The sequence below is a fragment of the Hymenobacter sp. UYP22 genome (assembly GCF_040547285.1).
Taxonomy (GTDB): domain Bacteria; phylum Bacteroidota; class Bacteroidia; order Cytophagales; family Hymenobacteraceae; genus Hymenobacter.
On sequence record NZ_JBEPPK010000013.1, the window covers coordinates 56196 to 113293 of the forward strand.

Genomic DNA, 57098 nt, shown 5'->3' on the forward strand with positions numbered 1-57098 from the left:
AACGCAGCCCCTGGTATTTGCGCACGGATTCGGCACTGACCAACACAGCTGGAACTATGTGGCTCCGGCCTTCGCCCCCAACCACCAGGTAATTCTTTTTGATTTGATGGGTGCTGGCTGCTCCGACTGCTCCGCCTACGATTTCAACCGCTACGACACCTTGGAGGGCTACGTAACCGATTTACTATCCTTGTTGCGGGCTCTGAATCTGCCCAAGGTAGTGTACGTGGGTCACTCCGTGAGTGGCATGATTGGGCTGCTGGCCGCCATTCGGGAGCCAGAGCTGTTTGAGCGGCTGGTGTTGCTGGCGGCCTCGCCGTGCTACGTCAACGATGGAGAATACGTTGGCGGGTTCGACCCCGGCGACCTGAAAGAGCTACTGGGCTTTCTGGACCGGGACTATCGGGCGTGGTCGCGGGCCATTGTGCCCTCGTTGATTGGGGGAGATATGCGCCCGGAGCTGCTGGATGAGCTGCTAACTAGCTTTACGCGGGTAGAGCCTGCCATTGCCCGGCAGTTTGCTTACGCCTCCTTCCTCTCTGATTACCGCGCCGTTCTGCCGTCAGTGCAGGTGCCTGCCCTTATTGTGCAGTGCGCCCAGGATACTGTGGCGCCAGCAGCGGTGGGCGAATACCTGCATTCCAACCTAGCCGGCAGCACGCTCAAAATTCTGGATACTGAGGGGCATTACCCGCACCTGAATGCTCCCGTAGCAACCATTGCCGCCCTAGACCATTATTTGCGCACGGCCTGAGAGAAGGGCCAGTGGTTAAGCACTATCGTTAGCTGGTCATTCAGGGCTTCTGCCTCGCGTGAAGCACCATCCGCAGTTGCCGTGCATGTTCTGGTGGTGTACCTTGCACCTGCCGCTACAAACCATGCCCGCGCCCCTGCCTCCGATGAAGCTTACCTACTTGCCTCTCTTATTAACTCTACTCTCAGGAGCTGCTCACGCCCAGACTACGCCTGCCGCCACTGCTACACAAACGGGCAGCCCTTCTACACCCAATCCTGGGCAGCCGGTTCAGGTAGTTCAGGCTTCCTGCGGGCAGTGCCGCTTGGGCCTGCCCGGCAAAAGCTGCGACCTAGCCGTACGCATCAATGGCCAGGCCTACTTCGTGGATGGCACCAACATCGACTCCCACGGCGACGCCCACGCCAAGGACGGCTTCTGCCAGGCCATCCGCCAGGCTGAGGTGCAGGGCGAAGTGGTGAACAACCGCTTTGTAGCTACCTATTTTCGGGTGTTGCCCAAGTCGAACCCGGCTAAGTAGCGGCCTTGTTATTTTCCAGCAGGCATTTCTGCTGCCGAAAGAGTGGCCTCCCCGGACTACTCTTTTTACTTTTTAGCGTAGTATCAACGCCTACCTATCGGCCTGACCTGATGGCAGCATCCTGGCCGGGCATCCGTATTTTCTTTCGCTATCCTCTAACTAACCTCTCGTATGAAGCGCGTTATCGGGTTTCTCCTGGACCTCACCCCGGCCCGGCGCCAGGCAGCAGCCCTCGAAAAGGCCAACTTGCGGATATATGGGGCCCGCAGCCTGGATTTCTATGACCTCACCAAGCCCACCCAGGTCCTGAGCCCTGTGCAAATCAGAGGAATGGCCGGGGGGCTGCCGCTGTTTTACTGGTCCGATGTGCCTATTGCCCTACTGGCCCAGCTCAAGCCCGACGAACTTGCGGAGCGTAAAGAGTCGATGGAGGAATGGTGGGGTATTGCCAACGCGGAGCAGGCGCTGGATATTCTGAACTGGCTGCAGCGGGAAGGCCACCGCCAGAAATTCAAAGCCCAACTCAAACACCAGTCCTTGCACTGGCGCCGGCAGTTTGCGGCGCACCCGTTGCCAGCCGTCCAGAGTGTTGAAAATATTGCTGCCTGGGATTACGTGCGCTCCGTGTGCGTAGCCCGCTGGTGCCACGATTACGGCTACCTCTCGTGGGAGCAGGTGTGGCCCTTTATTGACGTGGCCACCCGCCGGGCCCTGCGCGACTTTACCTCCTGGGAAAGCTTTGCCGCCAGCTTTTTGGCGGGCCGCCTTATGTGGTCACCCGAAAGCGACTCGCACGCGGAGCTGGCCGACATAGTGGCGTACCTGGTGAAGTCGCCGGACAGCCCCTGGCGGTACGTGGCCTGGCACGATTACCCGGCCCAGGCCACTATGTAAGCCAGCCGTTGCCGACAAACACGCCGTGCACCCTGGATACTAGAATATGGAGCCGTAGGCCTCACAGCCGGCACACCACCCGAAGAAGTTACGCAGCCGCTCACTTTTGGCTTGCTTCTTCAGCTGCTTCCGGGCACGCCGGGCCGCCGCGGCGGCGGAGTCCTGCACCGGAGCGGCTACCTCGCTTCTGAGCGTGAGGTAACGCCGGAACACAAACGTTCTGACCAGAACAAACGGACTGGATACGGTGGGATGCATGGCGGCTGACGGTTGGTGACGCAGGTAATATACAATTTTAACTACCTCAAAGTCAAGGCACAGGCTGGTATGTTTACTCCGAGGCAGGATTTTCGTACGCACAAGTGGTTCTAGCGACATCTATCTTGCCGCGCCTTTACCCACTTCCCCTATGACTTCCGATACCGCACTGCTCCCCGACTCCCTATTGCTTAATGGCCGCGAATTTCGCTACCAGGATATTCAGCAATACCCGGCCCGCGCCCCCCAGGAGCTGAACGGGTACGAGGCGCGGGTGCTGGATTTTGTGCGGCAGTGGCTGAACGGGGCCCAGGAGTTTGGGCTGCGCACCTCGGGCTCCACAGGCCAACCCCAACTGATTCAAATGAAGCGGCGGCAGCTGGAAGCCTCGGCCCGCCGCACCGGCGACTACTTTGACCTAGGCCCCGGCGACCGGATGCTGGTGTGCCTGAACTGCGAGTTTGTGGGCGGGCTGATGATGCTGGTGCGCGGCCTGGAGCGGCGCATGCACCTGACCATTGTGGAGCCCCACGCCGACCCGTTTGCCTTGGTGCCGGCGGCGGCTGAGTTCGACTTCACCTCCTTTGTGCCCCTGCAGCTGCGGGCCGTGCTGGCGGCCGGGCACGCTTCGCGCCTCAACCGCCTCAAGGGCATTCTGGTAGGCGGCGCGGCCGTGGAGAAAAGTCTGGAAAAAGAAATTCAACAGCTGCGGGTGCCCGTGTACGTTACCTACGGCATGACGGAAACGGCCTCCCACATAGCTCTGCGCCGCCTCAACGGCCCCAATGTGCAGCCCAGCTACCGCGTGCTGCCGGGCATTGAGGTGAGCCAGGATGCGCGCGGCTGCCTCACGGTACGCGCCGATGTAACCAAAAACCACCTGGTTACCACCAACGACCGGATTGCCCTGGCTCCGGATGGCCGCAGCTTCGAGTGGCTGGGCCGCGCCGACTTCGTCATCAACACCGGGGGAGTGAAGGTGCAGGCCGAGAAGGTGGAGCAGGTATTGGAAGTGGCCCTGACGGAGCTCAGCCTGGACCGCCGCGCTTTTGTAGCCGGTCGCCCCGATAAGCGCCTGGGTGAGCAGGTAACCGTTTTCCTGGAAGGCCCGAAGCTGGCGGCAGCCCAACAGGAACACCTTATGCAGCTGCTCCGCCAGCGCCTTGACAAGTATGAAGTGCCGCGGGAGCTGGTGGCGGTACCCGAGTTTCGTACCACTGCTTCGGGCAAACTAGACCGCCTGGGCACACTCCGCACTGTAAAGTAGACGCGCGCACGTTCCCGCAGCTGCCCTTATCCTCGTTTCAGCCCTTTTTGGGTGAATAAGGGCTCGTGCCCGCGTACTACTTTGATGAAGTCGCCGAGGAAGAGCTTGACCCGGCCGAAAAAGATGTAGCCGCTGATTTGATCTTCGGGTAGTGCGCCCGAGGCAAACACCTGCCGGTAGCCGGTGCCAGCCCCCAGCCCCACCCACCGGAAAATGCGGTAGTGCGCAGCCACGGAGGGCTCCACCAGATACAGAATCTGGTTGTTGGTTCGCTCCACTCCCCCATCAGGAAAGGTGTATTTGGTGTAGTAGTTGCCAACGCCCACTTGCAGCGGCAGGCTCAGCTCCCAGCGCGGGTTGCCAATGAACACGTACTCCCCGTAGCCCGCCACGTAACGGAAGCGCACTTCGTCGCGGGTACCGGCGGGGGTGCCTATCGGCTGGGGCACGCGGGTAGGCACGCCCCCCGACAGACGGTATATGCCCAGGCCCGCTCGCCAGCGCCCGCGCCACTCAATTCCGCCCTTCACCCCGTTGATGCCCACCACTTTGCCATTGAGAATGGAGAAGCGCTGATCGAACTGAAATACGGCCCGGCGGTGCGACTGGCGCACAAACGTACTGTCATCTGCCCCCAAGGCGGGGCTATCAGCCAGGGGCCGGGCCCAGGCTGAACCGCCGGCCAGGGCCAGGGCCAGGGCAGCCCCGAGCAATACGCTACGCAAACAAGCATCTTCCACGGCCCAAAGGTACGACGGAGCGCCCCAGGAGTTACCGGTTCGCCCCAGCCGTTTTCCGGTTCACCCCCAGCCACGCGCAGTTCACCCAGAATCAGGCGGGTGGTGCGGAAGCTTTCCTGCATGTTTACAACACCAAACCAACCACGCGGCGCATGGCTTTCACTCCCGATTTTCTGTTTTCCCTGGCTAACCCGCTGGCCCTGCTGGGCTGGGCCCTGCTGGTGCTGGCTCCGCGCTGGCGCTTCACCCAAAAACTAGTGCTTAGCGGAGTGCTCCCACTCGTGCTGGCGGGCAGCTACGCGCTGCTCATTGGTAGCCATTATCTGGGCCCACACGCCCAGGAAGGCGGGTTTAGCTCTCTGGCCGAAGTAGATGCGCTATTTCGCAACCCTTGGGCCCTGCTGGCGGGTTGGGTGCACTATCTGTGCTTTGATCTGTGCCTGGGTATTTGGGAAAGCCTGGATGCCCGCCGCCGCGGGGTACCCCACCTGCTGCTGGTACCCTGCCTGCTTTTCACATTTCTGCTGGGGCCGGTGGGCCTGCTGCTGTACGCGGCGGCGCGGCGCTTTGGGGCCCGTTCGGAGTTGGTTTCCCACGTTTAATCTCGCCGGTTATGTCTACTGCCCTACCTCTGCCTACCAATTCGCTGGCCCTTCACCCAATTAGCACCTGGCTACGGACGCTGCACCGCGCAAACCCAGTGTTGAGCGTTGCCGGCTGGCTGCATGTTGCGCTGTTTGGCGTGGCGCTGGTATTGCTGCCGCTGGACGCGCGCGTGGTAACGGGCGCACCTGTGTGGTTGAAGCCGCTCAAATTCTCCTTGTCCGTGTTGGCTTACGCCTGGACGCTGGGCTGGTTGCTGGCCACTTTACCACACGTAACCCAGCGGGCCGTGCGCCGCATCAGTTGGGGCGTGGCCATCAGTATGGTAGTTGAAATCGGCTGTATTTTTCTGCAGGCGGCCCGGGGCACCACCTCCCACTACAATGTGGCCTCCTTCTTCGACATCGTGGTGTTTCAGTTGATGGGCGTGTTTATTGCGGTGAATACCGTGCTTACCGTGGCGGCCCTGTACTTGGTGTGGCGGCACCGCCCGCACGGTCCGGCTAGCTACGTGTGGGGCGTGCGGCTGGGGCTGCTGGTGTTTCTGGTGGGCTCGGTGCTGGGCGGCGTTATGATTGGCCTGAACCGCCACACGGTAGGCGCGCCCGACGGCGGCCCCGGCCTGCCCGGCCTAGGCTGGAGCACCCGCGCCGGCGACCTGCGTATTGCCCATTTTTTGGGTATGCACGCTCTACAAGCCTTGCCCCTGCTGGGCTGGTGGCTCAGCCGCCGAGTACCCCAACGGGCCGTAGCGCTTACCTGGCTGGGTACTTTGTTGTACACGGGTGCAGTGGCGTTGCTGTTCAGCATGGCTATGCACGGGCTACCGGTGATGAGACTGTGAATTCGTGAAGGGAGCAGTAAGAAGAACGTCATTCCGAGCAACGCGAGGAATCTCGCGTGCTGACGTTGTTGCTACTATTCAATGGAGCGGTAGAGATGTTTCGGTTTCTTGCTTGATGCGCAACATGCTCAACATGATGGTTAGAGCATGTTTGGCAACGTCAGCACGCGAGATTCCTCGCGCTGCTCGGAATGACGTTCTTTAGACTTCATCACATCACAACTTTACCACTTCTCCGTCTTATTTCAACCCGGCAAATTTTCGGCGAATAATATCCTGCACGGGCACATTTTCAATCTTGCTTTCCAGCCAGGAAATAATGTCTAGGTACAGGAAGGGGCGCCGTTCATAGGGGTCTTCGGCAATGACAATCAACTCGTTTTTCAGCTTGATGAAGGCGTCTTTCAGTTGAGAAGGAGCCACGTTACCCAGGTTCCGCAAAAACCGGAAGATAGCCTCCTGCATCTGCTGCTGGTCGTTCATTTTGCCCAGGAAACGGTACACCGAGCGCACCTGATATTCCAGCGCCTCGTCGCGGCCGGCTTCGTAGTGCGCAATCAGGTTCAGAATGCGGGCAAAGCACTGGATGTCCTCGCGCAGGTTGGCCTCTTTGAAATAAATCACCCTTTCGAGGTACTCAATGGCCTTGGTGGACTGCCCACTGCCGAAGTACAGGCTGGCAATTTTGTAGTAGAACACCAAGCGCCGGTGCGAGTCGAGCTGCATACGGTACCGCTCCAGGTTTTCCAGCAGCTCCGGCACCAGTTGCAGCCCCTCCGTAAACTCGCCGCGCATGAAGTAGCCGTTGAGCCGGTTGGTGTAGATGTACAGGAACAGCAGCGCGTCAATATTAGGATTGGTGCGCCGGTCGGGGTTGGCGGCATATGCTTCTAGCTGCTCCAACACCTCCGCAAACCGACTGTAGTACAACATGTTGTATGTCGTAATCAGCACGTTGTGCACGCCTTTGATGTAGAGCATGGGCTGCTGCTCACACATCAACTGGTTATGCTCATACAGGTCTACCCATTTCTGCGCGTACCGGTAGCACTGCCGGAAATTCTGCGTGATGGTATAGTACCACACGTGGGCCTGGTAGAAGTATAACTGCTCGAAGAAGCTGGCTTGCCGGGGCTCCAGGGCGGGCAGACCCTCCCGGAAATAAGCGGTAATCTTCTCGTAATCCTGCTGGTTGCGGGTGTGCCCGATTTTGAGGTAGCGCCCATACATGCGCAGGGCCAAGTTCGACAGCTCATGCTCCCGGCCCACGTGCGCTACCGTATCAGTGGCTTCATCGGACAGTTGCCGGGCTCGCCCACGAATACTTCGAGTAATATACTGGCCTTCAATGAGTTTCTCAAAATCCAGCGCCAGCAACACAATATGGCGCAGCTCGGCTTGCTGGGCCGTGGCTTTTACTTTTTCCAGCATGCGCAGGCTGTGCTGGTACAGCCCCCGGTTATACAGCACCCGGGCATAATCCAGCTGCTCGTGCAGCTGAATATCGAGGTTGTGGCCGGCGTGGTACATACGCAGACTGGAAAGCAGCTGCTTGTACAAATTTGCCTTTAGATTGGCCATTTGCACTTTTTTGATAGCCGGCACCTGTTGCAGCACCCGTTCTTCATCGTACCGCTCCTGCCCATCCAAGGCGTCAAACAACTGCAGAAACTTCAGTCCCTCGGCTGAGCCCTGGCGGTTGGCAAACAGCCGGAAATGCCGCTTTTCGGTGCGGGTCAGCGACTTTATCAGCTGAAAAACTGGGTCAGTACTTTCGTTGGGCATTGTACAAAGTCAAAAATTAACCTTTTGATTTAATGATACTTATACAACAAAAGTGATTTTCTAGAAATAGTAGGGCTATTGGAAAGAAGTTTTCAGCCGCTGAACCTGAGCTAGTACTTCGCAGCTGTATTTCAGCCCAAAGATGCTATGTCAGCTCACTTCTCCACCTCTTTGTCCACACTATTTTCTGCATTTGCCGGAGCTGGCTGGCGGGCCACCATTCTTACGGCCACGCCCAACGGCCAAACCATAGCCGGCTCCTACGCCCTGCTTCGAATAGAATCAAACCAAGGCTCGTCGGTAGTGCGGCCTGCATCGCCCGCATTTCCCTTCCTGCTCCGCTAGGCGGCCCGCAGGCGGTTCCTCCGTTTGTCAGTTGTACCACGCTCATGTATTACTCCCCTGATACCATCGCCTTTCTGGATGGCGAGTTCGTACCGGCCGCGCAAGCTACGTGCGGCGTGTATGCCCAATCGTTGCACTACGGCTATGCCGTGTTTGAGGGCATTCGGGCCTACGCAACGCCGGCCGGCACCCGCATTTTCAAGGATGAGGAGCATTATGAGCGTCTGCATTATTCATGCAAGGCTATTGGCCTACCGCTGCCATATTCGGTAGAAGAGCTTACGCGCATCAGCTACGAAGTGCTGGAGCGCAACGGCCTGACCGATGCCTACATCCGGCCGCTGGTGTTTGCCGGCGCGCCCAACATGAGCCTAAAAGCGGCCAGCACCAGCAACGTGCTGGTGGCCGTGTGGGAATGGGGCAAGTACCTCGGCGACCAAAGCCTGCGCCTCACCGTCTCGCCCTACGAGCGGCCCAACCCTAAGGCGGTGCCTATTGAAGCCAAGGTGGCGGGGCACTACGTCAACTCCATCATTGCCAGCACCGAGGCCAAAGGCCGGGGCTACGACGAGGCCCTGCTGCTGGACATGCACGGCCACGTCGCCGAAGGTCCCGGAGCCAACTTCTTCTTTGAGCGCGACGGGGAGCTGGTTACGCCCCCGGCTGGCAGCATCCTGCGTGGCATCACCCGCAACACCATTATCGACCTGGCCCGCGAGGCCGGCATCACCGTCACGGAGCGGTTCTTCGGCCCCGAGGAGCTGCGCACCGCCGAAGCCGCCTTCATGACCGGCACCGCCGCCGAGGTTATCGGCGTGGCCTCGGTGGATGACGTGGTATTCGAGCGCCCCTTCCAGCAAACCATCGGCGGCATGCTGGCCCAACACTATCAGGCGCTGGTTACGGGCCAGTCGGTGAGAACGGAGAGGTTAGAGGTGAGAGCCTAGAACTGAGAGCTTTTGGCAGCCGCGCAACTGGCCCACCCTCTCTACCCACAACTTCAGCAACGACGAGACGCGAAGTGTCGCGTCTCTACAACCGCCGCCCCCCCGCCCGAACGAAGCGGCAGAGATGCTTCGCGGAGCTCAGCATGACGTGCTGTAAACATTCAGCACATTTTCCACATCAGCACATTCCCCCACATGGCCCTCAACAAATACAGCTGCATTTACACCCAGGATGACAGTCTGCCGGCCTCGCAGGCTATGCTGATTGGCTCCGGCATTGCGGAGGCCGATTTGCGCAAGCCATTCGTGGGTATCTGCTCCACGGGCTTCGAGGGCAACACCTGCAACATGCACCTCAACCAGCTGGCCGACGCGGTGAAGCTGGGCGTGCAGGAGCAGGATTTGGTGGGGCTGCGCTTCAATACCATCGGTATTTCGGATGGCATCACCAACGGCACGCCGGGCATGCGCTACTCGCTGGTGTCCCGGGAAATCATTGCCGATTCCATTGAGGCCATGGCCGGGGCCCACAACTACGACGCCCTGGCCTGCGTGGTGGGCTGCGACAAAAACATGCCCGGGGCTCTCATTGCCATGGCCCGCCTCAACCGCCCCAGCCTGATGGTGTACGGCGGCACCATCCGGGGCGGCACGTTCAAGGGGCAGCAGCTCAACATTGTGTCGTGCTTTGAGGCCTACGGGCAGAAACTGCAGGGCCAGATTTCGGACGAGGACTACCGCGGCATCATCCGCAACGCCTGCCCGGGGCCGGGGGCTTGCGGGGGCATGTACACGGCCAACACCCTGGCCGCCGCCATCGAAACGCTGGGCCTGAGCGTGCCCTACTCCTCGTCGGCCCCGGCCGAAAGCGCCGAGAAGCAGCAGGAGTGCCGCAGCACCGGTGCCTACCTGCGCCGCCTGCTGGAGCTGGACCTCAAACCCCGCGACATTCTGGTGCGCGAGGCCTTCGAAAACGCCATGGTGGTGACTACCGTGCTGGGCGGCTCCACCAACGCCGTGCTCCACCTCATGGCCATTGCCCACGCCGCCGGCGTGCAACTCACGCTCGAAGACTTCCAGGCCGTGAGCGACCGGACGCCGGTGCTGGCCGACCTCAAGCCCAGCGGCAAGTATCTGATGGAGGACCTTTCGCAGCGGGGCGGGGTGCCGGCCGTGCTCAAAACCCTGCTCAACGCCGGCCTGCTCCACGGAGACCTGCTGACCGTGACGGGGCGCACCCTGGCCGAGAACCTGGCCGACGTGGCCCCGCTGGGCCCTGAGCAGGACATTCTGCGTCCCGTCAGCAACCCCATCAAGCCCGATGGCCACATTCAGATCTTGTACGGCAACCTGGCCCCCCGGGGCGCGGTGGCCAAGATTACCGGCAAGGAAGGCACCCGCTTCGCCGGCCCGGCCATCGTGTTCGATTCCGAAGAGGAGCTGAACGAGGGCATTGTGCAGGGCCTGATTCAGCCGGGCCACGTAGTCGTCATTCGGTACGTGGGGCCCAAGAGCGGGCCGGGCATGCCCGAGATGCTCAAGCCCACGTCGGCCATCATCGGGGCCGGGCTGGGCGACAAGGTGGCCCTGCTAACCGACGGCCGCTTTTCGGGCGGTACCCACGGCTTCGTTATCGGCCACGTGAGCCCCGAGGCCTACGACGGCGGCCCGCTGGCCCTGGTGGAAAACGACGACTGGATTACCCTGGACGCCGCCGCCAACACCATCGACGTGGCCCTGAGCGACGAACAGCTGGCCCTGCGCCGCCAGCAGTGGCAGCAGCCCGCGCCCCCGGTCAGCCAGGGCGTGCTGCTGAAATACATCCGCACCGTGAGCGACGCCAGCCACGGCTGCATCACCGACTTAGCCGACCACCGCCATGTTCCCGAACCCGCAGCTTCAATCCGCGCCAGCCTCGCCTGAGGCCCTGGCCGCCCCGCAGGTATCCGGGGCCGTGGCCCTGTTGCAGGGCCTGGTGGCCGAAGGCGTGGATACCGTATTCGGCTACCCCGGCGGGGCCATCATCCCCATTTACGATGCCCTGTACGATTTTCAGGAGCAGCTGAACCACGTGCTGGTGCGCCACGAGCAGGGCGGGATTCACGCCGCCCAGGGCTACGCCCGGGCCTCGGGGCGGGTGGGTGTAGTGTTTGCCACCAGCGGCCCCGGCGCCACCAACCTGGTCACCGGTCTGGCCGATGCTCAGATTGACTCCACCCCGCTGGTGTGCATCACGGGGCAGGTATTCGCGCATCTGCTGGGCACTGATGCCTTTCAGGAAACCGACATTCTGAACATCACCACGCCCGTTACTAAGTGGAATCACCAGATAACGGACGCCCGGGATATTCCGGCGGCGCTGGCCAAGGCCTTCTACATTGCCCGCAGCGGCCGGCCCGGCCCGGTTTTGCTCGACATCACCAAAAACGCCCAGCTGCAGCTGTTCGAGCACGCCGGCTACGAGCCCTGCACCCACATCCGCAGCTACCGGCCCCGGCCCGTGGTGCGCCCCGAGTACGTGCAGCGCGCCGCCGAGCTCATCAACCAGGCCCAGTGCCCGTTGGTGCTCTGGGGCCAGGGTGTGCTGCTGGGTAGCGCGGAAGCCGAGTTCCGGGAGTTTATCGAGAAAAGCGGGATTCCGGCGGCCTGGACGATTCTGGGGGCCGGGGCCTTGCCTACCGGCCACCCGCTGAACGTGGGCATGCTGGGCATGCACGGCAACTACGGCCCCAATGTACTCACCAACGAGTGCGACGTGCTGGTGGCCATCGGCATGCGCTTCGACGACCGGGTGACGGGCCGCCTCGACAAATACGCCCGCCAGGCCCAGGTCATTCACCTCGACATCGACCCCACCGAAATCGACAAGAACGTGACGGCTACCGTGCCGGTGTGGGGCGACTGCAAGGAAACCCTGCCCCTGCTCACGCAACTGGTAGCCGCCCGCCAGCACCCCGCGTGGCGCCAACGCTTCCGCGACCATGACGCCGAGGAAGTGGCCGCCGTGATTCAGGACGAGCTGTTCCCGACCCAGGACGGGCTGACCATGGGCGAGGTGATTCACCAGCTCAATGAGCTGACCCAGGGCGAGGCCATTATTGTGACCGACGTGGGCCAGCACCAGATGGTGGCCTGCCGCTACGCACGCCTCAACCACCCGCGCCTGAGCATTACCAGCGGCGGCCTGGGTACCATGGGTTTTGCGCTGCCGGCCGCCATCGGGGCCAAGTACGGCGCACCCCGCCGTACAGTAGTGGCTGTCATCGGCGACGGGGGCATTCAGATGACGATTCAGGAGCTGGGCACTATCATGCAAACCGGCATCGAGGTGAAGATCCTGCTGCTCAACAACCAGTTTCTGGGTATGGTGCGGCAGTGGCAGGAGATGTTCCATGAGCGGCGCTACTCCGCCGTGGAAATTGCCAGCCCCGACTACGTGACGGTAGCCAACGGCTACGGCATTGCCGCCCGCCGCGTGGAGCACCGCCCCGACCTGGAATTCGCCCTACGCCAGCTGCTGGAACACCCCGGCTCCTTCCTGCTGGAAGTGCGCGTCACCCGCGAAAACAACATCTTCCCGATGGTTCCCCAAGGCTGCGGCGTGGGCGAAATCCGGCTGCGCTAGGACAATTGTAGAGACGCGACACTTCGCGTCTCGGCGTCCGCGCCATTGGGTTCGGCAGCAGAAACAACATCAGCAACGAGGAGACGCGAAGTGTCGCGTCTCTACATCGCCCGGAAACTATGCTCGCCAACGACCGGCAAGAATACAACATCACGGCGTACACCGAGAACCAGGTGGGGCTGCTCAACCGGCTGGCCATCATCTTCTCCCGGCGCAAAATCAACATCGAGAGCCTGAACACCTCGCCCTCGGAGATTGAGGGGATTCACCGCTTCAACATCGTGGTGCACGAGTCGGAAGAGGTGGTGCGCAAGATTGCCCGCCAGATGGAAAAGCAGGTGGAGGTGCTGAAAGTGTACTTCAACCCCAACGAGGAAGTCATCTGGCAGGAAATGGCCCTCTACAAAGTGCCCACCGATGTCATTGCCGAGCGGGCACTGGTGGAGCGGCTGCTGCGGGAGCACGGGGCCCGGGCCGTCGTAATCCGCAAGGACTACACCGTGTTTGAAACCACCGGCCACCGCGAGGAAACCGACAAGCTGCTGGAAGTGCTGCATCCCTACGGCCTCATCGAATTCGTACGCTCCGCCCGCATTGCCATCATCAAAGACAGCCAGGGATTCCATCACAAGCTGCGCGAGTTCGAGCGCCAGCAGCCCGGCGAGGAAGTAAGCGAAAACGAGTTCCTCGACCTCCGCGACAAGGTGTTTTCGATGTGACCCCACCCCCGGCCCCTCCCCTCCGGGAGAGGGGTGCCAGACGCGGGTTCAAGAATATTGATTCGTTGAACGCACCCCTCTCCCGGAGGGGAGGGGCCGGGGGTGGGGTCCGCCTACCAGAACGACTAACAACGAACAACTACCAACTAATAACCCCCAATCATCATGGCAACCATCAACTTTGGCGGCGTAGAAGAACACGTTGTAACCCGCGAGGAATTTCCGCTGGAAAAGGCCCGCACCATTCTGCAAGGCGAAACTATTGCCGTGCTGGGCTACGGCGTGCAAGGCCCCGGCCAGGCCCTGAACCTGCGCGACAACGGCTTCCGCGTGATTGTGGGGCAGCGGCCCGATTCGGCTTCGTGGCGCAAGGCGGAGGTCGATGGCTGGGTGCCGGGCGAGACGCTGTTCAGTCTGGAAGAAGCGGCCGAGCGGGGCACCATCCTGGCCAACCTGTTGTCGGATGCCGGTCAGATTGCCGTGTGGCCCACGCTCAAACCCCACCTCACGGCCGGCAAAACCCTGTACTTCTCCCACGGCTTCGGCATCACCTTCAACGACCAGACGGGCATCATCCCGCCCGCCGACGTGGACGTGGTGCTTGTTGCGCCAAAGGGCAGCGGTACGAGCCTGCGCCGGCTGTTTGTGGCCGGGGGCGGGCTTAACTCGTCGTTTGCCGTGTACCAGGATGCCACCGGCCGCGCCTACGAGAAGGCCGTGGCCCTGGGCATCGGGGTGGGCTCGGGCTATTTGTTTGAAACCGATTTCCGCAAGGAAGTCTACTCCGACCTCACCGGCGAACGGGGCGTGCTGATGGGCGCGCTGGCCGGCATCATCGAGGCCCAGTACCAGGTACTGCGCCAGCGCGGCCACTCGCCTTCCGAGGCCTTCAACGAAACCGTGGAGGAACTCACCCAGAGCCTGGTGCCGCTGGTGGGCGAAAACGGCATGGACTGGATGTTCAGCAACTGCTCCGTAACGGCCCAGCGCGGCGCCCTCGACTGGAAAGGCCGCTTCCGCGAAGCTACCCTGCCCGTGCTCAACGAGCTGTACGACAGCGTAGCCTCGGGCCAGGAAGCCGCCCGCACCATCCAGCGCGGCTCCACGCCCGGCTACCGTCAGGAGCTGGAAGCCGAGCTGAAGGAAGTGCGCAACTCGGAGCTGTGGCAGACCGGTGCTACCGTGCGCGAGCTACGCTCCCGCGCCGCCGAAAAAGTAGAACAGGAAGAAGCCTACGCCCTCACGGCCGACGGTAACTAGAACGCAACCGTCTGTCATATTTCTTCTGTCATCCTGAGCAGAGCGAAGGACCTTCTCACGTGAAAACGGTAATCGTAACAACGACTCGTTCCAGCGTGGTAAGGTCCTTCGCAAGCTCAGGATGACAGGTGTTTTTTATTTTCCAGATGGAAACTTCCCAACCCGCCACCCTCACCCCGGCCCTGCCGCTGCCCCTGGTGGAGCAGGCGGCCCGCACGCTGCAGGGCGTCATCAGTCCTACGCTGTTGCAGCACAATTTGGGGCTTTCGGCGGCCTACGGGGCCACTATTTATCTGAAGCGGGAGGATTTGCAGGTGGTGCGCTCCTACAAGATTCGGGGGGCCTACAACAAGATGGCGGGGCTGCCGGCCGACGAGGCCAACCGGCCGGTGGTGTGCGCCTCGGCCGGCAACCACGCCCAGGGCGTGGCCTACGCCTGCCAGCTGCTGGGCCGACGGGGCTACATCTTTATGCCCGCCGCCACCCCCGCCCAGAAGGTAAATAAAGTGCGCCTGTTCGGGCGCGACCAGGTGAAAATTGTGCTGACCGGGGCCACATTCGATGATTCGTCGAGGGCGGCGCAGGAGTTTTGCCAGCAGCGCCAAGGCGTGTACGTGCACCCGTTTGACGATGCGGCCGTGGTGGCCGGGCAGGCCACGGTGGGCCTGGAAATCCTCCGCGACGCGCCCGCGCCCATTGATTTCGTGTTTATGCCCATCGGGGGTGGGGGGCTGGCGGCGGGCGTGAGCAGCGTGTTCCGACAGCTCAGCCCCGCCACCCGGCTGGTGGGCGTGCAGCCCTTGGGCGCGCCCTCCATGCACCGCGCCATCCAAACGGGGCTGCGGCAGCCGCTGGAGCACATCGAGAGCTTCGTGGATGGGGCGGCGGTGAAGTGCCCGGGCGAGCTGACGTTTGCCATCTGCCGGGAGCTGCTGGACGAGGTGGCGCTGGTGCCCGAGGGCCAGGTATGCGAGGATTTGCTGAAGATGTACAACGAGGAAGGCCTGGTGCTGGAGCCAGCCGGTACGCTCAGCCTCTCGGTGCTGCACCAGTACGCCGCCCAGATCCGGGGCAAAACGGTGGTGTGCATCCTCAGCGGCTCCAACAACGACATCACCCGCATGGAGGACATCAAGGAGCGGGCGTTGCGCCACCAGGGCCGCAAGCATTATTTCCTGGTCACCTTCAACCAGAAGCCCGGGGCCCTGCGCCGCTTCGTGAACCACGTGCTGCGCGAGGACGACGACATCATCCAGTTTCAGTACATCAAGAAGAACAACAAGGAAAAAGGCCCCGTTTTCGTCGGCCTAGAAGTGCAGCGCCCCCACGACATTGCCGAAATCCAGCAGCGCATGGTAGCCGAGGGATTTTCGTACGAGTATTTAAACGGAAAGCAGGATTTTCTGAGTTTGCTGGTATAGGACAAACCGCTCAGCATTAGTTGAGCGGTTTATTACTTCGTTACTGAATTGAAAAAATAAAAACGCTATCCACTACCCTACTACCACTATCAATCTGAATCAGATACCTACCCTTACTACCTCTTGGGTTAGGATGCTTAGTTGTCAGAAGAAGCCTATCTGATTTAACGGGTTTATCAAAGCCTCCTTTATTAAGATAAATCACACTGTCACGCCGCTCATATCTACCCTGATACGAGGTTGATGAACCGAGGCCACTGCCGTTAAACCACTCAAATGTGCTATCCTGCTTAAACAGGAAATAACAACTGGACGTCCCACTGTCATATAGTGCTCTTAATATGACAGGACTCTTGCTCATTTCTGTTTCATTACTGCAGCCTGCAATAAGCATTGATGTGCACAACAGTATATTTCTTCTCATATAATTACCCAGAAAATCAGGCTCAATTTGCACCAATTTAAAAGCCGGCAAAGCACAATCTACAGTACCCGCTGCTGACATCTTACATGATGCGGCATAACCGTTCAACGCCGAGACGCGAAGTATCGCGTCTCTACAGCAGTTGGCCTTTGTAAGCCACTCAGCAACTACACACTATCTATCAGACACTTACAGTCACATCAGCAACTTTTTGAAATAGTAGGCGTGCCGAAAAACGGTTTCGGGGGGCCGGGGCTGGGGATGTACTTGGGGCTTTCCTTCTGCCACGAAGTCATTGCCCATGTCTACCGAGAAAGTCCACATCTTCGATACTACCCTGCGCGACGGGGAGCAAGTGCCCGGCTGCAAACTGAACCGGGACGAGAAACTGCTCATTGCCCGGCAGCTGGAACTACTCGGCGTGGACGTGATTGAGGCCGGCTTCCCGGTTTCCAGTCCCGGCGACTTTGCGGCCGTGGCGGCCATTGCGGCCCAAACGCGCGAGGCTACCGTTTGCGGCCTTTCCCGGGCCGTGGAAAACGACATTCGCACGGCGGCCGAGGCCCTGAAAGCGGCCCGCTACCCGCGCATTCACACGGGTATTGGCACTTCGGAGTCGCACATTCGGTACAAGCTGCTGAGCACGCCCGAGCAGGTGCTGGAGCGGGCGGTAGCGGCCGTGAAGCTGGCCAAGTCGTTTGTGGAGGACGTGGAGTTTTACGCCGAGGACGCCGGCCGCACCGACAATGAGTTTCTGGCCCGCGTGTGCGAGGCCGCCATTCGGGCCGGGGCCACCGTGCTCAACATCCCCGATACCACCGGCTACTGCCTCCCGGCCGAATACGGCGCCAAAATCAAGTACCTGGCCGACAACGTGCGCGGCATTGAGCGGGTGCGCCTTTCCACCCACTGCCATAACGATTTGGGCATGGCCACGGCCAACTCCATTGCGGGCGTGCTGGGCGGGGCCCGGCAGGTAGAGTGCACCATCAACGGCGTGGGTGAACGGGCCGGCAATACGGCCCTCGAAGAAGCCGTGATGGTGCTCCGCCAGCACCCTTACCTCAACTTCAGCACCGGCATCAACACCAAGCTGCTGGCCGAAACTTCGGCTATGGTGTCGCACCTGATGAGCATGCCGGTGCAGCCCAACAAGGCCATTGTGGGGGCCAACGCCTTTGCTCACTCCAGCGGCATTCACCAGGACGGCGTGATTAAGCACCGCGAAACCTACGAAATCATCGACCCGCGCGAGGTGGGCATGCCCGATTCCAGCATTGTGCTCACCGCCCGCTCTGGCCGTGCCGCTTTGGCTTACCGCCTCCAGAAAATCGGCTACGATTTTGACCGCGTGGCCCTCAATAAAGCCTACACCCATTTCCTCGTCCTGGCCGACCGTCAAAAGGAGGTCGTGGACGAGGATTTGCACATTATGGTGGAGCAGCAACAGCTCGTGACGGTGGGCTGATTCGCCAGCACAGCAGAACGTCATGCTGAGCGCAGCCGAAGCATCTCTACCGCTTCGTTGCAATGCTAATGGTTAGTCAGAGGTAGAGATGCTTCGGCTGCGCTCAGCATGACGGTCTTGTACTTCTTACCCTCCTACCCTAACCATCCCCACCCCTCTCTCATGTCTAAAACGTTATTTGATAAAATCTGGGATGCGCACGTGGTGCGCGAGGTAGCCGGCGGACTGTCGGTGTTTTATATTGACCAGCACCTGATTCATGAGGTAACCAGCCCTCAGGCCTTTGATGAGCTGACGGCCCGAGGCCTGATGCTGCGCCGCCCTGAGCAGATTCTGGCCACGGCCGACCACAACGTGCCCACCCGCCACCAGGACCAGCCGATTCAGGACCCGCTCAGCCGCTCCCAGGTGGATAAGCTCACCGAAAACTGCGCCCGGCACGGCGTGGAGCTGTACGGGCTGGGTCATCCCTACCAAGGCATTGTGCACGTAATTGGGCCCGAGCTGGGCGTAACGCAGCCCGGCCTCACCATCGTGTGCGGTGATTCGCACACCTCCACCCACGGTGCGTTCGGGGCCATTGCGTTTGGCATCGGCACCAGCCAAGTGGCGCAGGTGATGGCCTCGCAGTGCCTGCTGCTGGATAAGCCCAAGCGCATGCGCATTACTGTGGATGGGGAGCTGCAGCCGGGCGTATCGGCCAAGGATGTGATTCTGCACGTAATTGCCCAACTGGGCACGGGTGGGGCCACCGGTTACTTTGTGGAGTACGCCGGCAGCGCCATCCGCAGCCTGAGCATGGAAGGCCGCATGACGGTGTGCAACATGAGCATCGAAATGGGGGCCCGCGGCGGCCTCATTGCCCCCGATGCCACCGCTTTTGAGTACCTGCACGGCCGCCCCTTCGCGCCCGAGGGCGAGGTCTGGGACCGGGCCGTAAAGTACTGGCAAACCTTGTTTTCGGACGAGGACGCGCAGTTTGACGCCGAGCACCGCTTCGAGGCCAGCGCCATTCGGCCCATGATAACCTACGGCACCAACCCCGGCATGGGCATGCCCCTGGCCGCCAGCATTCCGGCCCCGACCGCGGCGGCCGAAGCGCCGAGCTTTGAGAAGTCGTTGCGGTACATGGGGTTTGAAGCCGGTGAGTCGCTGCTGGGCAAGGAAATCAGTCACGTGTTTATCGGCAGCTGCACCAACTCCCGCATCGAGGATTTGCGCACGGTGGCGGCCTACGTGCGGGGCAAGCGCAAAGCGCCCCACGTGGAGGCCATCATCGTGCCCGGCTCCAAGCAGGTGGAGCAGCAGGCCATTGCCGAGGGCCTCGACCAGGTGTTGGCCGCCGCCGGCTTTGAGCTGCGCGAACCGGGCTGCAGCGCCTGCTTGGCCATGAATGAGGACAAGATTCCGGCCGGAGCCTACTGTGTCTCTACCTCCAACCGCAACTTCGAAGGCCGCCAGGGGCCCGGCGCCCGCACGCTACTGGCCTCCCCCCTGGTAGCCGCCATTACGGCCGTGCAAGGCCGGCTGGTGGACGTGGCGGAGTACGTGTAACCCGAGCTAGAGCTAGCTCCCCTCCTCAGATGAGGAGGGGTTGGGGGTGGTTGACCCACGCTTGAACGACAACTACTTCTACTTCTTAGCTCTAAAAAATCAACCACTCCCAGCCCCTCCTTTCCAAGGAGGGGAGCTAGTTCTAAAACAGCTTACCAACCCCTCTCTCACCCCACCCCCACATGGAAAAATTCACCACCCTGCGCTCCGGTGTGGTTCCGTTGCCCATCGAAAACGTGGACACGGACCAGATTATCCCAGCGCGCTTTCTAAAAGCTACCACCCGCGAAGGTTTCGGGCAGAACCTGTTTGCCGACTGGCGCTACGCCGACGGCCAGCCCAAGTCGGATTTCGTGCTGAATGATGCCCGTTACCAGGGCCATCAGATTCTGCTGGCGGGCCAGAACTTCGGGTGCGGCTCCAGCCGGGAACACGCCGCCTGGGCTTTGTATGACGCCGGTTTTCGGGTGGTCATCAGCAGCTACTTTGCCGATATTTTCCGGGGTAACGCCCTCAACACCGGCCTGCTGCCCCTGCAGGTAACGCCTGAGGAGCTGCAGGAGCTGTTTGTCCTGGTGGCGCAGGATGCCCAAGCCGAGCTAACGGTGGACCTGCCCAGCCAGACGTTGCAGGTGTCGGGCCGGCCGGAGCCGATGCGCTTCGAGCTGGACGCCTATAAAAAGGAATGCCTTATCAACGGCTACGACGACATTGATTTCCTACTGAGCCAGGAGGACGCAATTACCGCATTTGAACAACAACGGACATGGGTATTTTAAGCAAACGCATTGCAGTGTTGCCCGGTGATGGAATCGGGCCGGAGGTATGTGGGGAAGCCGTACGCGTGCTGCGCGCCGTGGCCGACCGGTTCGGGCACGAGTTCCAGTTCGATTACCAGCTGATGGGGGCCTGCGCCATTGACGCCACCGGCTCACCGCTGCCCGAGCTTACGCTAGATGCCTGCCACCAGGCCGACGCCGTGCTGCTGGGCGCCATCGGCGACCCGAAGTACGACAACAACCCCGCCGCCCCGGTGCGCCCCGAGCAGGGCCTGCTGCGCCTGCGCAAGGAGTTGGGCCTGTACGCCAATATTCGCCCCGTTACGGCCTACGACCAGCTGCTGGAGCACTCCCCGCTGAAAGCCGAGCGGATTCAGGGAGCCGATATTCTGATCTTCCGGGAGCTGACGGGCGGGGTGTATTTTGGAGAAAAAGGGCGCTTCAACGACGGGCACTCAGCCTACGACAACTGCACCTACTCGCGGGCGGAGATTGAGCGGATTGCTCACCGCGCTTTCCGGGCCGCCGAAACCCGCCGCCATAAGCTCACGCTGGTGGACAAGGCCAACGTGCTGGAAACCTCCCGCCTCTGGCGCGAAACTGTGCAGAGCATTGCCCCCGAGTACCCCAGTGTGGCCCTAGACTACCTGTTCGTGGACAACGCCGCCATGCAGATTATCCTCAACCCCAAGCAATTCGATGTGATTCTGACCGAGAACATGTTTGGGGACATCATTTCCGATGAGGCCTCGGTTATTGCCGGCTCGCTGGGGCTGCTGCCCTCGGCCTCGGTGGGTGATACGGCAGCCTTGTTTGAGCCCATTCATGGCTCCTACCCGCAGGCCAAAGGCAAGGGCATTGCCAATCCTATTGCCACCATTCTGTCGGCGGCGCTGCTGCTGGACCACTTCGGCCTCACCGAAGAAGCCGACACCGTGCGCGACGCCGTGGAGCACGCCCTGGACCAGCAGGTGGTAACGCCCGAGCTGAACCCCGGCACGCGCTACACCACCGAGCAGGTGGGCAGCTTTATTGCCTACGCCGTGCTGGATATTGCCGATTGTGAAATGCACCGCAACAACATCAAGCTCGGGATGAGCACCATCATCTAGCCCGCCCCGCGCGGATACTGCCTTGCACCGGAGAGGGGTGCCTAAGGCCCGGACTACCGACAGCTGCTGTTGGTGGCCGGGCCTTTTTTCGTGCCTGTTGCCAACGGTTCACCCAACCTGTTTTTGCACTTCACCCGGGGCCCTGAGCGGTTCGCCCCGTTTGTGCCCGTGTGTATGCCCAAGGATGCGGATGTTTGAACCAGTTAACCGCTTAGCAACTGGCTTTCCTCTCCCATTCTCTACCCCTACCACGATGTTCCGTTTCTCCGCCTCCGCCCTTCGTTTCCGGTTTCTGTTACTGCTGATGCTTGTAGTAGTGAGCACCGCCGCGCAGGCGCAGAAGCAGTCCGCGTTGCCCGCCGGTTCCCGCACCGTGCTGACTTCCGATTCGGTGAAGTTGTTTGTGCAAGTAGCGGGTAAAGGTACGCCCTGCCTGTTTGTGCATGGTGGACCGGGGGCGGGTAGCTACTCTTTTGGGAAGCTGGGCGGCAACCGCCTTGAGAACAAACTGCAGATGGTGTACCTGGACCAGCGCGGCAGTGGGCGCTCAGGTAGCTCCCGCTCCAAGAACTACTCCATGGCCCGCATGGTGCAGGACTTGGAAGAAGTTCGCCAGCAGCTGGGCGTGCAGAAATGGGTGGTCATGGCCCACTCCTTCGGCGGCACCATTGCCACGGCCTACGCCCAAAAGTATCCCCAGCGGGTGCAGGCCCTGGTGCTCACCAACGCCGTACTGAACCCAGTGGCCTCTCTGGATAGCATGCTGGCCTACGGCACCAGCCTGTTGCCCGCCGCGGCCCGCCCCGCCCCCAGCCTACCCCAGATGCAGCGGTTTGGCATGGTGATGGGCGCCCTGCAGCAGCAGAAACTAGCCGGCCAGCTGCAGTTTTCGCACGATTCCCTGGCCGCCCGCGCCATGCGCACCAGCCGCGCCGTGCCCGGCAACTCCGACTTCGCCCAGCAGGTATTCAGCGGCCGGCTGGCTGATTACGGCCAGGACTACGCCCCCGCCACTGCCAAGCTCACCGTACCCACGCTGGTAATCCTGGGCAAAGACGACCGGACGACGGGTGCCACGGCGGCTACGTACCAGTTTCCGCGCAAGCAGGTGGTTACGCTGGCCGGCAAGCACAACTCTTTCCTGGAGCAGCCCGCGCAGTTCCGGCAGGCAGTCGTTAGCTTCGTGCAGCAGCTTCCTCGCTAGTTCTCTATGTCAGCTACTTCCCAGCGCCCAGCTTCGGTTTACCTCAACGACAAGTGGTTTTTGTTGCTGGGTATTCCGGTGCTGGGCGCGCTGGTGTTGCTGCCCCGCGGGGCGTTGCAGGTACGTTCCCTCCCTGAGCTGCTGGTAGCATGGGGCTGCTCCACCATCATTACCGCTATTTTCTGGCTGCTGGGCCGCTCGTTGTGGCGCTATCTGTTCCGGCGGTTTCCACGGGTGGAGCAAACCCGGCAGCGGCTGTGGTGGCTGGCCGTCAGCAATACCGGCATTGCGGCGCTTACTACCCTGGGTATTGGGCAGGTGGCCGCCCGGCTGCAGCACGGGCACCTTACCTGGGCGGCGTTCTGGTTTGAGTTTGGGCTGAACATGGTGCCCACGGTGGTGATTCAGCTGGTGTATGAAAGCTGGAATTTCTTCCGGCAGTGGGCCGATAACCTGCGTCGCACCGAGCAGCTCCAGAGTGCCAACACCCGCAGCCAGCTAGAGGCTCTGCAAAGCCAGCTCGACCCCCACTTCCTCTTCAACTCCCTCAACACCCTGTCGGCCCTTATTGAGCCGGAAAACGAGCCCGCCCAGGATTTTGTGGAGCAGCTTTCCGATGTGTACCGCTACGTGCTGCTGGCCCGCGACCAACCCACCGTGCCGCTGAGCGAGGAGCTGGCTTTTGTGGAAACCTACCTGGCCTTGCACAAAGCCCGCTTCCGCGACAACCTACGGGTGCAGTGGCAGGTGCCGGCTACGGCCCTGGCCGCGCGGGTGGCGCCGCTCAGCGTGCAGCTGCTGGTGGAAAACGCCCTCAAGCACAACGTGGCCTCCCGGGAGCACCCGCTGGAGCTGGAACTCACCGCCGACCCGGCTACCGGCTACTTCACCGTGCGCAACACCCTGCGCCCGCGCACCGCCGGCCTCGCCCCCGGTACCGGCACCGGCCTGCGCAACGTGCGCCACCGCTACGAGTTGCTACAGGCCCCACAGCCGGTGGCCGTAACGCAGGAAGCCGGCTGGTTTCAGGTGCAGCTGCCGCTGCTGTGAGTAGTGAGTAGTGGAGTAGAACGTCATTCTGAGCGAAGCCGGAGGCGTAGTCGAAGAATCTCTACCGCTTCATCTGGTTACCATGATACGTTTGTTGCCGCAACGTCAGCACGCGAGATTCTTCGGCTTTGCTTAGCATGACGTTTCTTCTTCTGCCCTCCGCTCTATTCTCCTAATTATTCACTCCTAGCTCCTCCACAATGACCGTTCTACTGCTCGAAGACGAATACCCGGCCGCCGAGCGGCTGCAACGGCTGCTGCGCCAGGCCGCGCCTGAGACTCAGGTGCTGGCTGTGCTGGATAGCGTGGCCGGAGCGCTGCAGTGGCTGGACACCCGCCCCGCTCCCGACCTGATTCTGTCGGATATTCAGCTGGCGGATGGGCTGAGCCTGGAGGTGTTTGACCAAACGGTTGTGCGCAGCCCGGTCATCTTTACCACCGCTTATGACGCCTACGCCATCCGGGCTTTCAAGGCCAACAGCGTCGATTACCTGCTGAAACCCGTGAAACTGGCGGAGCTGACCACGGCCCTTACCAAACTGCAGGAGTGGCGCACCCCAACTGCCCCGCCTGCCCCTGACGATACCGCCCAGCGCCTGGAGCGCCTGCTGGATACCTTGCCCCGGCCGGAGCGGCAGTACAAAACCCGGTTTCTGGTGCGCAGTGGGGAGCAGCTGCTCCCGGTGGCTGCCACGCAGGCTGCCTGGTTTCAGAGCCGGCACGAGACCACCACGCTAGCTACCTTGGATGGGCGCCGTTACGTGGTGGAGTACACCCTGGAGCAACTCGAGAGCCTGCTGGACCCGGCGCATTTTTTCCGCCTCAACCGCCAGCTACTAGCCCATTTACCGGCCGTGCAGCGCCTGCACCCCCACTTCAATGGTAAGTTACTAGTGGAGCTGCAGCCCGCCCCCAACGAGGAAATACTGGTGAGTCGGGAGAAGGCCGGGGCCGTTAAGAGCTGGCTCGAAGGGTAGATTTGGCTGTGTGGACAGCTCAGCAGGACGGTCTACATCGCATCAAAATGCCTTTAAGAGTTACTGTCAACAGTTCCTAGCAGAGAGACCAGTGTCCGGAAAAGGACTTCCTCCTCAAAGGGCTTCGAGATGCACGCATTCATGCCGGCGGCCAGATACTGCTGGGCATCCTCCTCAAAGGCGTTGGCGGTGAGGGCCACAATGGGCACTTGGGCCAGCTGTGGGTCGGGCAGGGCCCGGATGACGGCGGTGGCCTCCACCCCGTTCATGCCTGGCAGCTGAATATCCATGAGCACGGCATCGTAGCGGTGCTGGCTGGCGGCGGCCACGCCCGCCGGGCCATCTTCGGCTTCGTCCAGCTCCACGCCCCATTCCTCCAGCAGCATGCGGGCTACCAGCCGGTTAATGTCGTTGTCTTCTACCAGCAGCACCCGCTTGCCTTGCAGCTGCTGGGTGGCCGCCAACTCGTGCTCCTCCGGAACCGGCAGCAGGCGGCCGGCGCGGGGCAGGGTAAGCTGGAAGGAAAACGTGCTGCCCTTGCCCAACTCACTTTGCAGCTGCAGTTGCCCGCCCATCTGCTCCACCAGGGCGCGGCTGATAGTCAGGCCCAGGCCGGTGCCCCCAAACTGCCGCGTGGTATCGGCGTAGGCCTGGGTGAACGACTCGAAAATGCGCTCCTGCTTGTCGGGAGCAATGCCCACGCCGGTATCACTCACCCGGCACTCAATGGTCAGAAAATCCTCGGTTTCGGCTACCTGATAGGCCCCGGCATGAATGCTCCCGCCGGCCGGCGTGAACTTCACGGCGTTGCTGAGCAGGTTCAGCATAATCTGGTTGATGCGGAAGGCGTCGCCGATAACCTGCGGATGCGGGCAGGTTTCGTTTAGGCGACTGACACTCAGGTGCAGTCCTTTCTCGGCAGCTTGCAACGCCAGCGGCTGCGAGGCCTGAAACATGGATTCGCATAAATCGAACGGCTCAGGGGACATTTCCAGCTTGCCGGAGGTGATTTTGGCCATATCCAGCACATCATTGATAACCTCCAGCAGGTGCTTGCCCGAGCTACGGATGATGCCCACCAGCTCCTGCTGCCGGGGGCTTAGAGAGGTTTTGGCGAGTTGGCCGGCAATGCCCAACACCCCGTTCAGGGGCGTGCGGATTTCGTGGCTCATGTTGGCCAGAAAGTTAGCCCGGGCCTGGGCCGCGGCTTCCGCTTCCTCGCGAGCCTGCTTGAGCTCGGTTATATCGGTGCTCACGCCCAGCACGTGGGGCACGCCGTTGGCCCAGGTCAGGGGCCGCTTTACTGTGTGCACCCACCGCTCTTCGCCCGAGGGCAGCATTAGTTGCTGTTCCAACGCCAGTTCCTGTCCCGTGCTCAGCACCTGGGCATCGGTGGCGGCGTAGCTGGCCATGTTCAGCGCCTGCTGCTCGGCAACGGCCGGCACGGGCTTGGTGGCCGATAGTTTGGCCAGGGCATCGTGCGTGGCCTGGTTAGCATACACGTAGCGGCCGGCTGGGTCGCGCACGTACACCATGCTGGGCAGGGAGCTGAGCACCTGCTCGGTAAATGCCTGCTGGGCAGCCCGCTCCCGCTCGGCTTTCACTCGCTCAGTCACCTCTACAATGTAGAGCGTGGCCGACAGCTTATCGGGCCCGGGCACGGCGCACAGCGTGAAATACCGGTTCTGGCTGCTTACTTCATGTTGCTGCTCGCTCCCGATAGCCAGCGCTTTCTGCACCCAGCCCACGGCTTGGTGACGCAGTTCATCCATCGCCTCAGGGCCCAGTTCCTGGCTCAGGCGCAGGGCGGCCGGATTGGCGTACAGCAGCCTACCATCGGGGGCCAGACAATACACCGGGTTGGGGTTCTGGGCCGGCATCCGGAGTAGCATCTTCTGCTCCACCAGAGTTTGCTCCAGATGACGGATACGGGCGTGCGCTTCGGCTAAGGTGGCGGGCAATTCGGTAGGCATAAGGAAAGGTATTCTGCGGGAGCGGGCGGGTGATGCGCCGGCCCAAAAGGCTCAGCGCATCTGCAAAGATCATACGCCCGCCCGAGTAAATACCAATACCCTCCGCAATATCCTACGCGCAACTGCCTCCCAATCAGCCTGCCGGGGGCGCATATAATGCGCGGCCCGGCCGTCGGCTGCTCCGGCGGGGCGGTACGCGCTTGCCCCCGCCGGTCTGCTTCCCGCTTGCCTGGCTGCGCTACCTGTCCAGCCAGGCTTTGAAGGCGGCTACTTTTTCCCGGCTCACCAGCACGGTATCGTTGTCGGGGGCGGTGGGCTTGAGAATGGTTTGCAGGCGGGAGTTGGTGTAGTGCACAATGTCGTGGATGGCCTCGGCGTGGGCCAGGTAGGCGCGGTTGAGGCGGAAGAATTCCAGCGGATCGAGCAGGCTTTCCAGCTGCTCCAGGGTGTAGTCCACCACAAAGCGGCGACCCTCCCGGGTGTGCAGCAGCGTTACCTTTTCGAGGCTGGCGAAGTAGGCAATTTGCTCCACCGGTACGGCCTTCAGGTGCTCTCCTACCCGCACCACGAAGCGGGTTTTGTACTCCTTAGCGGGCTGGGCCTGCTGCAACATGCGCGTGAGCAGGGCGGCATCAAACTGAGGCGTGGCCTGCTGCTGCTGGCGGCGCAGCTTGGCCAGGGCGGCCGTCAGCTCCTCGGGGTCAATGGGCTTGAGCAGGTAGTCCACGCTGTTGACCTTGAAGGCGCGCAGGGCGTACTTGTCGTAGGCGGTGGTAAAGATGACGGGGCTGGTGATGGTAAGTCGCTCAAACAATTCGAAACTCAGCCCATCGGCCAGGTGAATATCCAGGAACAGCACATCGGGCGGGTGGGCCTGCAGGCGCTGCAGCAGCTCCACGGCCTCCGCCACCGACTCCGCCGTGCCTACTACCGCCACGGGCTGGGGCTGCTTTTGCAGCAGTCCGGCCAGGCGGGTAGCCGCCAGGGGTTCATCTTCAATCAGTACGGCGCGGAGCGGAGCGGTAAAGGTCATGGGGCGAATGTAGGGCGCAGGAGGGGCTTTTCGGAAGAGGTAAGCAAGATAGGAACGTCATGCTGAGCGTAGCCGAAGCAGAACGGGCCGGTCCGGCGGCTGCAAGCCGTCGGGCCAGTTGCCGTCAGCTGACACCCGCCCGACGACGGAACAACAGCAGCACGCGGCAACCGGCCCGACGGGCTTGCAGCCGCCGGACCGGGGTGCTACTGCAGCTCCAGCAGCGGCAATACCACGGCAAACTCCGCGTCGGAGGCCTCAATGAGCACCGGGCGGGTGGTGAGGAAAGCGTAGCGGGCCTGCAGGTTTTTCAGGCCCAACCCCGTTGATTCGCCCTCCGGGAGGCGGCGGGCGTGGCGGGTGTTGCGCACGGTGAGGGTGGCGGCGACCTCATCCAGGGTAATGCTGATGCGCAACGGATTGCGCTGGGAAGTAGCGTTGTGCTTGAGGGCGTTTTCCAGCAGCAGCTGCAAAGCCAGCGGGGGCACCTGCCAATGGTTCAGCGGGGCCGTAGCCGGCAGGTGGCGCTCCACCTGCACGCCCTCACCCAGGCGGGTGCGCTGCAAAAACAGGTAGGCGTCGCTGAACCGGATTTCTTCCGTCAGGGGTACTACTTCCTGGTCCTGGGAGTCGAGTACGTAGCGGTACACCTGGCTGAGCTGGCGGATGAAGCGGGTGGCCCGGGCCGGGTCGTTTTCCTCCACCAGGGAGGTGAGGGCGTTGAGGGAATTGAACAGGAAGTGCGGGTCGAGCTGGCGGCGGAGGCTGTCGGCCTGGGCCTGGGCATTTTCCTTTTCCAGACGCTGGGCCTGCACCGACACCTCGCGCCAGCTCAGCAGAAACGAGCGGCTGTGCATAAACAGCGACACGATGAGCGTGATACCCAAGGGCACCACAAACGCCTGCCAACTAATACTCCAGAACGACTTGTGGAAATACCCGACTCGAAAGACAGTGGTGACCACCAGAATAACCAGCGTGGAGGCCAGCAGCGAAGTACTCACCGTCACCAGAAAGCGCCGCAGCGGATTCTGCGTCCAGTCAACGTAGCGGTTCAGCAAATCTGAAGGCAGCCCGTTGGCCAGCCACAGGCCCGTGGTGTAGCAGAAGTTGTAGCCAAAAGTGACTATAAACTGCTCACTGGCTATGGGGCAACCGGGGCAAAACAGAAAGCTCAGCCCCACCGATAAGGCCAGCATCATAGCCAGCATTTTCACCCAGTGGTTCTGCTTGGGGTAGTGCTTGCCCAAAACGGCGGAATACTGATTAACTGGCATGAGCAGGTGCATGAGGAAGGGCGAAAAGTACCGAAAAAAGGGCGCTCCGAAATAGGAAGCGGCCCTTTTTCAGCGGTGCAGGAGCGTTACTTCACGGCGGCGGTTTCGTAGGCTTTCAGGCGCCCCAGCAGCTGCCGCTTACCCCAGTTGGGGGCCACGGCCGAGGCAGGCTTGAAAGCCGCGTAACGGGCTTTGGCTTCCTGATACAGCGGCTTGGCCACCTCGGCCCCGCCCCCAAACATGGCGGGCGTGTAGTACACGTTGTTGGCCTGCACCAGGTAGATGCGGGGGTTGGCAGGGTTCAGCTTTTTAGCCTGGACAAGGGTTTCGGTAACCATACCCGAGTACTTCATGGAGCGCAGCACGGGCGCCACGCCCAGGCGGGCCTGGTAGAGGTAGGCCTGCAACACCAGCAACTCCGATTCGTCGCCGCCCAGCTGGCGGGCCTGAGCCAGGGCCGCTTCGGCCTGGTCGAGGTACTTGTCCTTCACGTCGCCGTCTTCCTTGCTCACGAAACAGGTGATAACGCGGGCGTAGGCCTGGTAGTAGCGGGGCAGCCAGTCTTTGGGGGCTATCAGGGCGGCGCGCTCCAGCTTGGCATCAGCCTGTTTCAGCTGGGCCGGCTCACCAGTGCTCATCAGCTCCTGCACGGTGGCGGCCAGCTGAGCGGTATAGGCGGCGGAAACAGCGGTGGGCTCAGCAGCTTTGGCGGGTGCCTGGGCCTGGGTGGTGAAGGCAGCAGCAACCAGAGCGAGGGTCAGCAAAGTCGTTTTCATGGCAGTAGTGGGGTTTGTGGGGGTTGATGCTTCAAAGGTGGGGCGCAGCCGGGGCCGCTGAAATTTGCCGTTACCGAAGCGTCGGATTACCCGGATGAAGCGTCGGGGGCGGCAGCCTGACTACTCGAAGCACACCCCGATTTTTCGGCCGCACCCTGTTCTGCATCACCCGCGCAATGCCTTTTGCTCCCTGCCAAGCCCCTGGGGCAACGTGACAATGCACTCTGGCGACCTTACAATGCTTACCGACGACGTTACAAGGGCCGCCGTGGGAGTTGCGAAAGGCCGGGCGGTAGCCGCCGGTACGGGGTGTAGAGACGCGTATTCGCGTCTCGGCGCGTGCTGAGGTTGTTTATCAGGCACCTACCTTGGTGACGCACACACTGGCCAGCACCCGGCGCGGGCTGAGGCGTTTGCCGGAACGCCAAGCGGCGCTACCGCTGAGACGCGAATACGCGTCTCTACATCCGTTGAGTTGGTGGAACGCTGGGCCGGGCTTGCCGCCGTGGCCGCTGCTAACGGCTGATTGCGCCAACATTAGAACATCATGCTGAACGGAGCCGAAGCATGACGTTCTACAATAGCAACACGACGTTCTATGACAATTGAGTAGCTGACGCTGACGGCTGCGGGTGTCCGAGCACGACAACCGGCCCGACGGCTTGCAGCCACCGGACCGGAATGTTTCAGCTAACCGGGCTGGCGGGCTAATCGGGAGCAGTGTTCAGGTCGGCGGGCTTGTTTTTGTTGATGGAGACGAACACGCCCAGAAACAGCATGCGGGGCGCGGCGGGCGTAACGGCGGTGCGGCCCACAGAGCCATCGGGGGCGGCCAGGCTGGCGTAGCGGTAGCCGTACACATTCTCGCGGCCCAGTACATTGCTCACCGAGGCATACACGATGGTGAACTGGCCCCAGAGGCGGGTAAGGTAGCTGGCGTTCAGGCTCACATCCTGGTAACTGGGGAGGCGGCCCTGGTTGTAGCCAGTCTGGGTGGGATTATGGTAGCGGCGGGGGCTGCCGTAGCTGGCCGTGAAGCCCACCTGCGTGTGCAGTTGCTGCAGCCAGTATTTGCCCACTATGCTCAGGTTGTGGCGGGCCGCGAAGGTGGGCACGGCCAGCACGGGGTCCTGGCGGGCCTGGCGGCGGGTATCCAGTAGGCCGTAGCTGATCCAGTAGTCGGTGTTGCGCAGGGTTTTCCGGTCGCGCCAGTACAGGTCGAGGCCGCGGGCGTAGCCGGTGCCGGTGCTGCGGTAGGCCTGGGGGTTGAGGGGCTGAGCGGCATCGTACACAGTGAGGTGCTGGTAGGCTTTGTGGTAGGCTTCCAGGCGCAGGGTGCGGTTCTGGTGGCTGTACTGGTAGCTGAGCATGGCGTGGCGGGCGCGCTCAAAGCGCAACTCCCGGCTCACCCGCAGCAGGTCGTTGGCGGGCGTCTGGTAGAACAGCCCGTAGGCTCCCGACACGGTGCCGTTTTCACTGGCCTGCCAGGCCAGGGCCAGGCGCGGGGCCGCGTTCCAGCGCCCCAGCACCCGGGAGTACTCGGCCCGGCTGCCGACCCGGGCAGCCAGCCGGTCGGCAAGGCGAATTTCGGCTTCGGCAAAGGTGGCGGCGCGCTGCTCCCGGAAGTTGCCGGCCGCCCACACGGGCTCCTCACTGGTGGCCTGGAAGGTGCGCCGGTACTGCTGGGCGAGCAATTCAGTGCCCAGCTTTAGGCTCCAGCGCGTGCCGGCCGAGTCGTTGGTGAGTACCAGTCGGGCCACGGCGCTTTCTTCCACCTCCCTGAGCCGGGCCGCGTCGGGGCGCACCTGGTTATCGTCGCGGGTGAGGGCGGCCCCGGTGTTCAGGCTCCAGCCCCGGCGCAGGGGGCTGCGGAAGCTGGCATTGAGGTAGCCGTTGCCGTTGCGCAGGCCCACGGCTTGCTCGGTAGCCAGGGTGGCATCGGGCTGACGCAACGCCAGGCTTTGCTGCTGCCACACCCCGTACACTTTCAGCATACCGGCCTGCCCGGTGCGGTGACGCACGCTCAAAGAGCCCGCCAGCGCCTGCGGGGCCTGCTGCCAGCCAAAATTCTGGGGTACGAGGCCGTAGTAGGGTTGCAGGTTGGTGTAGTCGGCAGTAACGGCCACGGAGGTCCGCTCCCAGCGCCGCACCCGGCTCAGGCTCCCGCCCACCGACATCAGGCTGACGCCGGTCTGGGTTTCGGGGGCCAAATCGGTGGTATTGAGCTGCACCACGGCGCTTAGGGCCTGGCCGAACTCGGCGGAGTAGCCCCCGGTGCTGAATACGGTACCCTTAAACAAAAAGGGCGAGAAGCGGCCCCGGGCTGGCACGCTGGGCACCGAGCCCCCGTAGGGCGTCTGCACGGGTAGGCCGTCGAGGTAGGTTTTGGTTTCGCCGGCGGCCCCGCCCCGCACAAACAGCTTGCCCTCCTCGCCCACGCGGGTGGTGCCGGGCAGGGCGTTGAGGGCCCCGGCCACGTCGCCCAAAGCCCCGGCGGTGGTTACAATATCGAGGGGGCGCAGCACGGCCCCGCGCTTTTCGTCGCTGGCCTCAAAGGCCCCGGCCGTGATGGTAACGCCGCCCAACTGGTGATGGTCGGTGCGGAGGCGTAGCTGCATAGCGGCAGGGCTGCTGGCGGTCAGGTTCAGGGGCACGGTAAGGGTCTGGAAACCTAGCAAACTAAGCTGCAGAGTGGCGGCCCCGGTCTGGGTAGTTTCAAACCGAAACGCGCCCACCGAGTCAGTAACGGCCCCATCAAATGTGCCCGGCACAAACACGTTGACGCCGGGTAAGGGTTGGTGCCGCTCGTCCTGAACGGTGCCCTGAAGCAGGCGGGTGGCTACGGTTTGGGCCTGGGCAGCCGGAAGGCTGGCCAGCAGGCCCAGCAACAGCAGGAAGTAGAGCGGTTTCATAGCGGCAGCAGCGAAGTGATGCTCAAAAGTGGACCGCCGCCGAACCCGCTGAAACTCGCCGTTACCGAAGCGTCAGATTACCCGGATGAAGTGTTGGCCCGCTTATTCGGCCTGGGTTTCCGGCTCCGTCACCCCTATCATCACCCCAAAGTCGCCATCCGTTTGTTGCCAGCCCTGGGCGGGCAGGTAAGTGCGCGACACGAAGCCGTCCAGGTACAGGGCGTTGCGGCACCCCAACTCCTGGAACTGCTGCGCCAGCTCGTAAAACGTGACCTTCTGCCGCGACATCACCCACACCACCCGCCCATCGGGCAGCACGCCCACCCCGTTTCGGATGTGGCGGTTGCCGGACTGCTCGCGAAACGCCGGGTGCATCTGCCCGTTCGTTATCAGCATGGGCCCCGACTGCGTGGCATAGTGCACCTGCCGCACGCGGGCGAATGAGTCGGTGGGGCACACGCCGGCCCGCTGCTGCCGGGTGAGGTAGAAAACGCTGTTGGGCTTGAGGTAGAAGTTGCCCCGGCCGCTACCAGTATCCAATGGCGTGCGCACCTGTTCGTTTTCGATGAACAGCCCGACCGGCACATTTCCCGTTTGGTACATGCCCCCATTGCAGGCAAATAGCAGACGCTGCCCCCGCTGCTGTAGCCAACCGTGCAGGCGGCCCAGGCTGCGCAAGGGCTGCCCGGTCTCATCCTGCCAGTAGAGGGCCACGGTCTGGCGGGCGGGGTCGGCGGTGTAGGTCAGGAAGCGGGTTGCGGTGGCCGGCTGCTCCGGAGTGGCCGGGGAAGTGCAGGCACTGAGCAGGCCCAATATGGCTAACGCCCACATTGCGCAGCCCGCCAGTGTAGGGCGCATTAGATAGCGGAGGTGCGGTACATTACATCGGTGCGCAGCACGTACTTCACGCCTTGCGTTACCTCACTGCCGGCGTGGTACAGGTTGTGCAGAAATACCAGTGCCATTCCTTGTTTGGGCTGTATGTGAAGCTTCTGGAAGGTAGTAGCTCCGCCCTGAAAATTATCGTTGAGGTAAATCATAAAAGTGTAGTAGCTAGCTTCAACCTCGTTGCGCACATAGCTCTCATCAAAGTGCCCTTTGAACTGGTGGCCCCGCTGGTAGCGGTAAAACCGGAACAACTCGTTGAGCCCCACCGCCTGACTGTTACCGAGTTGGGTCGGTAAAAATGGCTGCACTTTCTCCCACATCACTTGGGCCAACTCCTCGTTTTTGTAGAATGCCCGGTTATTGTTCCGAACCCCGGTATGCACCCGGGAGCCGCTGGCAGTATTCACTTTGGCCAGTTCATACCCGATATTTTCGCTTAAGACAAGATAATCCAGGCACTCTTTGCGAGTCAGAAAATCCTCGATAGTGAAGATAGAGTCGGTAATCTGCGTCAGTCTCATCAAGAAAGTATAGCTAAAAAATAGAAGAGGGAAGTGTTACGCGTTTGCCACAGGCAGCGTGAGCCAGAACGTGGTACCCTCTCCCACCCCCGACGCTACCTGCAAGGTACCCTGGTGGCCGTTCACTACGATATCGTGGGCCAGGGAGAGGCCCAGGCCGGTACCCTCGCCCACGGGCTTAGTGGTGAAGAAGGGCTCGAAGATGCGCTGTTGTACCTCGGAGCTCATGCCGGCCCCATTGTCCTGCACCCACACCTGCAGCTGCCCGTCGGGCAGGCGGCGGCTCCCGGTTTCCACCGTGGGCACGTAGCCGGCGGCGGCCGTGAGCTGGCGTTGGCGCACCGCGTGCAGGGCGTTGGTGCACAGGTTGAGCAGCACCCGGCTCAGGTCGGCCGCCACTACTGCTACCTCGGGCAAGTTGGCTTCGAAGGTGGTGCGCAGCTCGGCCTTAAACCCCGGAAACTGCTGCTGTACGGCCCCGTAAGCCAGGTGCAGGTTTTCCTGGGCCAGTTGGTTGAGGTTGGTAAGCTGGCGGGGCTGCTGGCCGGTGCGGGCGTGCTCCAGCATACCCTTAATAATGGCCGTGGCCCGCTGCCCGTGCTGACTGATGTTTTGCAGATTCTGCTTAAGGCCATCCAGGATTTCCCGCTCCAGCCGCCCGTCGCGGGCCAGTTGCTGGGCCCCGTTGATTTCATCGACCAGCGTGGTGCTTACCTCGGCGAAGCGTTTTACAAAGCTCAGGGGGTTTTGCAGCTCGTGGGCTACGCCGGCCGTCAGCTCCCCCAGAAACGCCATTTTCTCGCGCTGCACCAACATTAGCTGGGCCTCTTTCAACTCAGCCAGGGAGGTTTGCAGGGCGGCGTTGGTGTGCTGCTGCTGCCGGTCGTGGCGCACTAGCAGGCCCAGCAGCAGCAGCAAGCCCCCTACCCCGGCCAGCAGGCCGTAGGTTTGGTACCGGTTGCGCAGGGCTTGCTGGGCGGCTTCGGCCTGCTGGTCGCGCTGGCGCTGCTGGTAGTCCACGTTTTGCAGACGCATCACCTTTTCCTGCCCAAACAGCGTGTCTTTCATGGCCACCAGCATTTTTTGGTAGCGGAAGGCACTGTCCAGCTGCCGGCGCTGCTCAAACTCCTGGGTGAGCACCACGCTGGCGTTGAGCACCCCCCGCAGAAACCCATTGGCGCGGGCGGCCTGCTCACCCAGGCGGGCGTAGTAAATGCTGGAATCGGGCTGATTGAGCTGCTGATACAAGGCGGCCATGCCCAGGTAGGAGAAGTTGAGGCTGCGCAAATGCCGCCGCCGCTTCGACTCGGCCACGCTGCGGCGGTAGTAGCTGAGGGCTTCAGGGAAGCGGGCCCGCTTGCGGGCCACGTTGCCCAACCCGTACAGAATGTAGTTAGTGGAAGCGTGCAGGCGCTGGGCCAGGGCGTAGGCCTGCTCCTGGTAGTACGCCGCCGAATCTACCTGATTGTACAAGTCATAAGCCAGCCCGATATTGCTCAAATCCACCACTATGCGCCGCTCATCCCCCAGCAGGCTATCTAGCCGTAAGCCCCGGAAATAGTAGGATAAGCCCAGTTGCCGGTCACGCAAATACACGTAAATAATACCGATGCTGCGCATATTTTGGGCCTGCAGGGCGGTGTCGCCCACTTGCTCGGCCAGGTGCAGGGAAGTTTGAAACAGCTCCAGTGCCCGGGCCAAATTGCTTTCCCGCAACGCGGCACCCAGGCGGTTCAAAGCGGCTCCTTCGCCCCGGCGGTTGTGGGTGCGGCGGGCCAGGGCCAGGGCGCGGCGGGAGTAGCGGGCCGCGGCTTCCGTGTCAGAGGCCCATAGCTGGTCGCTGATGCGGCACAGCAGCTGAATGCGGCTGCTGTCGGTTTGGGGCTGCTGCTCCAGGGCCTGTAGGCTGTCGAGGGTGGAATGCCACAGCGGTTGGCGCGCCTGGGCCGGGGCCAGCAGCGGCAGCAGTGCCAGCAGTAGAAGCAGGCAGCTTGTATGGAAAACCAGACGGGGAGAAGCAGGCGGTGTGTAGGGCACAGGGCGGGTGTTCGGAATGCCCGCTTCGTGGGAATCGGCAGCGGAGCAGTCTACAAATATCCATTAAAAAACCTGAATCTTTGTGGCCCTGTCTGCGGGCTTCGGCCTGTCCGGTTAACCCGTTGTTTCGCCTCTCTTTCACCTTGTTTGCCCGCATGCATCCCTCTCCTCCGGCTTCTTCGCCAACACCGGCCGCGCTGGTTACTGTCCTGCTTGCCTTCGTAGAGGAAATTGGCCTTGTGGTGCAGCAGGAGCATATTGAGCAAGCCTGCTTTCTGCCGGGGCTGCTCCTGCGCCAGGGCCAGTTGGTGGTAGACCACCACCGGCTACTTTACCCCGGCGACATTCTGCACGAAGCGGGCCACCTGGCCGTTACGGCCGCGGCTGAGCGCCCCACGGTAGGCGGCAACATCACCGAGAACCATCCGGAGAAAGAAGGTGAGGAACTGGCCGTATTGGCCTGGACCTATGCCGCCTGCCGCCATGTGGGCCTGCCAGCAGCCGTGGTGTTTCACCCGGATGGCTACAAAAACCAGAGCCAGTGGCTGGTTGAGCAGTATGAAACCGGCCACTACCTGGGCCTCCCGCTGCTGGTTTGGATGGGCCTGACCACGACGGCCGACTTCCCGCACATGCACCGCTGGCTGCGGGCCTAGCTTAAGCCCGGGAGGTGGGCAATCCGGCGGGCTTCCGGTAGCTTTGCAGCGGCCGCCAGCTGGCGGCCGTGGCTAACTCTGCACTTACTTATGACGACTCTGACCTGGCACCTCAAGCCCTTCACCGACCTCACCACCCCGGAATTGTACGCGCTGCTGCAGCTGCGCTCCGAAGTGTTTGTGGTGGAGCAAACCTGTCCGTTTCAGGATATGGACGGCCAGGACCAGGCCGCGTATCACTTGCTGGGCTACTCCCCTGATGGGGAGCTGGCGGCATATTCCCGGCTATTCGGGGCGGGCGTTACCTACCCAGAGGCCAGCATCGGGCGCGTAGTCACCAGCCCCCGCCACCGCCGGGGTGGGGCCGGCCGGGCCCTGCTGCACGAGTCCATTGCGGCCCTGGAGCGCCTATTCGGTCAACAGCCCATCCAGATTGGGGCTCAGCACTACTTGCAGACCTTCTACGAAAGCTTCGGGTTTGTGCAAGAGGGGCCCGGCTACCTGGAAGATGGAATTCCCCACATTCATATGCTGCGGCCCTAGCGCCCGGCGGGCCTGTTGGTTCAGCTTTGTCCAGTACTCGATGCGAGCAGAGGATGCACCATTATCGGTGCCCGGTGGGATGAAACTCTTCTGAGCTTACTGCGTATGCTCAAGGTTTTCAATCCGGGTAGCAGCTTCCGACCAAGTGCTGCCACCGCTAACCGGCAACTGGCCGACTTGCTTACCCGTGGCAATACGTACTTTTGCCATTCTACCCCGTCCTCTTACTCTCTTACGTCTACCCCCTGTTGCTATGTCCTTTTCCGCTTTCCCAGTTGATTATCAGCGGCTGTTTCGGGCGCTACCGGATAACTTCCTGCTGATTGCCCCCGACGCGGATGCCACCATCGTTGACAACACGGACAGCCACGTAACAGTATCGCTCAAGAGCCGGGAGGCAGCCGTGGGTAAGCCATTCTTTGAAGCATTTCCGGCTACCGATGAGGAGTCGGCCCGCATTATCCGCGAGTCGCACGAGCATGTGCGCCGCCACCGGGAGGCTCACACCATGCCCCTGATTCGCTATGACCTGCCGGACCCGGCCGCTGAGGGCGGTTTGCAGGAGCTGTACTGGGAAGCTACGCACTACCCTATTCTCAGTGAAAACGGGGAGCTGGAATTTATTCTGCAACGCACCCAGGACGTAACGGAGCGCCACCTCTCTGAGCTGCGCAGCCAGCAAATGCAGCAGGCCCTGGATGAGCAGAACGAGCGGACCCGTTTTATTCTGGAGTCGTTGCCGGTGATGATCTGGACGGCCACGCCCAGCGGTGAGCGGGACTTTTTCAACTCGCGCTGGCTGCAGTTTACGGGCCGCCCCCAGGAGGAGCAGATGGGCTGGGACTGGCTCAGCCACCTGCACCCCGACGACCAGGAGCGGGTACGCACCACCTGGCAAGCCAGCGTCGATACCGCCCAGCCCTATCAGGTGGAGTACCGCTTGCGCCGCCACGATGGGCAGTACCGCTGGGTGCTGGTGCGGGCTCTGCCCCGCCTCTCATCCGAGGGCGACTTGCTGATGTGGGTAGGCTGCGGCACCGATATTCATGACCAGAAACAGATGGTGCAGGAGCTGCTGGAGCAAAACGAGCAGCAGGCCCTCCTCTCCGACCAAGCCTACGAGGCCTTCCAGCGGGTGCAGCAACAGCGCGAAACGTTCTTCAACCTGTTCATGCACACGCCGGCCATGATTTGCATGCTGCGCGGACCGCAACACCACTACGAGTTCGTCAACCCCGAGTACCAACGCCTGTTTCCGGGCCGGCAGCTACTAGGGCATACAGTAGCGGATGCGTTGCCAGAACTGGCGGGCCAGGGTATTATGGACTTGCTCGACAACGTGTACACCACGGGTCAGCCATTCATCGGGGAAGAAATACGCGTCGACTTGCACAACCAGGCCGGGCAGCTCCAGGCCCGGTACTTCAACTTCACCTATCAGCGGATCGAGGAAAGCGGGCAAGAGCCCGGTATTTACGTGTTTGCCTACGATGTCACGGACTTGTTGCAAGCGCGGCAAAAGCTCGAAACCCCTGGCCCGGATGCACAGTAGCCCTATCCTTTTTCTCACAGCCGGCTTTCGGGCCTTACCCCGCTTGGCATGGAGTTGAACAGCCTTGATTTTCAGCAGGCCCGCATCAAGCAGGTGCTGTTCAAGTCGCGGCTGCGCTCCGTGCTGTACGGCGTGCGGGAGCCCGACCCCAGCCTGTTTTCCATGGCCGATAACCCGCTGGGCGTGTGGTTAAAGGCTACGGTGAAGCCCCACTACGGCACCACGCTTCCGTATCAGCGGCTGGAGCAGGAGTTGCAGCGCATGCTCACTACCGGGCAGGGCTTGGTGCAGCAGTACCAGAAAGGGCAGCTGGAGGAATCGAGGGCGGGCCTGGAGCGGCTGGACGCCCACGCCGCCCGCATTGAGAATTTACTGCAGGATCTGGAGCAACTGGTATAGGGCGCGGCGTTGTACTTTGGAGCCATGAAACGCTCCTTCTTACTGCTGGCCCTTAGCTTGGGGCTGACGCCGCTGGTTGCTCCGGCCCAGACAATTCCCGCTAAAGTCACCAAAGCTCTTCGTCAGGTTCAGCCCACTGACCTAAAGGCTCATATTCAATACCTGGCCGATGACCGGCTGCTGGGCCGCAAGCCCGGCACCCCCGGCTACCAACTGGCCGTCGACTACGTAACCACTCAGCTAAAAGCCTTTGGGGTGCAGCCCGCAGGCGAAAACGGCGGGTTTACGCAGCTGGTACGGCTACGCCGCGCCACCGTGCAACCGGGCGCTACGGTTACCTATCAGCCAGCGGGAGGCAGCCTGGTACTGCCCCCCACCGAAGTGCACCTGTACCCTCACCCCGAGCAACCCCGGATGCAGCTGGCTCCCAGCGGCCTGGCTTTTGCCGGCTACGGCATTTCCGCCCCCGACCAGGGCTACGACGACTACCAGAACCTGGATGTGCGGGGCAAAGTGGTGGTGATTGTGCGCGGTGCCCCCCGCCGGTTTCCCAGCACCGTAGCCGCCGCCAGCCAAGACCAGACCCTGCTGGTGCAAACCGCTGCCCAGCACGGGGCCGTGGGCGTTTTGTTTGCCAGTGCGCGCCCAGCGCCGGCCTCGGCCTCAGTTGCGGCGGCACGGCCGCTGTCTACTACCAGCGTGCTGGGCTCCGATAGCCGCGTGGCAGCGGCCCGGGGCTTTATCAGCGGCTCCGGGGTGCAGCTGACGGGCACGCTTTCAGCCGCCGGACTCCAGGCCCTACTGCTCAACTCCGCCTCCGATACGGCCACCGTGCTCAGCCGTCTGCGCCAGGGCCAGCCGGCTGCTACCACCCTGCGCGGCACGCTGGCAGCTAACTGGCAGTCGGGGTATCAGGATATAGACTCGTACAACGTGGTAGGCAAAATCACGGGCTCCGATGCCACCCTGCGCAATGAGTACGTGGTGCACTCCGCCCACCTCGACCATTTGGGCGTGGGCGCACCGGTAAAGGGCGACTCCATTTACAACGGGGCCCATGATAATGCTTCGGGAGTGGCCTCGGTGCTGGAAATTGCCCGGCTGTACTCCCGCCTCAAGCAGAAGCCCAAACGCAGCATTCTGCTGGTACTGCAAACCGGCGAGGAGCTGGGTTTGCTGGGTTCGGCCTATTTCGCGGCCCGGCCTCCGGTACCCAAAGCCAGCCTCGTAGCCGACATCAATACCGATATGCCCACCATCATTGCCCCGCTGCTGTCGGTGGTGCCGCTGGGGGCTCAGCACTCCAGCCTGGCCCAGCCCGTGGCCGAAGCGGCCCGCTACCTCAACCTGACCGTGGAGGAAGACCCCGAGCCCGAGCAAAACCGCTTTATCCGCTCCGACCAGTACAGCTTCGTGGCCCAGGGAATACCGGCCCTGCACATCAAGTACGGCAACCGCACCCCCGACGGCAAAAACAACCTGGCCGAGCAGGTGCAGAAGTGGCGGGCCGCAACCTACCACAAGCCGCAGGATGATAGCAACGGCATCTTCGATTTCGAAGCCGGCAGCCAATACGTGCGGCTCAACTTCCTTATTGGCTACCTGGTGGCCCAAAACCCCCAGCGCCCCACCTGGAACCCCGGCGACTTTTTTGGGCAGCGGTTTGCTAAGCCCTAGCCCCAAACTGCCATTCCTGCACTAAAAAGGCATGAATAGTGAAAATACAATTTTTAATAGCCGGTTTTCCCGCAAATTTCCCGAATATTATGCCTGAACACTACCGGCCGCTTTCGAGCGGCCGGTAGTGCTTATTTACCTGGGCAGCGCCGCGTTTGCGCCCTTGTTTCTGGTCCGCTTTGCTATGATCATCTACGGCTACCGTTCCTCCCATTTGCTAACTGAGCCCGTAGCCGGCGAGTGCAGCGCCTGCTCCGCACCCAACGCGTTGCGCATGAGTGTGTTCGGGCGCTACGCCCACCTGTACTGGATTCCGCTGCTGGCCATTGGCAAAGTGGGGGCCTCGGAATGCGGGCATTGCCGGCAGGTGCTTCAGCCCAAGGAAATGAGTGCTTCCCTGCGTCAGGTGTTTCAGCAGCTGAAAGCCCGCGCCCAAGCGCCGCTCTGGCACTTCGCCGGCCTGGGTGCATTGGTGGTGCTGGCTGGCTGGCTGCTGGTACACAATAGCAACAACCAGCGCGACAACCAGGCATTTGTGAGCACGCCGCACCGGGGCGACCTGTACCATGTGCGCACCAATAACGGCCACTACTCCCTGTGGAAGGTGCAGGACGTGACCGGCAACGCCGTGCGGCTACTGGCCAACAACTACGAAATCGACAACGAAACCAAAGTGCAGGAGCTGAACCGGCCCGAGAACTTTGCCGCCGACCCGTTGGAACTTACCCGCTATGATTTGAAAATCATGCTGGAGAAACAGGAGATAGTGGACGTAGAGCGCCCCGAACTCGGCGCGGTGGTCAAGCGGTAGAAACCAGCCGCCTAAAAATCACCCCACTCGGCCAACCCTTCCTGCCGTTCCCGCTGAATCCGCTGTACAATGACGCTGTCGGGAGCGGTACCGACCAGAATGGCCGTGCCCTGCTCCCGGGCGTAGGGGTTGCGCACCTCACCTACGCGGCAGAAGGAACGAAAGTGTGCCGTCAGGTTGTCGGGCTCGTCATCAATCAGCAGCACGTAGTGCCAGGGCTGCGGGGGAATCTGGCTTTGCCAGAACAAGTAGCTGCCATTGAAGCTGTGGGCGGCGGGTATGGGCCGGTGGCGGTTGTAGTAGTTGAGCGCCCCGGCCTGCCCGTAGTTGGCCGCCAGAATAAGCGTGCGGGCGCGGGTGGCAGCCGGCAGGGCCTGGTAGGCAGCCCAGGTTTTATCAGCCAGCTCCTGCCAGCCCAGCATATCGGCAAAGTCCTGGGGTAGGGCATGGTCGCGGCCATCTTCCCACCGGAATGCCCCCGTACTCTGGTAGCGCCCTCTCAGTGCCTGCAGGCGGGCCGGGGGCTCCAGGGTAAACAGCAGCGGCAGCACGGGCAGGCACAGCGCGAGGGTAGCCAGCAGCAAAACCGGCCGCAGCACCCGCCCCGCCCGAGGTAAGCGGCACAGCGCAGCTTCCCACCACACGGCCCCAGCCGCCAGTAGCACGGGGTAATAGCCCAGCGCGTAGTAGCTTTTGCCGTGCAGCACCGTAAGCAGCAGCAGCCCCCCGCCGTACACCAGCCCCACCACCCGATACGGGCGCAACGGACCAACCAGCAAGGCCAGCAGCCCGGCCAGCCACACCCATGCACCGGGGAAGTTCATCACCAGCTGATCCTTCCAAAAATCGGCCACCGATACATTGACCAGCTGGGTTTCCCGAAGCAGCTCCATATGGTGCAGAAACGGGAGGCCGTGCCGCAGTTGCCACAGCAGGTTGGGCAGCCACAGCAACAGCGCCAGCCCGGCGCCCAGCCAAAGGCCCTTAGTGACCAAGGCTCGCCGCAGGGGGGTGAGCAGCACGGCTACACCCACAGCCGCAATAAAAAACAGCGCCGAGTATTTGTTGAGCAGCGCCAGGCCCAGCACCCCGCCCATAATAACCCACCAGTGCGGGCGGCTATCCTGCTGGTAACGGATAAGCAGGTAGCACACCAGCGTGAAGGCGAAAACCTCAAAGGAGTTGGGCTGAAACAGGAAGTTGAGCCGGGCATAGGCCCCCACTAGGTAGCACGCGCCCGCCAGCGCCACGGCCCACGCGCCGCCCCCCAGGCGCTGGGCCGTGCGCCCCACTAGGTATATGGTGAGGCTGCCCCAGAGTATAGGCCAGAATTTCACCCAGAACCAACCGCCGCCCAGCGCCAGGGTAACCCAACTTTGCAGGGCCGTGAGCGGCGGCACCTCCAGGTAGCCCCAGGCCAGGTGGCGGCCGTAGTCGAGGTAGAGGTACTCGTCGCGGTGGAGCTCATAAACGGAACTGGCCAGCAGCAGGCTACTGCTACACTTCAGCAAGGCCAGCAGCAGGGGCAGGAGGCGGGACGGCTTCATAGCGCCAATATAGCTGCGGCCTGATATACCACCTACAGCTTCTCGGGTAGCCGGATGGCGCTCAGGTACTCATGCAACCCATCGGGGTGCTGAAACAAGTGAATGAACAGAATAGATTCTTGCTCCCATTCCCGCCATTCTTCGGCGTAGAAGTCGCCCAGGGCAAACAGCCGCAGCCGGAAACTATCCTGCCGCCGCTCGGCCAGCAGGTGGCCGTGCTGGTGCAGGTGCCGGGCCTGCCGATGCATATGTAGCTGCTTAAACTCCGCGTATTTCATCTTCCTGGTTCCCCACAACCCCAAGATACGCCGCCGGGTTTCCCGGAACAGTCATGGCGGGGGTATGAAGCGCCACGTTGGGCCGGCGCTTACCTTCGCGGGATGAAAACGATACGCTTTCCGCACCCGCTGGTGCTTATGGTGGGGTTTATTCTGCTGGCCTGCTTGCTGAGCTACCTGCTGCCGGCCGGGGTGTTTGAGCGCCACCCCGATGCTGCCACTGGCCGCGACGTGGTGGTGGCTGGCTCCTACCACCGGGTGGCCGCCACGCCCGTTAGCCCCCTGCAGGCCCTGGTAGATATTCCGCGCGGACTCATTGATGCGGCTTCCGTGATTTTCCTGGTGTTTCTGGCTGGGGGCGCGTTTACGGTGGTCGACCTCACCGGGGCCCTGCGCCAGGGCGTCGACTGGCTGCTGGCCAAGTTTCGGGGCCGGGAGGCCGTGGTCATTCCCATTATTTCGGTGCTGTTTGCCACCATGGGGGCCCTGGAGAACATGCAGGAGGAAATTGTGCCGCTAGTGCCCGTGCTACTTATCCTGATGCGGCGCATCGGCTACCCCACCCTCACGGCGGCGGCCGTCAGCATTGGGTCGGCGGCCGTGGGCGCGGCCTTCAGTCCGCTCAACCCGTTTCAGGTGGGCATTGCCCAGAAGCTGGCCCAGCTGCCGCTGCTTTCGGGGGGCGGGTTCCGGCTGGTGTTCCTGCTGCTGGCCCTTACCATCTGGATTGGGGGCACCGTACGCTACGCCCTGCGCCACCGCGTGCAGCCCGAAACCACCGAAGCCGCCGACCCGGGCGCAGCGGCACCGGGCCGCAACCACGGCCTAGTGCTCCTGCTGCTGTTCAGCGGCTTCGCCTTCTTCGCTTACGGCGTGCTGAAGCTGGGCTGGGAGTTTGAGCAGATGGCGGCGCTGTTCTTCGGCCTGGGCGTGGTGGCCGGCCTCGTGGGTGGGCTGGGCCTCAGCGGCACGGCCGAGGGCTTTATTGCGGGCTTCCGGGATATTGCCTTTTCGGCTTTACTGATTGGGTTTGCCCGCGCCATTTTCGTGGTGCTGGAGCAGGGCCAGATTGTGGATACCATCGTCAACAGCCTCTCGGCGCCACTGGCTGGGCTGCCCGCCTGGACGGCCGCTTTGGGCATGATGGGCGTGCACACGGCCCTGCACCTCCCAGTGCCCAGCGTGAGCGGGCAGGCCGTGCTGACCATGCCTTTGCTGGTACCCCTCTCCGACCTCATCGGCCTTTCCCGCCAGGTTACGGTGCTGGCCTACCAGTACGGGGCCGGCCTCTGCGAACTGATAACGCCCACCAACGGCGCCCTCATGGCCATTGTGGCGGCCTGTGGAGTGCGCTTTGATGAGTGGTGGAAGTTTGTGCTGCCCCTGTACCTGCTGCTGCTGGCCCTGGGCGCCGCAGCCGTGGTAGTAGGTATTGCAGTGGGAATTTAGGCGTACGCCTAAAGAAAAAAGAAAGAAGTCAACACTGCTCTGTCATGCTGAGTAGTGTTGACTTCTTCCTTTTTGTCTTTGACTTTCTTTACTCCTTACTGAAACCCCAGCTCGTTAGCCTCAAATACGCGTTTGATTTTGCGTTTTTTCTCCACCAGCTGAAACTGAAAGGTATCGGCGGCTTCGTTGTAGTACACGTCAGAAATCAGGCCCTCGTGGGCCGGCTGGTCAGTGGCGGGGTCCGTTTCCACCACCAAGTCGCCGAAGCTGAAAGGTGGCTTCACGTAGAGTTCCTTAAACAGCTCCCGGCTCACTTTAAACTGCTGCTCATCGTAGCGCAGCAATATCCAGTCGTCGGTTTCATCAATCTTCTCGAACACCTTGCCCATGGGCTCCAGCCACTCAAAGGTGCGGCGGTTGGCAGGGTGAATGTAGCGCAGCCCGTACTCGGGCGTCCAGGAATACAGGCCGTAAACAACAGGTTTGGGACGTGGCACTCGGCAGAAAAGTAAGCGGGTTGTGTTGAAAAGCAACAGGCCAGGGCCGGTGAGGGTTCCGCACCTTCGCGGGGCCCCACAAGCGTGGTTGTGCGCCCCGAAGGTGCGGAATTATTGAAATATCGGAAGATGCTGACGCGGCGGCGAGTCTGCCGGAAATGGAGGCGCTGCTCAGGGCCTAGTAGCGGCGGCCGTTTCCGTTGTCTGAGCTAACGGTAAGCAGCAGGGCACAACTTTACTGATTTAGATCCAGTAAAGAGCCCTGACTGTTGACCTTTCGCGCTGTCTTTCTTCCACAACGAATGCCTGAAATTACGACTACTTCCGCGCCTGCAGTGCTCCAAAGCGGAATGGGTGCTATTCCGCACGAGCACGGCACTACCTTCCGGGTGTGGGCCCCGGCTGCCACGGCGGTGGCCTTGGTAGGCCCCTTCAACGAGTGGAACCCCACTGCCCATCCGCTTACCCACGAAGCTGATGGCTACTGGGCGGCCGACTTCACGGACCTCGGCCCCGGTACCGAATATAAATTTCACCTGACTACGCCCACCGGCGAGCTGACCAAGAACGACCCTTACGCCCGGGAGGTAACGCACTCGGCCGGCAACTCGGTGGTGCACGACCCGCATTTCGACTGGGAAGCGGAGCCGTTTCAGATGCCGGCCTGGAATGAGCTGGTGGTGTATGAGCTGCACATTGGCACTTTCCACGCCCCCGACCCGGCTCGGCCCGGCACCTTCTACGATGCCATTGAGAAGCTGGACCACTTGGTGGAACTGGGCATCAATGCCGTAGAAATTATGCCCGCCACCGAGTTTCCGGGCAGCCTGAGCTGGGGCTATAATCCGGCCCACCCCTTCGCCATCGAAATTGACTACGGCGGACCTACTGCCTTTAAGGAATTCATCAAGCAGGCCCACCAGCGTGGTATTGCCGTTATTTTGGATGTGGTGTACAACCACTTCGGGCCCGGCGACCTGGATCTGTGGCAGTTTGACGGCTGGCAGGAAAACGACGGCGGTGGCATCTACTTCTACAACGACTGGCGGGCCGAAACGCCCTGGGGCCATAACCGCCCCGATTACGGCCGCGAGGCCGTGCGCCGCTATATCCGCGACAATGCCTTGATGTGGCTGGAAGATTTCCGGGTAGACGGCCTGCGCTGCGACGCCATTGCCCACATTCGCAACGTGGATGGTACCACCGACCCTAGCCGCGACCTGCCCGATGGCTGGAGCCTGATGAAGTGGATCAACGAGGAAATCCGGGAGCGGATGCCCTGGAAAATTACCATTGCCGAGGACCTGATGGGCAATGAGTACATCACTAAAAGCCCCGAGGAAGATGGGCAAGGATTCTCCTCGCAGTGGGATGCCCGCTTTGTGTACCCCGTGCGCGACGCGCTGGTAACGCCTGAAGATGCAGACCGCAATATGTTTGCCGTGGCCGAGGCTGTGCAGGCCCGCTACAACGGCGACGCCTTCCAGCGCGTGGTATACACCGAAAGTCACGACGAAGTAGCCAATGGCAAGGCCCGCGTAACCGAGGAAATCATGCCCGGCAACGCGGCCTCCTGGTTTCCCAAAAAACGCTCCACTCTGGGCGCAGCTTTGGTATTCACCGTGCCCGGCATTCCCATGATTTTTCAGGGCCAGACGATGCTGGCCGATGGCTCCTTCTCCGACGACCAACCCCTGGACTGGAACCGCGCCGAGGAGCACGCTGGCCTGGGCCGCCTGTACCAGGATTTGATTCGGTTGCGGCGCAACCTCAATGGCAATACGCGCGGGCTGCTGGGCCAGTACGTGGAAGTGCATCACCTCAACAACGAGGACAAGATTCTGGCCTACATCCGCCGTGACCAGGGCGGCCCCGGCGACACCACCGTGGTACTCTGCAACTTCGCCGACCGTGCCCACCCCAACTACACCATTGGCCTGCCCCGCAGTGGCAACTGGCGCGTGCGCTTCAATTCCGACTGGGAAGGCTACGACCGTGAGTTCGGCAACTTTGAGAGTGTGGATTCGCAGGCGGAGGATGGCGTGTACGACGACCAGCCCTTCCACGGCACGTTTGGCCTGGCGCCCTACTCGGTCCTCATTATTTCCCAGGATCCGCAGTAACTACGGCGCGTTCGGCTGCATCTGGCGGCGTTTCACGGAGGAGCTTCGAGCCGTCCGCGAAACGCCGCTTTTTCTTGCCCTCCGCCGTCGGAAACTGCGGGAGGCCGTATATCTTGCCGATACTCCCATCCGTACCCCCATTTTTCATGCAAGTTCCCTTACCCACGCCCGAGCCCATGGCTCCTGATGCTCTACTGGTTGAAGCTGCCTGGGAAGTCTGCAACCAGGTAGGCGGCATCTATACCGTTATCCGCAGCAAAGTGCCCGCCACCGTGCAGGTCTGGGATGAGCGGTACTGCCTGCTGGGGCCCTACTTCGCCCACCAGGCCCAGGGCGAGTTTGAGCCTTATGACGATTACCAGCTAGCCAACCTATCGGACCCGTTTGCCGGCGCCGTGCGCGAAATGCGCCGCCAGGGCTACGATGTGTGCATGGGCATTTGGCTGGTAACGGGCCGGCCCCGGGTGGTACTCATCAATCCCTACCAGGCCTACCCCCGCCTGGGCCAGATCAAGGCCGACCTGTGGCAGCACTACCACATTCCTACCCCCGACAACGACGACCTGCTGCACCAGGTAGTAGCGTTTGGGGAGTTGGCCAAGGTGTTTCTGCAGATTCTGGCCGCTGAAGTAGCACCGCCCCAGCAACTCATTGCCCACTTTCATGAGTGGATGACGGGCGTAGCCATTCCGGCCCTACGCCGCGAGCGGGTGCCCGTGCACGTGGTGTTCACCACCCACGCCACCCTGCTGGGCCGCTACCTGGCCATGAACGACCCCAACTTCTACGACCACCTTATGCAGGTGGACTGGCAAACGGAGGCCCGGCACTTCAACATTGAGCCGGCCGTAACTATGGAGCGCGCCGCTGCCCACGGCTCCCACGTGTTTACTACCGTGAGTGAGCTAACGGTACGGGAATGCATTTATCTGCTCGACCGGATTCCGGATGCGGTGCTGCCCAACGGCCTCAACATTGAGCGGTTTGTGGCCCTGCACGAGTTTCAGAACCTGCACCAGCAGTACAAGAGTAAGATTCACGAGTTTGTGATGGCGCACTTTTTCCAGTCGTACTCCTTCGACCTAGACAAGACGCTCTACCTGTTCACCTCGGGCCGCTACGAATACCACAACAAGGGTTTCGACCTGACCCTGGAGGCGCTGGCCCGCCTCAACTACCGCCTGCAGCAAAGCGGGCTGGAAGGTAACGTGGTCATGTTCTTTATCACCAAGCGGCCCTTCCACAGCATCAACCCCCAGGTGCTGCAAAGCCGGGCCGTGCTGGAGGAGGTGCAGGCCACCTGCGAGGCCATTGAGCAGCAGGTGGGTGAGCGGCTGTTCTATGCCGCCGCCGCCAGCACCGACCACCGCCTGCCCGACCTGAGCAGCATGGTGGATGACTACTGGAAGCTGCGCTACCGCCGTCTGCTGCAAACCTGGAAAACCACCAGCTTGCCCCCCGTCATCACCCACAACCTGGTGGATGATGCCCAGGACGATATCCTCAACTTCCTGCGCCGCTCCAACCTGGTCAACAACCAGCACGACCGGGTGAAAATCGTGTACCACCCCGATTTCGTGGCCCCCACCTCCCCCCTGTTCGGCATGGAGTACGGGCAGTTTGTGCGCGGTTGTCACCTGGGCATTTTCCCGAGCTACTATGAGCCCTGGGGCTACACCCCGCTGGAGTGCGTGGCCCGGGGCGTACCCGCCGTCACCAGCGACCTGTCCGGCTTCGGCGACTACGTAATGCAAAACGTGCCCAACCACGAGGAAAAGGGCATTTTTGTGGTGCAGCGTCAGGAAAAAAGCTTCGATGAGGCCGCTGAGGAACTCACCGATATGCTCTGGGACTTTGTGCAGATGAATCGCCGGGAGCGAATTATGCAGCGCAACAACGTGGAAAGCTCCGCCGAGATATACGACTGGAAAAACCTGCGCGTGTATTACGACCGGGCCTACCAACTGGCGCTGGAACGGCACTAATACTGGGTAAGCTCTTGATAGTGGAATGCGTGGCTCTGCGGCAGGGTACTGATACTGCGCCGCAGAACCACGCATTTCTATTACCGCAGCAGTGCATCAAGGCAGTGCGTAAATCATTCAGTTATCCGTTTAAGTTGCCAGTTACCCGTTGCTATGACCTCCCGCAATCTGTTCATCATTATTATAAAAGTTATTGGCCTGCTCACGCTCAAGGAAATATTGGTAGCCATTGCGCAGTTGGTTTCTACTTCCCTCTCTTACTTGTCGGGTGGGGCTGAAATAGTGCTGGTCCTGGTGCTGGCCACGGTAGCCGTGGGACTGTTTGCGGTGGTGCCTTATTTCTGCCTGTTTCGGGCCACTTGGCTCGTGGATAAGCTCCGGCTGGTAGAGGATATTGACCAAAGCACGCTGCCCCTGAATATGCACCGCTCCACTGTGCTCAGCATTGCCATTCTTGTGGTGGGCGGCTTGCTGCTGATGCACGAGGTGCCCTACCTTGGCCTGTTGCTGCTGCGGTTGTCGCAGGAGCGCCGCGCCGATATTACCGACCCCGATATCACGCCGCTGGTACTGTCGGTTGCTAAAATTATCATCGGGTTGCTGCTCATCAACAAGCAGCGCCAATTGGTGAGTCTCATTGAGCTCAAGCGCAAACAATAGGGTAATGCTCCGCCGATACGCACTGCTCATACCGCTGTCTGCCGTGGCCGTTTCAGCCCTGGCTGGGCAGTTCTGGCTGAAGCCAGCCCGGTTTTGGGTGCAGCCGGGCCAAAGCGTGCATATCCGACGGCTCACCGGTGAGCATTTGCAGGGTGCTGCCTGGGCGGGTACCAGCCGCCGCGTTACGGGTTTCTGGCACTGTGCGCCGGGCCAGCCAGTAACCAATTTGCTGCCTGCCGTTACGGCCGCCGATACGCTGCAGACCACCATTCGGCTGGCTCAGCCCGGCACGCATTTGCTGGCTTTAGTTACCGATAACGCCTTCGTTACCTTCTCTGCCTCCAATTTTGCGGCCTACTTGCAACAAGAAGGGCTTGACTACGCAGCGGCCCGCCGCTCCCTGGTCGGCGACACAGTGCAGCCGGTGCGGGAAGCCTACCGCCGCTGCGCCAAAACCCTGGTACAGGCCGGCCCGGCGTTGCCGCGTGATACCGCCCGGGCCTGGGGCCGGGTGCTGGGGCTGCCTCTGGAGCTGGTGCCCGAGCAAAACCCGTATACCCTGCTACCGGGGGCAGCTTTTACGGTGCGGGTGCTACGGGCCGGCCAGCCGGTAGCCGGGCAACAGGTAGTACTCTGGCAGCGCGGCAATGGGGTAATTTCCGTTATTGGCCGACTTCGCAGTAACCAAAACGGCCGAATTCTGTTTCGTTTATCGGGGGCGGGTGAGTACCTTGCCGGCACTGTGCGTATGGAGCCCGCCCCCAAGGGTATTTCCGCCGACTGGCACAGCACCTGGAGTACGTTAAGTTTCGGCCTGGCAGACAAGAAACAGCGGTAGTTGGCTGTTTCTGGCTGCTTTTGTGCCGTTCACCAAAGCCTCACGTCCCAATCGTTTTTTTGTTACCTTCGCAACTCCCGTAACCACCGAATAACCTGCGGTATGAAGTACTCCATCGATAAAAAAGAAACCTACACGATTATTACGATTGACGAGAAAAAGCTCGACACTACTGTTGCGCCGGATCTGAAGTCGGAATTCGTGAAGCTAAATGCCGAGGGCATCAATAACCTGATTCTGGACCTGAGCAACGTTAAGTATACCGACTCATCGGGATTGAGCTCCATCCTGATTGCCAACCGCCTCTGCAACTCCACGGGTGGCTTGCTGGTGCTAACGGGCCTCCAGGACCACGTAATGAAACTGGTGACCATCAGCAAGCTGGAATCGGTTTTGCACATCCTGCCCACGGTGGAAGAAGGTATTGACCGGATTTTCCTGCACGCCATCGAGCGGGACCTGACCAGCAAGGAGTAATCTTCGCTACAAGCTATAAGCTGCAAGCTGCAAGTTTTTTCGTTCTGTTGGTTGGTGCCTCAGAACAAAGGCTTGCAGCTTGCAGCTTATAGCTTGTAGGCTTTTCTACCTATGGAGTTTGAGCTGAAAATTTTAGGCAGTGCTTCGGCCACCCCGTTCCTGGACCGCCACCACACGGCGCAGGTGCTCACGGCAGGCGGCGCCCAATACCTCATTGATTGCGGCGAGGGCACCCAGCGCCGGCTGATGGAGCAAAAAATCCGGCATCAGCGCATCCATACCATCTTCATCAGCCACCTGCACGGTGACCATTTTTTTGGCCTGTTTGGCTTGCTGGGCACCATGCACCTGAATGGCCGCACGGAGCCGTTGCGCTTGTTTGGCCCGCCCGGCCTGGATGAGGTGCTCACCATGCAGTTTCGGCACTCCCATACCCAACTCAGCTTCGAGCTGGATTTCACGCCGGTAGATACCACCCAGCACCGCCAGATTTTTGAGGACAAGAACCTGACCGTGCACACGCTGCCCATGCGTCACCGCATTCCATGCTGCGGCTACCTGTTCCGGGAGAAGCCCAAGCGCCGCCGCCTGCTGGCCGAGCGCCTGCCCGATGGCCTTACCCCGGCTCAGCTCTCAGCCCTCACCCTCGGCAATGACCTGTTGGATGATAATGGGCAAATGCTGGTGCGCAATGCCGACGTAACCACGGAGCCCAAGCGGGCCCGCAGCTACGCCTTCTGCTCCGATACCCTATACACCGAAAGCCTGGCCGATTTGGTACGCGGCGTGGATTTACTCTACCACGAAGCCACCTTCCTGGATGATATGCGCGAGCGGGCCGCCGTTACCCACCACTCCACGGCCCGGCAGGCGGGCCTGCTAGCCCGGCGGGCCGAGGCGCACCGACTGCTCATCGGGCACTTCAGTAGCCGCTACCGCGACTTGCAGCCCCTGCTGGCCGAGGCCAAAACCCAGTTTGAGTGGACGGAGCTGGCCGTGGAAGGCCTATCAGTAAGCCTGGCCGAGTAGCCAAACGTCATGCAGAGCCGAAGGCGAAGCATCTCGCGTGCTGACGTTGCTTCACTAGCCCAGGGTTTAAATCCTGGGCTAGTGAAGCAGTTATCATCCAACGATTTAACAACATCAGCACGCAAGATGCTCCGCAGCACTCTGCATGACGTCCGTTTCAGTACCCGAGGTTAGCCACTGATTCCCTCTTCTCCCCTCCTATGCCCCAACCTTTATCCCACAAAAAGCAGCAGTTGTACCTGGTGCTCAGCGGCATTTTCATCGTAAATGCGCTGCTGGCCGAAATTATTGGGGTGAAGATTTTCTCAGTGGATGCGCTAATGGGTCTGCCTGGCAACCTGACGGCGGGCGTACTTATCTGGCCGGTGGTGTTCGTCACCACCGACATTATCAATGAGTATTTCGGCAAGGAAGGCGTGCTGCGGGTGAGCTACCTCACGGTCGGTCTGATTCTGTTCGCCTTCCTGGTGATTTACGCCACTACCCTGTTGCCCCCGGCTGCCTTCTGGCTGGAGGCTAATGACACCGACGCCCAGGGCCGCCCCTTTGACGTGGATTTTGCTTACCGCAGTATTTTCCGCCAGGGGCTGGGCATTATTATGGGTTCCATCACGGCGTTCGGTATCGGGCAGCTGCTGGATGCTACCGTATTTCAGCTGCTACGCCGGGCTACTGGGGGCCGCTACGTGTGGCTGCGCGCCACTGGCTCCACGCTGGTTTCCCAGCTCGTCGATTCATTTGTGGTGCTGTTCGTGGCGTTTTACGTGTTTGGCAACTGGACGCTGGGGCAGGTGCTGAGCGTGGCCAATGCCAATTACTGGTATAAATTTGCCGCTGCCATCCTGCTCACGCCCGTGCTCTACCTCGCCCACTTCCTCATCGACCGGTACTTAGGCGACGAAGCCACTCAGGAGTTACAGCACGAAGCCGCCTCTGATGCGGCGGTCTAAGGAATTAACCAACTCACTTTCGTTCTGATGCGCTTATCACTACTAGTAACGTTTGTTGGGTTATTTTTCCAGCTACCGGGTAGGGCTCAAACCTCCTTGTTAAATTCTTTCAGACCGGGCTCTTATGTATTGCGTTCCGACCGTAACAAGCGGTTGAACGGGCAAATGAAGCTACGAAGCAGCACTTTGTTGCTAGTGAAAGATGAGACAAACAAAACAATAAAATTAACCCCGGAAGATGTTCAATCCTTTCAGATAGAAGGCAACAAGTACACCATAGCCTACGATTTTGAGGTTCGGCAGGGGCTCATTGATGCCTTAATCGAACAGGCTTTTGTTGAGCAACTCGACAGCGGCCAAGTGGTGCTCATGCGTTATGCCTATACCATCGGCTCACCGGCTACAATGGGAGCTGGAGGTATGATGACGGGGGGGCAATCGGAGAATAACGTGTATCTGTTACGCTGGGGCCGCGGCACTTCGGTTTCTGCCATTCAAGCTAGTTGGCTGACGGGTGGCGGCACCCGTTTCCGAGAAGCATTACTACCGTACGTTAACCAACGCCCTGATTTGGTTAACCTGATTGAGAACGGTACAATTACTGTGCGTGATTTGCCAACTCTTGTAAAAGCCATTAACACTGGACAGGCATACGGCCTGTCAACTTCTTCCCGCAACTAGCTTCTTCCATGTCCCGCATTCTTACCGGCATTCAGAGCACCGGCCGCCCGCACCTGGGCAACCTGCTCGGCGCCATTCTTCCGGCCATTGAACTCTCCAAAAGCACAGCCAACGAGAGCCTGCTGTTCATTGCCGATTTGCACTCCCTTACCACCGTCCGCGACGCCGAACTGCTGCGCCAGAACACCTACGCCGTGGCCGCCTCCTGGCTGGCTTGCGGCTTCGATACGGACAAGAACCTGTTCTACCGCCAGTCGGATGTGCCGCAGGTAACGGAGCTGGCCTGGTACCTGAGCTGCTTCACGCCCTTCCCCATGCTGGCCAACGCCCACTCGTTCAAGGATAAGTCCGATAGGCTTTCCGACGTGAATGCGGGCTTGTTTACCTATCCGGTGCTGATGGCGGCCGATATTCTGCTCTACGACGCGGAAATCGTGCCCGTGGGCAAAGACCAGGTGCAGCACCTGGAAATTGCCCGCGACATTGCCTCGGCCTTCAACAACCGCTACGGCGAAACCTTTGTGCTACCCCAGTCGCGGGTGGACGAGCAAATCCAGACCATTCCCGGCCTTGATGGGCAGAAGATGAGCAAGAGCTACGGCAACATCATCGACATTTTCCTGGATGATAAGGCCCTGCTCAAAAACATCAAGCTCATTGTATCGGACAGCACCCCGCTGGAAGCTCCCAAGAACCCCGATACCGATACTACGTTCAAGCTGTTTTCCTTACTGGCCACACCCGAGCAAACCGCCGAAATGCGCCAGAATTACCTGAACGGCGGCTACGGCTACGGCCATGCCAAACAGGCCTTATTTGAGGTAATTCGGAGCCGTTTTGCCCAAGAGCGGGAGCAGTTCAACTTCTACATGAACAACCTGCCCGAGGTGGACCGCAAGCTAGCCGAAGGTGCTGCCAAAGCCCAGGCCTACGGTAGCACCGTACTCAACAAAGTGCGGGAAAAAGTAGGTTACCAAAAGCGGTAGAAACCGGTCATCCTGAGCAGCGCGAAGGACCTTACCACGCCCGAACGAGTCGTTATTACGATTGTCGTTTCTGCGTGATAAGGTCCTTCGCGCTGCTCAGGATGACAGGCTTACTTTACTATTTCACCATCTCACCTAGAGCGTGTGGACAGTAAGCAAGCCTACATAACGCCACGTCATGCCGAGCATGTGGCGCCTTGAGCCGGAGGCGAAGCATCTCGCGTGTTGACGTTGCAAGGGTAAATCAACGTCAGCACGCGAGATGCTTCGTCCCTGGCTCAAGGCGCCACATGCTCTGCATGACGTTCCACTTGGTAGTAAGCAGCGTTAGTATCCACACAGCCTAATAGGGTAGCCCGTCAATGGACTGGTGCCGTAGCTCGTGGTAGAAGCTGAAGCCCACTTTGCTGCCCCGGCTGACCTGCTGATTTTCCAGTTTCTGCTTTACCGAAATCTTTTGAATATCGGTGAGCGGAGGAGCAATCAGGTCGTTGTTGACGGCGGCAATCATGGCGCTTTCCACGAAGAGCTTAAGGCTGTCCTCGGTCACGGGGTTGTCCGACATGTCGTTGTCAGGTAGTTCCAGTTGCTGCACCCCTTCCAGGAAGTAGTGGTTATCAATGTTGATGAGCAGGCGACCCACCAGGTAACCCGGGTCATTCATGCGCTGGTACTTGATGCTGTCGGCCATGAAGTTGTAGGCCATGATGTGCCCGAAAAAGCGCCGCCGGAAGTCATTTTCCACGTATTTCGTATCCATGGGCCCGTAATCGTCGGGGAAGGTAACGATGTTGGAGTGCAGCACAAACACCAGCAGGTCGCCGCTGAAACGGATGTGAAACTCCATGTCGTTTATCGGGCGATACTCAATCACAACCGTTGAATCGACGGGCGTGATGCGGCGGCTCAATTCCACTACCAGCTCCTGCGACACTTTGCGCAGCAGGTCGAAAGTGGCCAGGGTGTTGCGGTAAATGGCCTGCTTGGCGGACGATTTCTGCTTCAGCCCCTCAAATATCAGGTCCAGCCGGTCGGCGGGGGAAGGTGCGGGTTCACCGGGCGCGTTGGGGGGCAGGTTATCGGTATTGGGGGTGCTGGCGGTAGGAGCGGCAGACGCAGCAGGGGTGGTGGCAGGCGCGGCGGCAGGAGTAGTGGCAGCCAAAGGAGCCCCGGGCGTACCGTCGTCGGTTTGAGGCAAGGTGGCGGGCGAAGTGTGCGGCATTATCAGTGGGAGTAAGTAGGCCTGGTATGGAGTGCCTAACCAAGCCCAGATTCAACAAAATACCATGCCGTAGCACAGTTCCGGAATCCTGTACCTACGCAAACTAGCGGCCCCATAGTTTCGACCGGCCCCCATCCAGCCGCCCCAAAGCGCCGTCAGCGGGCCTCTTCGTTGCGCTCAGCTACGCTGGTTTGCCGGCTGGGTTGGAAGTTCTGGTGGAGCTAGCAGGTGCGCGGCAACCGGCCAGGCAGTACTCCGAAAAGCTACCGTGCGCAGCCCTGGCCACGCAACGGAAGCGGTGGCGGGCAGCAACATGGCCTGGGCCGCGGGCTGCGCCAGCGCCTCCCCCACCGTGCGCACCGCCCCAGCCGGCACGGCCCGCTGCTCTAGCTCCGCTAGCAGGCTGGAGGCAGGCAGTTCGGCAATGCGCTGGCGCAGCAGTTCTTCCAGTTGGGTGCGGTGCGCAACCCGGTCGGGGTTGCGGCAGAAACGAGGGTCTTCCGCCCACTGGGGCCGCTCCAGCACTGCGCATAGTTGCTGAAACTGCCGGTCGGAGCCCACGGCTAGGAGCAGTTGTGCCCCGTCTTGGGCGGTGTACACCGTGCCGTAGGGCACAATGCTGGGGTGGCCGGAGCCTAGGGGTTGAGGAGTATGGCCCGTAACCAGGTATGTAGCCGCTTGGTTGGCCAAAGACGCCAAGGCACTATCCAGTAGGCTCACTTCAATAAGCGCACCGTGGCCGGTTCGCTCCCGCCGAAACAGAGCCGTCAG

The 57098-nt window shown here is 61.3% G+C and carries 52 protein-coding genes (2 of these 52 cut by a window edge); 36 read left to right on the plus strand and 16 right to left on the minus strand.

What is annotated here, in order from left to right; genetic code table 11:
* The 3 genes from ABIB60_RS17545 to ABIB60_RS17555 all read left to right on the plus strand — a co-directional run.
* Positions 1–754: the 3' portion of an alpha/beta fold hydrolase gene (locus ABIB60_RS17545; protein WP_354581758.1), read on the plus strand. It extends 44 nt beyond the left edge of the window; 754 of the gene's 798 nt are visible here — the last part of the coding sequence; the start codon falls outside the window, past its left edge; it ends in the stop codon at positions 752–754.
* A gap of 58 nt (positions 755–812) precedes the next feature.
* Positions 813–1274 carry a DUF6370 family protein gene (locus tag ABIB60_RS17550; RefSeq protein ID WP_354581759.1) on the plus strand — a complete coding sequence of 154 codons (462 nt, stop codon included), beginning with the start codon at positions 813–815 and terminating at the stop codon, positions 1272–1274.
* A gap of 171 nt (positions 1275–1445) precedes the next feature.
* Complete coding sequence (locus ABIB60_RS17555) at positions 1446–2168, plus strand: DUF1266 domain-containing protein (protein WP_354581761.1); 723 nt, start codon at positions 1446–1448, stop codon at positions 2166–2168.
* A 39-nt stretch (positions 2169–2207) separates the two neighbouring features.
* Here ABIB60_RS17555 and ABIB60_RS17560 read toward each other — a convergent pair whose 3' ends face one another.
* Positions 2208–2426: a hypothetical protein gene (locus tag ABIB60_RS17560; protein ID WP_354581762.1), complete on the minus strand. Its 219-nt coding sequence runs from the start codon at positions 2424–2426 to the stop codon at positions 2208–2210.
* Positions 2427–2577: 151 nt separating this feature from the next.
* Between ABIB60_RS17560 and ABIB60_RS17565 the strand changes: the two genes are divergently transcribed.
* Entirely contained in the window at positions 2578–3693 is a 1116-nt protein-coding gene (locus ABIB60_RS17565; protein ID WP_354581764.1) for an AMP-binding protein, read from the plus strand.
* Positions 3694–3719: 26 nt separating this feature from the next.
* Here the strand turns inward: ABIB60_RS17565 and ABIB60_RS17570 are convergent, their stop codons facing one another.
* On the minus strand, positions 3720–4433 hold the full coding sequence (locus ABIB60_RS17570; RefSeq protein ID WP_354581765.1) for a hypothetical protein: 714 nt from the start codon (positions 4431–4433) through the stop codon (positions 3720–3722).
* A 152-nt stretch (positions 4434–4585) separates the two neighbouring features.
* Here ABIB60_RS17570 and ABIB60_RS17575 point away from each other — a divergent pair, with 152 nt between their 5' ends.
* The gene (locus ABIB60_RS17575) at positions 4586–5035 is read left to right on the plus strand and encodes an ABA4-like family protein (RefSeq protein WP_354581766.1); all 450 of its coding nucleotides are present in this window, start codon (positions 4586–4588) and stop codon (positions 5033–5035) included.
* Positions 5036–5046: 11 nt separating this feature from the next.
* Complete coding sequence (locus ABIB60_RS17580; RefSeq protein ID WP_354581768.1) at positions 5047–5880, plus strand: hypothetical protein; 834 nt, start codon at positions 5047–5049, stop codon at positions 5878–5880.
* Positions 5881–6120: 240 nt separating this feature from the next.
* Here ABIB60_RS17580 and ABIB60_RS17585 read toward each other — a convergent pair whose 3' ends face one another.
* Complete coding sequence (locus ABIB60_RS17585; protein WP_354581769.1) at positions 6121–7665, minus strand: hypothetical protein; 1545 nt, start codon at positions 7663–7665, stop codon at positions 6121–6123.
* Between the two features lie 171 nt (positions 7666–7836).
* On the opposite strand from ABIB60_RS17585, the gene ABIB60_RS17590 reads away from it, so the two are divergent.
* The 14 genes from ABIB60_RS17590 (at position 7837) to ABIB60_RS17655 (ending at position 24550) form a co-directional block, all read left to right on the plus strand.
* Positions 7837–8010 (plus strand): hypothetical protein, encoded by a 174-nt coding sequence (locus ABIB60_RS17590; RefSeq protein WP_354581771.1) that lies wholly within the window; start codon positions 7837–7839, stop codon positions 8008–8010.
* A gap of 44 nt (positions 8011–8054) precedes the next feature.
* Positions 8055–8957 carry a branched-chain amino acid transaminase gene (locus tag ABIB60_RS17595; protein ID WP_354581772.1) on the plus strand — a complete coding sequence of 301 codons (903 nt, stop codon included), beginning with the start codon at positions 8055–8057 and terminating at the stop codon, positions 8955–8957.
* A 195-nt stretch (positions 8958–9152) separates the two neighbouring features.
* Complete coding sequence (gene ilvD / locus ABIB60_RS17600; RefSeq protein ID WP_354581774.1) at positions 9153–10880, plus strand: dihydroxy-acid dehydratase; 1728 nt, start codon at positions 9153–9155, stop codon at positions 10878–10880.
* Complete coding sequence (gene ilvB, locus ABIB60_RS17605; protein ID WP_354581776.1) at positions 10837–12582, plus strand: biosynthetic-type acetolactate synthase large subunit; 1746 nt, start codon at positions 10837–10839, stop codon at positions 12580–12582. Before ilvD ends, ilvB begins: the two co-directional genes overlap by 44 nt.
* Before the next feature lie 119 nt (positions 12583–12701).
* Complete coding sequence (ilvN, locus tag ABIB60_RS17610) at positions 12702–13301, plus strand: acetolactate synthase small subunit (protein WP_354581778.1); 600 nt, start codon at positions 12702–12704, stop codon at positions 13299–13301.
* A 165-nt stretch (positions 13302–13466) separates the two neighbouring features.
* The gene (gene ilvC, locus ABIB60_RS17615) at positions 13467–14561 is read left to right on the plus strand and encodes a ketol-acid reductoisomerase (RefSeq protein WP_354581779.1); all 1095 of its coding nucleotides are present in this window, start codon (positions 13467–13469) and stop codon (positions 14559–14561) included.
* A 146-nt stretch (positions 14562–14707) separates the two neighbouring features.
* Positions 14708–15982, plus strand: a complete 1275-nt coding sequence (gene ilvA / locus ABIB60_RS17620; protein ID WP_354581781.1) for a threonine ammonia-lyase IlvA — start codon at positions 14708–14710, stop codon at positions 15980–15982.
* A gap of 725 nt (positions 15983–16707) precedes the next feature.
* On the plus strand, positions 16708–17874 hold the full coding sequence (locus tag ABIB60_RS17625; RefSeq protein WP_354581782.1) for a 2-isopropylmalate synthase: 1167 nt from the start codon (positions 16708–16710) through the stop codon (positions 17872–17874).
* A gap of 162 nt (positions 17875–18036) precedes the next feature.
* Positions 18037–19428 (plus strand): 3-isopropylmalate dehydratase large subunit, encoded by a 1392-nt coding sequence (gene leuC / locus ABIB60_RS17630; RefSeq protein ID WP_354581783.1) that lies wholly within the window; start codon positions 18037–18039, stop codon positions 19426–19428.
* Between the two features lie 182 nt (positions 19429–19610).
* Complete coding sequence (gene leuD, locus ABIB60_RS17635; protein ID WP_354581784.1) at positions 19611–20207, plus strand: 3-isopropylmalate dehydratase small subunit; 597 nt, start codon at positions 19611–19613, stop codon at positions 20205–20207.
* Positions 20195–21319, plus strand: a complete 1125-nt coding sequence (leuB, locus tag ABIB60_RS17640; protein ID WP_354581785.1) for a 3-isopropylmalate dehydrogenase — start codon at positions 20195–20197, stop codon at positions 21317–21319. The genes leuD and leuB overlap by 13 nt, the downstream gene beginning before the upstream one ends.
* 253 nt (positions 21320–21572) lie before the next feature.
* On the plus strand, positions 21573–22523 hold the full coding sequence (locus ABIB60_RS17645; RefSeq protein ID WP_354581786.1) for an alpha/beta fold hydrolase: 951 nt from the start codon (positions 21573–21575) through the stop codon (positions 22521–22523).
* 6 nt (positions 22524–22529) lie between these two features.
* Entirely contained in the window at positions 22530–23573 is a 1044-nt protein-coding gene (locus ABIB60_RS17650; RefSeq protein ID WP_354581788.1) for a sensor histidine kinase, read from the plus strand.
* A 200-nt stretch (positions 23574–23773) separates the two neighbouring features.
* Complete coding sequence (locus ABIB60_RS17655) at positions 23774–24550, plus strand: LytR/AlgR family response regulator transcription factor (RefSeq protein WP_354581789.1); 777 nt, start codon at positions 23774–23776, stop codon at positions 24548–24550.
* 53 nt (positions 24551–24603) lie between these two features.
* On the opposite strand, the gene ABIB60_RS17660 is transcribed toward ABIB60_RS17655, so the two are convergent.
* From ABIB60_RS17660 to ABIB60_RS17695, 8 genes are all read right to left on the minus strand, one after another.
* A complete protein-coding gene (locus ABIB60_RS17660) occupies positions 24604–26523 on the minus strand; it encodes an ATP-binding protein (protein WP_354581790.1) in 1920 nt (639 codons plus the stop codon).
* Positions 26524–26761: 238 nt separating this feature from the next.
* A complete protein-coding gene (locus ABIB60_RS17665) occupies positions 26762–27556 on the minus strand; it encodes a LytR/AlgR family response regulator transcription factor (protein ID WP_354581792.1) in 795 nt (264 codons plus the stop codon).
* A 206-nt stretch (positions 27557–27762) separates the two neighbouring features.
* Positions 27763–28845, minus strand: a complete 1083-nt coding sequence (locus ABIB60_RS17670) for a sensor histidine kinase (RefSeq protein WP_354581793.1) — start codon at positions 28843–28845, stop codon at positions 27763–27765.
* 74 nt (positions 28846–28919) lie between these two features.
* Entirely contained in the window at positions 28920–29609 is a 690-nt protein-coding gene (locus tag ABIB60_RS17675; protein WP_354581794.1) for a hypothetical protein, read from the minus strand.
* 707 nt (positions 29610–30316) lie between these two features.
* Positions 30317–32521, minus strand: coding sequence for a TonB-dependent receptor (locus ABIB60_RS17680; RefSeq protein WP_354581795.1), 2205 nt, complete (start codon positions 32519–32521; stop codon positions 30317–30319).
* Positions 32522–32623: 102 nt separating this feature from the next.
* Positions 32624–33379, minus strand: coding sequence for a phosphodiester glycosidase family protein (locus ABIB60_RS17685; RefSeq protein ID WP_354581797.1), 756 nt, complete (start codon positions 33377–33379; stop codon positions 32624–32626).
* Entirely contained in the window at positions 33379–33930 is a 552-nt protein-coding gene (locus ABIB60_RS17690; protein WP_354581798.1) for a 2OG-Fe(II) oxygenase, read from the minus strand. Before ABIB60_RS17690 ends, ABIB60_RS17685 begins: the two co-directional genes overlap by 1 nt.
* A 36-nt stretch (positions 33931–33966) precedes the next feature.
* On the minus strand, positions 33967–35967 hold the full coding sequence (locus tag ABIB60_RS17695; RefSeq protein ID WP_354581799.1) for an ATP-binding protein: 2001 nt from the start codon (positions 35965–35967) through the stop codon (positions 33967–33969).
* Positions 35968–36122: 155 nt separating this feature from the next.
* On the opposite strand from ABIB60_RS17695, the gene ABIB60_RS17700 reads away from it, so the two are divergent.
* The 6 genes from ABIB60_RS17700 (at position 36123) to ABIB60_RS17725 (ending at position 41605) form a co-directional block, all read left to right on the plus strand.
* Positions 36123–36623, plus strand: a complete 501-nt coding sequence (locus ABIB60_RS17700; RefSeq protein ID WP_354581800.1) for a hypothetical protein — start codon at positions 36123–36125, stop codon at positions 36621–36623.
* Between the two features lie 90 nt (positions 36624–36713).
* Positions 36714–37166 (plus strand): GNAT family N-acetyltransferase, encoded by a 453-nt coding sequence (locus ABIB60_RS17705; RefSeq protein WP_354581802.1) that lies wholly within the window; start codon positions 36714–36716, stop codon positions 37164–37166.
* A gap of 253 nt (positions 37167–37419) precedes the next feature.
* The gene (locus tag ABIB60_RS17710; protein WP_354581804.1) at positions 37420–38718 is read left to right on the plus strand and encodes a PAS domain-containing protein; all 1299 of its coding nucleotides are present in this window, start codon (positions 37420–37422) and stop codon (positions 38716–38718) included.
* A 48-nt stretch (positions 38719–38766) separates the two neighbouring features.
* Positions 38767–39117, plus strand: coding sequence for a hypothetical protein (locus ABIB60_RS17715; protein WP_354581806.1), 351 nt, complete (start codon positions 38767–38769; stop codon positions 39115–39117).
* Positions 39118–39141: 24 nt separating this feature from the next.
* Positions 39142–40794: a M28 family peptidase gene (locus ABIB60_RS17720; protein ID WP_354581808.1), complete on the plus strand. Its 1653-nt coding sequence runs from the start codon at positions 39142–39144 to the stop codon at positions 40792–40794.
* Positions 40795–40921: 127 nt separating this feature from the next.
* Complete coding sequence (locus ABIB60_RS17725; protein ID WP_354581809.1) at positions 40922–41605, plus strand: hypothetical protein; 684 nt, start codon at positions 40922–40924, stop codon at positions 41603–41605.
* A gap of 11 nt (positions 41606–41616) precedes the next feature.
* On the opposite strand, the gene ABIB60_RS17730 is transcribed toward ABIB60_RS17725, so the two are convergent.
* Together ABIB60_RS17730 and ABIB60_RS17735 are read right to left on the minus strand one after the other, a co-directional pair.
* The gene (locus ABIB60_RS17730; protein ID WP_354581811.1) at positions 41617–43152 is read right to left on the minus strand and encodes a glycosyltransferase family 39 protein; all 1536 of its coding nucleotides are present in this window, start codon (positions 43150–43152) and stop codon (positions 41617–41619) included.
* A gap of 32 nt (positions 43153–43184) precedes the next feature.
* A complete protein-coding gene (locus tag ABIB60_RS17735; RefSeq protein ID WP_354581813.1) occupies positions 43185–43400 on the minus strand; it encodes a hypothetical protein in 216 nt (71 codons plus the stop codon).
* Between the two features lie 132 nt (positions 43401–43532).
* On the opposite strand from ABIB60_RS17735, the gene ABIB60_RS17740 reads away from it, so the two are divergent.
* Positions 43533–44879, plus strand: a complete 1347-nt coding sequence (locus ABIB60_RS17740; RefSeq protein WP_354581815.1) for a YfcC family protein — start codon at positions 43533–43535, stop codon at positions 44877–44879.
* Positions 44880–44974: 95 nt separating this feature from the next.
* Here the strand turns inward: ABIB60_RS17740 and ABIB60_RS17745 are convergent, their stop codons facing one another.
* A complete protein-coding gene (locus ABIB60_RS17745) occupies positions 44975–45376 on the minus strand; it encodes a DUF6960 family protein (protein ID WP_354581817.1) in 402 nt (133 codons plus the stop codon).
* Between the two features lie 302 nt (positions 45377–45678).
* Between ABIB60_RS17745 and ABIB60_RS17750 the strand changes: the two genes are divergently transcribed.
* The 9 genes from ABIB60_RS17750 (at position 45679) to trpS (ending at position 55105) form a co-directional block, all read left to right on the plus strand.
* On the plus strand, positions 45679–47499 hold the full coding sequence (locus ABIB60_RS17750) for an alpha-amylase family glycosyl hydrolase (protein WP_354581819.1): 1821 nt from the start codon (positions 45679–45681) through the stop codon (positions 47497–47499).
* Positions 47500–47645: 146 nt separating this feature from the next.
* The gene (locus tag ABIB60_RS17755) at positions 47646–49484 is read left to right on the plus strand and encodes a glycosyltransferase (RefSeq protein ID WP_354581820.1); all 1839 of its coding nucleotides are present in this window, start codon (positions 47646–47648) and stop codon (positions 49482–49484) included.
* Positions 49485–49637: 153 nt separating this feature from the next.
* Positions 49638–50144 (plus strand): hypothetical protein, encoded by a 507-nt coding sequence (locus ABIB60_RS17760; protein ID WP_354581822.1) that lies wholly within the window; start codon positions 49638–49640, stop codon positions 50142–50144.
* A gap of 43 nt (positions 50145–50187) precedes the next feature.
* Positions 50188–50982, plus strand: coding sequence for a DUF4198 domain-containing protein (locus ABIB60_RS17765; protein ID WP_354581823.1), 795 nt, complete (start codon positions 50188–50190; stop codon positions 50980–50982).
* 102 nt (positions 50983–51084) lie between these two features.
* On the plus strand, positions 51085–51459 hold the full coding sequence (locus ABIB60_RS17770) for an STAS domain-containing protein (RefSeq protein ID WP_125431147.1): 375 nt from the start codon (positions 51085–51087) through the stop codon (positions 51457–51459).
* Positions 51460–51570: 111 nt separating this feature from the next.
* Positions 51571–52488, plus strand: a complete 918-nt coding sequence (locus tag ABIB60_RS17775; protein WP_354581825.1) for a ribonuclease Z — start codon at positions 51571–51573, stop codon at positions 52486–52488.
* A gap of 200 nt (positions 52489–52688) precedes the next feature.
* Positions 52689–53438 carry a queuosine precursor transporter gene (locus tag ABIB60_RS17780; protein WP_354581826.1) on the plus strand — a complete coding sequence of 250 codons (750 nt, stop codon included), beginning with the start codon at positions 52689–52691 and terminating at the stop codon, positions 53436–53438.
* Between the two features lie 27 nt (positions 53439–53465).
* The gene (locus ABIB60_RS17785; protein WP_354581827.1) at positions 53466–54119 is read left to right on the plus strand and encodes a hypothetical protein; all 654 of its coding nucleotides are present in this window, start codon (positions 53466–53468) and stop codon (positions 54117–54119) included.
* Between the two features lie 8 nt (positions 54120–54127).
* Positions 54128–55105, plus strand: coding sequence for a tryptophan--tRNA ligase (gene trpS / locus ABIB60_RS17790; RefSeq protein WP_354581828.1), 978 nt, complete (start codon positions 54128–54130; stop codon positions 55103–55105).
* A 343-nt stretch (positions 55106–55448) separates the two neighbouring features.
* Here trpS and ABIB60_RS17795 read toward each other — a convergent pair whose 3' ends face one another.
* Both ABIB60_RS17795 and ABIB60_RS17800 read right to left on the minus strand, forming a co-directional pair.
* A complete protein-coding gene (locus ABIB60_RS17795; protein WP_354581829.1) occupies positions 55449–56327 on the minus strand; it encodes a hypothetical protein in 879 nt (292 codons plus the stop codon).
* A 177-nt stretch (positions 56328–56504) separates the two neighbouring features.
* On the minus strand, positions 56505–57098 hold the 3' portion of the coding sequence (locus ABIB60_RS17800) for a CaiB/BaiF CoA transferase family protein (RefSeq protein ID WP_354581830.1). The gene runs 576 nt beyond the window's last position; the window shows 594 of its 1170 coding nt (coding positions 577–1170); its start codon lies off the right edge, out of view; it ends in the stop codon at positions 56505–56507.

Excerpts from the sequence above, each read along its gene's own strand:
- ABIB60_RS17555 (WP_354581761.1), top strand. The coding sequence starts at position 1,446 with ATGAAGCGCGTTATCGGGTTTCTCCTGGACCTCACCCCGGCCCGGCGC.
- ABIB60_RS17560 (WP_354581762.1), bottom strand. The coding sequence starts at position 2,426 with ATGCATCCCACCGTATCCAGTCCGTTTGTTCTGGTCAGAACGTTTGTG.
- ABIB60_RS17565 (WP_354581764.1), top strand. The coding sequence starts at position 2,578 with ATGACTTCCGATACCGCACTGCTCCCCGACTCCCTATTGCTTAATGGC.
- ABIB60_RS17575 (WP_354581766.1), top strand. The coding sequence starts at position 4,586 with ATGGCTTTCACTCCCGATTTTCTGTTTTCCCTGGCTAACCCGCTGGCC.
- ABIB60_RS17580 (WP_354581768.1), top strand. The coding sequence starts at position 5,047 with ATGTCTACTGCCCTACCTCTGCCTACCAATTCGCTGGCCCTTCACCCA.
- ABIB60_RS17585 (WP_354581769.1), bottom strand. The coding sequence starts at position 7,665 with ATGCCCAACGAAAGTACTGACCCAGTTTTTCAGCTGATAAAGTCGCTG.
- ABIB60_RS17595 (WP_354581772.1), top strand. The coding sequence starts at position 8,055 with ATGTATTACTCCCCTGATACCATCGCCTTTCTGGATGGCGAGTTCGTA.
- ilvD (WP_354581774.1), top strand. The coding sequence starts at position 9,153 with ATGGCCCTCAACAAATACAGCTGCATTTACACCCAGGATGACAGTCTG.
- ilvB (WP_354581776.1), top strand. The coding sequence starts at position 10,837 with ATGTTCCCGAACCCGCAGCTTCAATCCGCGCCAGCCTCGCCTGAGGCC.
- ilvN (WP_354581778.1), top strand. The coding sequence starts at position 12,702 with ATGCTCGCCAACGACCGGCAAGAATACAACATCACGGCGTACACCGAG.
- ilvC (WP_354581779.1), top strand. The coding sequence starts at position 13,467 with ATGGCAACCATCAACTTTGGCGGCGTAGAAGAACACGTTGTAACCCGC.
- ilvA (WP_354581781.1), top strand. The coding sequence starts at position 14,708 with ATGGAAACTTCCCAACCCGCCACCCTCACCCCGGCCCTGCCGCTGCCC.
- ABIB60_RS17625 (WP_354581782.1), top strand. The coding sequence starts at position 16,708 with ATGTCTACCGAGAAAGTCCACATCTTCGATACTACCCTGCGCGACGGG.
- leuC (WP_354581783.1), top strand. The coding sequence starts at position 18,037 with ATGTCTAAAACGTTATTTGATAAAATCTGGGATGCGCACGTGGTGCGC.
- leuD (WP_354581784.1), top strand. The coding sequence starts at position 19,611 with ATGGAAAAATTCACCACCCTGCGCTCCGGTGTGGTTCCGTTGCCCATC.
- leuB (WP_354581785.1), top strand. The coding sequence starts at position 20,195 with ATGGGTATTTTAAGCAAACGCATTGCAGTGTTGCCCGGTGATGGAATC.
- ABIB60_RS17645 (WP_354581786.1), top strand. The coding sequence starts at position 21,573 with ATGTTCCGTTTCTCCGCCTCCGCCCTTCGTTTCCGGTTTCTGTTACTG.
- ABIB60_RS17650 (WP_354581788.1), top strand. The coding sequence starts at position 22,530 with ATGTCAGCTACTTCCCAGCGCCCAGCTTCGGTTTACCTCAACGACAAG.
- ABIB60_RS17655 (WP_354581789.1), top strand. The coding sequence starts at position 23,774 with ATGACCGTTCTACTGCTCGAAGACGAATACCCGGCCGCCGAGCGGCTG.
- ABIB60_RS17660 (WP_354581790.1), bottom strand. The coding sequence starts at position 26,523 with ATGCCTACCGAATTGCCCGCCACCTTAGCCGAAGCGCACGCCCGTATC.
- ABIB60_RS17665 (WP_354581792.1), bottom strand. The coding sequence starts at position 27,556 with ATGACCTTTACCGCTCCGCTCCGCGCCGTACTGATTGAAGATGAACCC.
- ABIB60_RS17670 (WP_354581793.1), bottom strand. The coding sequence starts at position 28,845 with ATGCACCTGCTCATGCCAGTTAATCAGTATTCCGCCGTTTTGGGCAAG.
- ABIB60_RS17675 (WP_354581794.1), bottom strand. The coding sequence starts at position 29,609 with ATGAAAACGACTTTGCTGACCCTCGCTCTGGTTGCTGCTGCCTTCACC.
- ABIB60_RS17680 (WP_354581795.1), bottom strand. The coding sequence starts at position 32,521 with ATGAAACCGCTCTACTTCCTGCTGTTGCTGGGCCTGCTGGCCAGCCTT.
- ABIB60_RS17685 (WP_354581797.1), bottom strand. The coding sequence starts at position 33,379 with ATGCGCCCTACACTGGCGGGCTGCGCAATGTGGGCGTTAGCCATATTG.
- ABIB60_RS17690 (WP_354581798.1), bottom strand. The coding sequence starts at position 33,930 with ATGAGACTGACGCAGATTACCGACTCTATCTTCACTATCGAGGATTTT.
- ABIB60_RS17700 (WP_354581800.1), top strand. The coding sequence starts at position 36,123 with ATGCATCCCTCTCCTCCGGCTTCTTCGCCAACACCGGCCGCGCTGGTT.
- ABIB60_RS17705 (WP_354581802.1), top strand. The coding sequence starts at position 36,714 with ATGACGACTCTGACCTGGCACCTCAAGCCCTTCACCGACCTCACCACC.
- ABIB60_RS17710 (WP_354581804.1), top strand. The coding sequence starts at position 37,420 with ATGTCCTTTTCCGCTTTCCCAGTTGATTATCAGCGGCTGTTTCGGGCG.
- ABIB60_RS17715 (WP_354581806.1), top strand. The coding sequence starts at position 38,767 with ATGGAGTTGAACAGCCTTGATTTTCAGCAGGCCCGCATCAAGCAGGTG.
- ABIB60_RS17720 (WP_354581808.1), top strand. The coding sequence starts at position 39,142 with ATGAAACGCTCCTTCTTACTGCTGGCCCTTAGCTTGGGGCTGACGCCG.
- ABIB60_RS17730 (WP_354581811.1), bottom strand. The coding sequence starts at position 43,152 with ATGAAGCCGTCCCGCCTCCTGCCCCTGCTGCTGGCCTTGCTGAAGTGT.
- ABIB60_RS17735 (WP_354581813.1), bottom strand. The coding sequence starts at position 43,400 with ATGCATCGGCAGGCCCGGCACCTGCACCAGCACGGCCACCTGCTGGCC.
- ABIB60_RS17740 (WP_354581815.1), top strand. The coding sequence starts at position 43,533 with ATGAAAACGATACGCTTTCCGCACCCGCTGGTGCTTATGGTGGGGTTT.
- ABIB60_RS17750 (WP_354581819.1), top strand. The coding sequence starts at position 45,679 with ATGCCTGAAATTACGACTACTTCCGCGCCTGCAGTGCTCCAAAGCGGA.
- ABIB60_RS17755 (WP_354581820.1), top strand. The coding sequence starts at position 47,646 with ATGCAAGTTCCCTTACCCACGCCCGAGCCCATGGCTCCTGATGCTCTA.
- ABIB60_RS17760 (WP_354581822.1), top strand. The coding sequence starts at position 49,638 with ATGACCTCCCGCAATCTGTTCATCATTATTATAAAAGTTATTGGCCTG.
- ABIB60_RS17770 (WP_125431147.1), top strand. The coding sequence starts at position 51,085 with ATGAAGTACTCCATCGATAAAAAAGAAACCTACACGATTATTACGATT.
- ABIB60_RS17775 (WP_354581825.1), top strand. The coding sequence starts at position 51,571 with ATGGAGTTTGAGCTGAAAATTTTAGGCAGTGCTTCGGCCACCCCGTTC.
- ABIB60_RS17780 (WP_354581826.1), top strand. The coding sequence starts at position 52,689 with ATGCCCCAACCTTTATCCCACAAAAAGCAGCAGTTGTACCTGGTGCTC.
- ABIB60_RS17785 (WP_354581827.1), top strand. The coding sequence starts at position 53,466 with ATGCGCTTATCACTACTAGTAACGTTTGTTGGGTTATTTTTCCAGCTA.
- trpS (WP_354581828.1), top strand. The coding sequence starts at position 54,128 with ATGTCCCGCATTCTTACCGGCATTCAGAGCACCGGCCGCCCGCACCTG.
- ABIB60_RS17795 (WP_354581829.1), bottom strand. The coding sequence starts at position 56,327 with ATGCCGCACACTTCGCCCGCCACCTTGCCTCAAACCGACGACGGTACG.